This window comes from Luteibacter sp. 621 (assembly GCF_050435445.1).
Classification (GTDB): domain Bacteria; phylum Pseudomonadota; class Gammaproteobacteria; order Xanthomonadales; family Rhodanobacteraceae; genus Luteibacter.
This window is the reverse complement of record NZ_JBNDKI010000001.1, coordinates 111,194-168,135: the sequence shown is the minus strand read 5'-3', so window position 1 is coordinate 168,135 and position 56,942 is coordinate 111,194. Positions and strand designations below refer to the sequence as shown.

At 63.9% G+C, this 56,942-nt stretch carries 50 protein-coding genes (2 of these 50 running past the window's edge); 22 read left to right on the top strand and 28 right to left on the bottom strand.

Translation table 11 applies throughout. The features are described from left to right. Together ABIE56_RS00795 and ABIE56_RS00790 are read right to left on the bottom strand one after the other, a co-directional pair. Positions 1-878: the 5' portion of a UDP-glucose dehydrogenase family protein gene (locus ABIE56_RS00795; protein ID WP_429241926.1), read on the bottom strand. 460 nt of this gene lie to the left of the window's left edge; only the first 878 of its 1,338 coding nucleotides appear in the window; the start codon lies at positions 876-878; its stop codon lies off the left edge, out of view. A gap of 43 nt (positions 879-921) precedes the next feature. Beyond that, a complete protein-coding gene (locus ABIE56_RS00790) occupies positions 922-2,037 on the bottom strand; it encodes a polysaccharide biosynthesis/export family protein (RefSeq protein WP_429241925.1) in 1,116 nt (371 codons plus the stop codon). 887 nt (positions 2,038-2,924) lie between these two features. On the opposite strand from ABIE56_RS00790, the gene ABIE56_RS00785 reads away from it, so the two are divergent. From ABIE56_RS00785 to ABIE56_RS00775, 3 genes are all read left to right on the top strand, one after another. Further along, positions 2,925-4,373, top strand: a complete 1,449-nt coding sequence (locus ABIE56_RS00785) for an undecaprenyl-phosphate glucose phosphotransferase (protein ID WP_429241924.1) — start codon at positions 2,925-2,927, stop codon at positions 4,371-4,373. Positions 4,374-4,446: 73 nt separating this feature from the next. After that, complete coding sequence (galE, locus tag ABIE56_RS00780) at positions 4,447-5,424, top strand: UDP-glucose 4-epimerase GalE (protein ID WP_429241923.1); 978 nt, start codon at positions 4,447-4,449, stop codon at positions 5,422-5,424. Continuing rightward, on the top strand, positions 5,424-6,605 hold the full coding sequence (locus ABIE56_RS00775) for an acyltransferase family protein (RefSeq protein WP_429241922.1): 1,182 nt from the start codon (positions 5,424-5,426) through the stop codon (positions 6,603-6,605). The genes galE and ABIE56_RS00775 overlap by 1 nt, the downstream gene beginning before the upstream one ends. A gap of 2 nt (positions 6,606-6,607) precedes the next feature. Here ABIE56_RS00775 and ABIE56_RS00770 read toward each other — a convergent pair whose 3' ends face one another. The 19 genes from ABIE56_RS00770 to ABIE56_RS00680 form a co-directional block, all read right to left on the bottom strand. Then, positions 6,608-8,110: a right-handed parallel beta-helix repeat-containing protein gene (locus tag ABIE56_RS00770; protein ID WP_429241921.1), complete on the bottom strand. Its 1,503-nt coding sequence runs from the start codon at positions 8,108-8,110 to the stop codon at positions 6,608-6,610. A 19-nt stretch (positions 8,111-8,129) separates the two neighbouring features. Further along, positions 8,130-8,951, bottom strand: coding sequence for a glycosyltransferase (locus ABIE56_RS00765; RefSeq protein ID WP_429241920.1), 822 nt, complete (start codon positions 8,949-8,951; stop codon positions 8,130-8,132). Further along, on the bottom strand, positions 8,948-9,460 hold the full coding sequence (locus ABIE56_RS00760; protein ID WP_429241919.1) for a serine O-acetyltransferase: 513 nt from the start codon (positions 9,458-9,460) through the stop codon (positions 8,948-8,950). The genes ABIE56_RS00765 and ABIE56_RS00760 overlap by 4 nt, the downstream gene beginning before the upstream one ends. Continuing rightward, positions 9,450-10,655 carry an O-antigen ligase family protein gene (locus tag ABIE56_RS00755; protein WP_429241918.1) on the bottom strand — a complete coding sequence of 402 codons (1,206 nt, stop codon included), beginning with the start codon at positions 10,653-10,655 and terminating at the stop codon, positions 9,450-9,452. The genes ABIE56_RS00760 and ABIE56_RS00755 overlap by 11 nt, the downstream gene beginning before the upstream one ends. Before the next feature lie 23 nt (positions 10,656-10,678). Further along, on the bottom strand, positions 10,679-11,551 hold the full coding sequence (locus ABIE56_RS00750; RefSeq protein WP_429241917.1) for a glycosyltransferase family 2 protein: 873 nt from the start codon (positions 11,549-11,551) through the stop codon (positions 10,679-10,681). A 42-nt stretch (positions 11,552-11,593) separates the two neighbouring features. Continuing rightward, positions 11,594-13,021: an MOP flippase family protein gene (locus tag ABIE56_RS00745; protein WP_429241916.1), complete on the bottom strand. Its 1,428-nt coding sequence runs from the start codon at positions 13,019-13,021 to the stop codon at positions 11,594-11,596. A gap of 9 nt (positions 13,022-13,030) precedes the next feature. Next, a complete protein-coding gene (locus ABIE56_RS00740) occupies positions 13,031-14,263 on the bottom strand; it encodes a glycosyltransferase (RefSeq protein ID WP_429241915.1) in 1,233 nt (410 codons plus the stop codon). A gap of 2 nt (positions 14,264-14,265) precedes the next feature. After that, positions 14,266-15,495: a colanic acid biosynthesis pyruvyl transferase WcaK gene (gene wcaK, locus ABIE56_RS00735; RefSeq protein ID WP_429241914.1), complete on the bottom strand. Its 1,230-nt coding sequence runs from the start codon at positions 15,493-15,495 to the stop codon at positions 14,266-14,268. Between the two features lie 2 nt (positions 15,496-15,497). Continuing rightward, positions 15,498-17,681 (bottom strand): polysaccharide biosynthesis tyrosine autokinase, encoded by a 2,184-nt coding sequence (locus ABIE56_RS00730; protein WP_429241913.1) that lies wholly within the window; start codon positions 17,679-17,681, stop codon positions 15,498-15,500. A gap of 502 nt (positions 17,682-18,183) precedes the next feature. Then, on the bottom strand, positions 18,184-18,981 hold the full coding sequence (locus tag ABIE56_RS00725; protein WP_429241912.1) for a c-type cytochrome: 798 nt from the start codon (positions 18,979-18,981) through the stop codon (positions 18,184-18,186). Beyond that, a complete protein-coding gene (locus ABIE56_RS00720; protein WP_429241911.1) occupies positions 18,978-20,603 on the bottom strand; it encodes a b(o/a)3-type cytochrome-c oxidase subunit 1 in 1,626 nt (541 codons plus the stop codon). Before ABIE56_RS00720 ends, ABIE56_RS00725 begins: the two co-directional genes overlap by 4 nt. Then, the gene (locus tag ABIE56_RS00715) at positions 20,593-21,138 is read right to left on the bottom strand and encodes a hypothetical protein (protein ID WP_429241910.1); all 546 of its coding nucleotides are present in this window, start codon (positions 21,136-21,138) and stop codon (positions 20,593-20,595) included. The genes ABIE56_RS00720 and ABIE56_RS00715 overlap by 11 nt, the downstream gene beginning before the upstream one ends. A gap of 30 nt (positions 21,139-21,168) precedes the next feature. After that, positions 21,169-21,342, bottom strand: a complete 174-nt coding sequence (locus tag ABIE56_RS00710) for a hypothetical protein (RefSeq protein WP_429241909.1) — start codon at positions 21,340-21,342, stop codon at positions 21,169-21,171. Between the two features lie 12 nt (positions 21,343-21,354). Then, positions 21,355-22,608: a c-type cytochrome gene (locus ABIE56_RS00705; protein WP_429241908.1), complete on the bottom strand. Its 1,254-nt coding sequence runs from the start codon at positions 22,606-22,608 to the stop codon at positions 21,355-21,357. Further along, positions 22,605-23,357 (bottom strand): c-type cytochrome, encoded by a 753-nt coding sequence (locus tag ABIE56_RS00700; RefSeq protein ID WP_429241907.1) that lies wholly within the window; start codon positions 23,355-23,357, stop codon positions 22,605-22,607. Before ABIE56_RS00700 ends, ABIE56_RS00705 begins: the two co-directional genes overlap by 4 nt. Positions 23,358-23,827: 470 nt before the next feature. Further along, positions 23,828-24,844 (bottom strand): LLM class flavin-dependent oxidoreductase, encoded by a 1,017-nt coding sequence (locus ABIE56_RS00695; protein WP_429241906.1) that lies wholly within the window; start codon positions 24,842-24,844, stop codon positions 23,828-23,830. 65 nt (positions 24,845-24,909) lie between these two features. Further along, the gene (locus ABIE56_RS00690; protein WP_429241905.1) at positions 24,910-25,578 is read right to left on the bottom strand and encodes an HD domain-containing protein; all 669 of its coding nucleotides are present in this window, start codon (positions 25,576-25,578) and stop codon (positions 24,910-24,912) included. 18 nt (positions 25,579-25,596) lie between these two features. Further along, complete coding sequence (locus ABIE56_RS00685; RefSeq protein WP_429241904.1) at positions 25,597-26,394, bottom strand: helix-turn-helix domain-containing protein; 798 nt, start codon at positions 26,392-26,394, stop codon at positions 25,597-25,599. A 66-nt stretch (positions 26,395-26,460) separates the two neighbouring features. Beyond that, complete coding sequence (locus ABIE56_RS00680) at positions 26,461-27,243, bottom strand: alpha/beta fold hydrolase (protein ID WP_429241903.1); 783 nt, start codon at positions 27,241-27,243, stop codon at positions 26,461-26,463. A 100-nt stretch (positions 27,244-27,343) separates the two neighbouring features. Here ABIE56_RS00680 and ABIE56_RS00675 point away from each other — a divergent pair, with 100 nt between their 5' ends. Both ABIE56_RS00675 and ABIE56_RS00670 read left to right on the top strand, forming a co-directional pair. Further along, entirely contained in the window at positions 27,344-28,273 is a 930-nt protein-coding gene (locus tag ABIE56_RS00675) for a LysR family transcriptional regulator (protein WP_429241902.1), read from the top strand. Positions 28,274-28,344: 71 nt separating this feature from the next. Further along, complete coding sequence (locus tag ABIE56_RS00670) at positions 28,345-29,298, top strand: NADP-dependent oxidoreductase (protein WP_429241901.1); 954 nt, start codon at positions 28,345-28,347, stop codon at positions 29,296-29,298. Here the strand turns inward: ABIE56_RS00670 and ABIE56_RS00665 are convergent. Beyond that, positions 29,288-30,421: an FAD-dependent oxidoreductase gene (locus tag ABIE56_RS00665; RefSeq protein ID WP_429241900.1), complete on the bottom strand. Its 1,134-nt coding sequence runs from the start codon at positions 30,419-30,421 to the stop codon at positions 29,288-29,290. The genes ABIE56_RS00670 and ABIE56_RS00665 overlap by 11 nt on opposite strands. 68 nt (positions 30,422-30,489) lie before the next feature. Between ABIE56_RS00665 and ABIE56_RS00660 the strand changes: the two genes are divergently transcribed. The 4 genes from ABIE56_RS00660 (at position 30,490) to ABIE56_RS00645 (ending at position 35,106) form a co-directional block, all read left to right on the top strand. Beyond that, positions 30,490-31,170: a TetR/AcrR family transcriptional regulator gene (locus ABIE56_RS00660; RefSeq protein ID WP_429241899.1), complete on the top strand. Its 681-nt coding sequence runs from the start codon at positions 30,490-30,492 to the stop codon at positions 31,168-31,170. Between the two features lie 74 nt (positions 31,171-31,244). After that, positions 31,245-32,525 carry a sensor domain-containing diguanylate cyclase gene (locus ABIE56_RS00655; protein ID WP_429241898.1) on the top strand — a complete coding sequence of 427 codons (1,281 nt, stop codon included), beginning with the start codon at positions 31,245-31,247 and terminating at the stop codon, positions 32,523-32,525. A 183-nt stretch (positions 32,526-32,708) separates the two neighbouring features. Further along, positions 32,709-34,103, top strand: a complete 1,395-nt coding sequence (locus ABIE56_RS00650) for a thiol-activated cytolysin family protein (protein ID WP_429241897.1) — start codon at positions 32,709-32,711, stop codon at positions 34,101-34,103. Between the two features lie 13 nt (positions 34,104-34,116). Beyond that, positions 34,117-35,106 (top strand): SGNH/GDSL hydrolase family protein, encoded by a 990-nt coding sequence (locus ABIE56_RS00645; RefSeq protein WP_429241896.1) that lies wholly within the window; start codon positions 34,117-34,119, stop codon positions 35,104-35,106. A 60-nt stretch (positions 35,107-35,166) separates the two neighbouring features. Here ABIE56_RS00645 and ABIE56_RS00640 read toward each other — a convergent pair whose 3' ends face one another. Further along, the gene (locus ABIE56_RS00640) at positions 35,167-35,907 is read right to left on the bottom strand and encodes a 3-oxoacyl-ACP reductase family protein (RefSeq protein WP_429241895.1); all 741 of its coding nucleotides are present in this window, start codon (positions 35,905-35,907) and stop codon (positions 35,167-35,169) included. 179 nt (positions 35,908-36,086) lie between these two features. On the opposite strand from ABIE56_RS00640, the gene ABIE56_RS00635 reads away from it, so the two are divergent. The 6 genes from ABIE56_RS00635 (at position 36,087) to ABIE56_RS00610 (ending at position 44,071) form a co-directional block, all read left to right on the top strand. Then, positions 36,087-36,995 carry a LysR family transcriptional regulator gene (locus tag ABIE56_RS00635; RefSeq protein WP_429241894.1) on the top strand — a complete coding sequence of 303 codons (909 nt, stop codon included), beginning with the start codon at positions 36,087-36,089 and terminating at the stop codon, positions 36,993-36,995. Positions 36,996-37,112: 117 nt separating this feature from the next. Next, complete coding sequence (locus ABIE56_RS00630; RefSeq protein ID WP_429241893.1) at positions 37,113-37,859, top strand: SDR family NAD(P)-dependent oxidoreductase; 747 nt, start codon at positions 37,113-37,115, stop codon at positions 37,857-37,859. A gap of 137 nt (positions 37,860-37,996) precedes the next feature. Continuing rightward, a complete protein-coding gene (locus ABIE56_RS00625; RefSeq protein WP_429241892.1) occupies positions 37,997-41,395 on the top strand; it encodes a response regulator in 3,399 nt (1,132 codons plus the stop codon). Between the two features lie 5 nt (positions 41,396-41,400). Then, positions 41,401-42,171 carry a YkgJ family cysteine cluster protein gene (locus ABIE56_RS00620; protein WP_429241891.1) on the top strand — a complete coding sequence of 257 codons (771 nt, stop codon included), beginning with the start codon at positions 41,401-41,403 and terminating at the stop codon, positions 42,169-42,171. A 69-nt stretch (positions 42,172-42,240) separates the two neighbouring features. Next, on the top strand, positions 42,241-43,278 hold the full coding sequence (locus tag ABIE56_RS00615; RefSeq protein ID WP_429241890.1) for a Dyp-type peroxidase: 1,038 nt from the start codon (positions 42,241-42,243) through the stop codon (positions 43,276-43,278). Then, positions 43,271-44,071, top strand: a complete 801-nt coding sequence (locus tag ABIE56_RS00610; RefSeq protein WP_429241889.1) for a family 1 encapsulin nanocompartment shell protein — start codon at positions 43,271-43,273, stop codon at positions 44,069-44,071. The genes ABIE56_RS00615 and ABIE56_RS00610 overlap by 8 nt, the downstream gene beginning before the upstream one ends. Before the next feature lie 7 nt (positions 44,072-44,078). Here the strand turns inward: ABIE56_RS00610 and ABIE56_RS00605 are convergent, their stop codons facing one another. After that, on the bottom strand, positions 44,079-45,071 hold the full coding sequence (locus tag ABIE56_RS00605; RefSeq protein ID WP_429241888.1) for a GlxA family transcriptional regulator: 993 nt from the start codon (positions 45,069-45,071) through the stop codon (positions 44,079-44,081). A gap of 109 nt (positions 45,072-45,180) precedes the next feature. Between ABIE56_RS00605 and ABIE56_RS00600 the strand changes: the two genes are divergently transcribed. From ABIE56_RS00600 to ABIE56_RS00580, 5 genes are all read left to right on the top strand, one after another. Beyond that, positions 45,181-45,483 carry a hypothetical protein gene (locus ABIE56_RS00600; RefSeq protein ID WP_429241887.1) on the top strand — a complete coding sequence of 101 codons (303 nt, stop codon included), beginning with the start codon at positions 45,181-45,183 and terminating at the stop codon, positions 45,481-45,483. A gap of 12 nt (positions 45,484-45,495) precedes the next feature. Next, positions 45,496-46,503: a zinc-binding alcohol dehydrogenase family protein gene (locus ABIE56_RS00595; RefSeq protein WP_429241886.1), complete on the top strand. Its 1,008-nt coding sequence runs from the start codon at positions 45,496-45,498 to the stop codon at positions 46,501-46,503. 30 nt (positions 46,504-46,533) lie between these two features. Next, a complete protein-coding gene (locus ABIE56_RS00590) occupies positions 46,534-47,295 on the top strand; it encodes a helix-turn-helix domain-containing protein (RefSeq protein WP_429241885.1) in 762 nt (253 codons plus the stop codon). A 95-nt stretch (positions 47,296-47,390) separates the two neighbouring features. Further along, positions 47,391-48,110 (top strand): hypothetical protein, encoded by a 720-nt coding sequence (locus ABIE56_RS00585; RefSeq protein ID WP_429241884.1) that lies wholly within the window; start codon positions 47,391-47,393, stop codon positions 48,108-48,110. Between the two features lie 9 nt (positions 48,111-48,119). Then, positions 48,120-48,971 (top strand): alpha/beta fold hydrolase, encoded by an 852-nt coding sequence (locus ABIE56_RS00580; RefSeq protein WP_429241883.1) that lies wholly within the window; start codon positions 48,120-48,122, stop codon positions 48,969-48,971. Positions 48,972-49,060: 89 nt separating this feature from the next. On the opposite strand, the gene ABIE56_RS00575 is transcribed toward ABIE56_RS00580, so the two are convergent. The 3 genes from ABIE56_RS00575 to ABIE56_RS00565 all read right to left on the bottom strand — a co-directional run bounded on the left by ABIE56_RS00575 (position 49,061) and on the right by ABIE56_RS00565 (position 53,961). Then, entirely contained in the window at positions 49,061-52,165 is a 3,105-nt protein-coding gene (locus tag ABIE56_RS00575; protein ID WP_429241882.1) for an efflux RND transporter permease subunit, read from the bottom strand. Then, positions 52,162-53,265 (bottom strand): efflux RND transporter periplasmic adaptor subunit, encoded by a 1,104-nt coding sequence (locus tag ABIE56_RS00570; protein WP_429241881.1) that lies wholly within the window; start codon positions 53,263-53,265, stop codon positions 52,162-52,164. The genes ABIE56_RS00575 and ABIE56_RS00570 overlap by 4 nt, the downstream gene beginning before the upstream one ends. An 84-nt stretch (positions 53,266-53,349) precedes the next feature. Continuing rightward, positions 53,350-53,961 carry a TetR/AcrR family transcriptional regulator gene (locus tag ABIE56_RS00565; RefSeq protein WP_429241880.1) on the bottom strand — a complete coding sequence of 204 codons (612 nt, stop codon included), beginning with the start codon at positions 53,959-53,961 and terminating at the stop codon, positions 53,350-53,352. A gap of 141 nt (positions 53,962-54,102) precedes the next feature. On the opposite strand from ABIE56_RS00565, the gene ABIE56_RS00560 reads away from it, so the two are divergent. After that, on the top strand, positions 54,103-55,641 hold the full coding sequence (locus tag ABIE56_RS00560; RefSeq protein WP_429241879.1) for a DHA2 family efflux MFS transporter permease subunit: 1,539 nt from the start codon (positions 54,103-54,105) through the stop codon (positions 55,639-55,641). Between the two features lie 213 nt (positions 55,642-55,854). Beyond that, a complete protein-coding gene (locus tag ABIE56_RS00555) occupies positions 55,855-56,625 on the top strand; it encodes an energy transducer TonB (RefSeq protein ID WP_429241878.1) in 771 nt (256 codons plus the stop codon). Here the strand turns inward: ABIE56_RS00555 and ABIE56_RS00550 are convergent. Then, positions 56,619-56,942 carry the end of an acetamidase/formamidase family protein gene (locus tag ABIE56_RS00550; RefSeq protein ID WP_429241877.1) on the bottom strand. The gene runs 975 nt beyond the window's last position, so 324 of the gene's 1,299 nt are visible here — the last part of the coding sequence; the start codon falls outside the window, past its right edge; it ends in the stop codon at positions 56,619-56,621. The two genes, ABIE56_RS00555 and ABIE56_RS00550, sit on opposite strands and share 7 nt — an antisense overlap.

Sequence of the window (56,942 nt, the reverse complement as noted above, 5' to 3'; positions counted from 1 at the left end):
GCCTCGACAGTGGCAAGTAGACGCGCATCGTAGTCGTGCGCGCGCGCGATGCGTTCGAGGGCCTGCACGTCCTTCGGGAAACAGGAGCCGCCGTAACCGGCACCGGGGTAGATGAAGTGGTACCCGATACGAGGATCCGAGCCGATGCCCTGGCGAACGAGTTCCACATCGGCGCCGACGCGCTCGGCGATGTTCGCGATCTCGTTCATGAAGCTGATCTTGGTCGCCAGCATCGCGTTGGCAGCGTACTTTGTCAGCTCGGCGGAACGCTCATCCATCACCACCATGCGATCGTGGTTGCGGTTGAAAGGGGCGTACAGTTTGCGCAGACGGCCCACGGCACGCGTGCTGGAGGAGCCGACCACAATACGATCGGGACGCAGGCAATCTTCGACGGCATCGCCTTCCTTCAGGAATTCGGGGTTAGAGACGACATCGAACTCGATCCCGGCATCCCGAGCCTTCAATACATCGCCAATGGCATCGCGAACCTTGTCGGCAGTACCGACGGGAACGGTCGATTTGTTGACGACAACGGCGTAACGATCGAGATGTTCGCCGATGGTTCGTGCGACGCTCAGCACGTATTTCAGGTCGGCACTGCCGTCCTCGTCCGGGGGTGTGCCGACGGCGATGAAAATGATCTCGCCGTGTGCGATGGCGGAGGCCGGGTCGGTGGTGAAATCCAGCAGGCCGGCGGCGTAGTTGTTGGTGACGATCGGCTCGAGGCCCGGCTCATAAATGGGAATGACGCCATTTTTCAGGCCTTCGACCTTGGCGTTGTCGATATCCACGCAGACTACGTGGTTTCCCATTTCCGCGAGACAGGCGCCCGTAACCAAACCGACATAACCGGTTCCAAAAATTGTGACTTTCATTTATTTCGCCTGTAGTGCGGAAAAAACGTCGCTGCTACCTCCGTTACAGCTGGCGATCGCGATCCAGGTTGTACTGGGCGTTGGCCGCATTGCTGATCAAGCCAGAGAGGGGAAGCAGCTGGCTGATGAAGCGATTCCAGCGGGTGATGCCGGCCGGGCCCACGTAGATGACATCGCCGGGTTCGACGGGGAACTGGGCAGCTATCGCAAAGGCCGAGGGCGACCGGTTATCGAGCTGGTAGATCGTTGCGGGTGCCTTTTCCATATTCTCCACGCCGCGTATCACGTACACGGATTTGCCGCTGGAGCTGGTCTGGTTAAGGCCGCCCGACCGGCCCAGGGCCTGTGTCAGGCTGAGATCGGTGGTCTTGAAGGAGATGGCTTGTGGGCGAAGTACCTCGCCAAGCACGTACACTTCGTGATTGTCGTTATAGGGCAGGTATACATTGTCACCGCCCTTGAGATAGATGTCCTGGCCGCCTTGCAGCGTATGCGACAGGGCATCCAGGTTCAGGTGGTACTCGCGGTTATCGCGTCGAAGCACGACGTTTGACAGGTCTGCCAGTTGCGCATTGACGCCCGCGGAACCTACGGCTTGCGACAGCGTGAGCGGCGCGACCGTGATGTTCTGCGGTGAAGTATTCGTGAAAGCACCACCCATGGTGACTCGCTGGCTTGCAAAGCCCACGATGCTGATATCGACCTGCGGCTTGGCGATGTACTTGGTCAGCCGGTTGGATATCTCGGTTCGCAGCTGTTCGATCGTTAACCCATCGGCCTTGATCTGGCCCACATAGGGGTAGAACAGTGTGCCATCGGGCCGCACGAGTCGGCCATTAGCGGCCGTTTGCTGCTGTGAGCCCGCAGGTGAGGTGAGTTCTGGGTGCTCCCATACGGTGATGTAGAGCGAATCGCCCGGCCCGATGTGGTAATCGTCGGGCTTGTAGGCGGTAAGTGCGGGATCCAGGCTGGTCGGCGATGCCGAGGCCTTATCCATGGCGATAAGCTTTGGGGTAATGGGGACGAGCTGATAACGCGCGCCCGTGGCGCTCTCCTTGTCGTTCAGCTCGCCGGTATTCATGTGCTGGCCGGGTGCCAGGACGCAGGCATGCAGGAGCAGGCAGCATCCGGCCAGACCCAGGGTCGGCAGGAACTTCATCGTGCGCGGATTCCTTGGATAGAACGACTGCCCGGAATCGGACGGCCCACTACTAAAACCGACCCAGCATTAACCGATCGGGAACATGTTGGACGTTTGGACGTCCATTCGCTTGGGTATGGCAAATCAGTGCGTACCGCCCGTGCCGCCGGTACCGCCTGTCCCACCGGTTCCGCCCGTTCCACCGGTTCCGCCTGTTCCGTCGTTACCGGTGCCGGTTGCCGAATTCGCCGTTGCACCCGTTGCCGCGGCCATGGCTGCGGTACCTGCACCGACCCGAGTTGGTGCAACTGCACCTTGTGATGCTGAACGAGCCTGGTTAGGCGTCGCGACGCGCGCGCCCTGAGATGGCGTATTGGCGCCATTTGCGGGCTGCGGAGCGGTTTCGCTCGAAGCGCGCTGAGTCTGTGCCCACAACGGTGCGGCAACAGCCAGGATGGTGCATGCGATGAGCAGACGCTTCATGGCCTGGTCTCCTGTGATGAATGAATGGAACAAACTGGGAGGGTGCGCGTCATACATGAACAACATCGAACGAGTATTCATGAACGCATGCGCGTCGAAACACGCGCGAACCATTCACCGCTATTGATGTGTCAACAAGCAAGTCATTCTGCTGAACGACAAAATTCAGCGAGTGTTTCTGTGAAACGTGTCAGGTTTTAAGGCACACACGATTGCTGCGGATTTCGTGGCGATGCAGCATCATCACATCGTCTCCGTGTTGCGAGCGTAGTGAGCTAACTGAATCCGGTGCTCCGCGGATTCGGGTAAGAGCGTGTTGGGCCGATACGGGCTTCTGGATGAAGCAACGCCGGCTCTACAGGGGGCACGTACCTTGGCACGACGGCCTGGCCGGCCGTGCTTCTTGGCAGAAGGTACTTGTCATGCAACTGAAAAAAATCAACGCGTTAGTTGATCTGGAGCTTCGCGTCGGTGACTTGATGAGTGCTGTCACCGCGGCCCATGTGGCCTACCTGGCTCGCTTTAACGGCGAAGCCATGGACAAGACCTACGCTGCGGCGATGGTCATGCTTGTGATGCTCACCCTCGTGCTTTCCATGGGGTTGCGGGTCTACGAGCAGCCACTTGGTGAACGCCCGGTCAGTCAATATTTGCGCATCGCAGCATCATGGGCTGGTTCATTTATCGCGCTCATGGTGATGGGATACCTGCTGAAAGTCGGCGATGTTTACTCGCGTGGATGGGTGTTACTCACACTTCCACTCGGTCTCGTCGGCTTTGCGCTGGTGAGACTCATTGCGCTTGTTGCGTTGCGTCGCCTGCGCAAACGCGGCGAAGGCATCGCGCGCTGCCTGCTTGTCGGTGCCACGGACTCGGGTTTGCATATGCTCGAGCAGGCTCGTGCGAACCCCGCGCTCGGCATGGATATCACCGCGTACGTAAAGACCAGCTATGACCACGGCGTTCCCGAAGGCGTGCCGTTGGTGGGTTCCCTGCTGGAGCTGGAAGACATTCTCCTGCGTGGTGAGTGGGATGAGGTACTGCTCGCGCTGCCGGTAAGCGCGAATCGCGCCATTACCTATGCCATGGATCGCATGGAGCAGCATGTCGTCACGGTGAAGTTCGTACCGGATCTGCTCGGTCGCCAGCTGATTAACCACCAGATGGAAGATTGCGGCGGTGTGCCTATCGTGACATTGCGTTCCAGCCCCCTCGAGGGCCATGCATGGCTGGTCAAGAACATCGAAGACCGGCTGCTCGCCGCCGGCATCCTGCTCATGATTTCTCCCATCATGGCGTTGCTCGCCATTGGCGTGAAGCTTTCCAGCCCCGGGCCCGTGCTTTACCGCCAGCCGCGTGTCGGCCTGGATGGCAAAGAGTTCGAAATGCTGAAGTTCCGCTCCATGCCTGTAGACATGGAGAAGAGCGGAAAGGTCGCCTGGGGTGGTGCGCAGAATAAAACGACCACCCGATTCGGCAAATTCATTCGCCAGACCAGTCTCGACGAGCTACCGCAGTTCCTGAACGTCCTGCGTGGCGATATGTCGATCGTCGGTCCACGACCTGAGCGGCCTATGTTCGTCGAGCAGTTCAAGGGCGAGATCGATGGCTACATGCACAAACACCTGGTGAAAGCCGGCATTACCGGCTGGGCTCAAGTGAACGGTTGGCGCGGTGATACCGACCTGACCCGGCGCATCGAGCACGATCTGTACTACATCAACCACTGGTCGCTTGCGTTCGATCTGCGGATCATCTTCCTGACGATCTTCAAGGGATTCGTCCACAGCGAGAAGCAGACGTCGGCGCGGACGGGTGTCGTGGCTTCGGTCGCCAAGCCCTCGGAGCAGGTGGTGGAGGAGGCTCGGTAGTTATTCGCTTGGCTGGGCGCGCCCACAGGGCGCGATCGCGCGCGAGCGCGCTCCTACAGACATAGGTTGTGGCTTGAAGATTCTCATTTGCGGAGGTGCGGGCTATGTTGGCTCGCATATGGTGCGGTATGTGCTTGAGCACGGGCACGAGGCCGTCGTGTACGACAACCTTTCGACGGGGCACCGGAAGTCGGTGCCTGCCGGAACAACGTTCGTTCACGGCGATATCGGCGATGCGGGAAAGCTTGGCCGGACGTTCGCCGGGCATCAGTTCGACGCGGTGATGCACTTCTGCGCACGGTCACTCGTTGGCGAATCGGTTGTCGATCCCTATGCGTACTACGAGAACAACGTGGGCAACACGATCGTACTGCTCGATGCCATGCGCCACGCCGGGGTTGCCCGGCTCGTGTTCTCGTCCACGGCAGCCGTGTTTGGTCATCCCGTTTCCGAAACGATCGACGAGAGCCACCCCACGGCACCCATTAACCCTTACGGGCAAAGCAAGCTCATGATCGAGCAGGTGCTCGCCGACGCGGCGAAGGCCTATGGGCTGCGCTCGGTCGCGCTTCGCTATTTCAACGCAGCGGGTGCATCGAGTTGCGGCACCATTGGCGAAGCGCACGACCCGGAAACCCACCTAATTCCCAACGTGCTAAAGGCCGTGCTGGGGCAGGGCAGCGGGTTGAAGGTGTTCGGTACCGATTACGAGACCCGTGACGGCACGTGCGTACGTGACTATGTGCACGTGAACGACCTGGCCTCGGCTCACCTGCTGGCAATCGAGTACATGGCCACCCATGAAGGTGCCTTTACCTTTAACCTTGGCAATGGCGAGGGCTTTACCGTGCGCGAGGTGATCGCCGCGGCGGAGAAGGTGACGGGGCGTCCCGTGCCGCACGAATTTGCCGACAGAAGGCCAGGCGATCCGGCCGTGCTGGTGGCCTCGAGCCAGCAGGCGCGCGAACAGCTCGGCTGGCGGCCGGCCATGGCCCGCATGGAGGATATCCTCGCGAGCGCGTGGAACTGGCACCTGGAGCCACGGTTCTGATGCAGGCGAAACCGCGCCTGCAGCTCGACTTCATCGATGCGCTGCGTGGCCTTGCGATCATCGCCGTGCTGGTGAGCCACGCCCAGCGTAACGTGGAGATCTACCAGGCGATGGGCCACCCAGCCACGATGTCGCCCTGGCTGAGCCGCTATGCGGAGCAGGGTGCCCGCGGCGTCCAGCTGTTCTTCGTGGTGAGCGCCCTTACGCTGTTCCTTTCGGCTGGAAAGCGCCTGGGTGAGTCGGGCGAGTGGCTGAACTTCTACATCCGGCGCGTGTTTCGCATTGCGCCTATGTTCTACGTCGCCTTCGGGGTCTACTGCCTGGCGCCGTTTGTCCTGAAGGGCCATGATCTCCCGCAGCCTGGAACGATCCTCAGTACATTGACCTTCACCAACGGCTGGAGTCCGGCATGGCTGCTGGGCGCGAACGACGTGGTGCCGGGCGGCTGGTCGATCGGCGTGGAGATGTCGTTCTACATTGTCTTCCCGCTGGTGTTCCTGCTGGTGAGGGACCTGCCGCGCGCCTGGATCGCGTTGCTGCTGTTCCTTCTGCTCGATATCTTCCTGGGGCCGGTGCTGATCGCCAACCCGCCCATTGCCGATGCGGACTTGTGGGAACGCTTCATGTTCGTGTGGCTGCCCAACCAGCTACCGATCTTCCTGTTCGGCATCTGCGCCTACTTCATTCTGTTCGGAGAATCAGGCGCGTTAACGCGGTTCTTCCACGCGGGGGACCGTCGGGTCAACGCGACGCTGTTTACAGCGGCGGGCACCGTGTTGTTCGTGGTTCCCCAGATCGTCGCTGACAGCCGGGCGGTTTATCTGTACGGCGCCGCGTTCGCGCTGGTTGCGCTTTGCCTGAACCGGCAGCCATACCGCTGGCTGGTGAACCCGCTGGTCTGCCACGTGGGCAAGATCAGCTTCAGTGGGTACCTGGTGCATTTCTTCATGCTGCAGGTGGCGCGCAAGCTGCTGGATAAGGTGCACGCAGCGTCGCGCCTGGGCCCGGATGCATACTTCGTCGCCACGGTGCTGGTCGCGCTGGCGGGAACCGTGATCGTTGCTTCCATCACGTACCGCCTGGTCGAAGTGCCGGGGCAGGCGTTGGGGAAGCGCCTCATCCAGCGCCTGGCCGCGCGGCGGCACGCTGGTCGCCGAGCCCTGGAGAGTGAAGCCGGCTGATATCACCCGGTGGTCAGCTGGCCGATCAGGTCCATGGCGTTCGCCACGGGCTTACCGTTGGCGAAGCAGGCCTTCACAAGGGCATTGACCTGGGCCAGCGTTGGCCGGTGGCTGCGGAAGCGGTCAAGCATGGCGTGATCCGCGGTTGCCGCGGTTGCGCCGCTCGCCGCCTTCGCTGCAGCGGCCGTCGCAACCATGCGGTTCTCGCTGAGCTGTGTGGCCTGCGCCACCTGCATGTCGATACCCGCCGACTGTGGTGATACCACGATGTTGTCGTGGATATCGGTGCTGCTGGGGACACCCTTCCAGCTCGTGGCCTTGAACACCGTGACCTCGGCGCCAGCGATCGGTTTCTCGGGAATGATAATGATGTTGTTGTAGATCTGGCTGCCGTTCACCGGGCCGGAGATGCGCAGGCTGGCACTATCGCTCTTGCGCAGGGCATCGTTGATGCTGACGTTGAAGCGCACGATGGTGCCGGTATTGCCGATATCACCGCCGCTGCGCCCATCGTTGCACACCAGCGCCATGCCGCCCACGTTGTCATGGCTGTAGTTGTACTGGATCACGGTATTGCGGCAGCGGAAATCCGAATCGTAGGCCTGGCCATCGGCGTAGGCCTTGTGGCCGCTTACTTCGTTGTATTGCACCGTGGTGTTGTCGCAGTCGAACGGCCAGATACCCGCGGCGGCTTCGCCGCGCGGCAGCGGCCCGCACTTGCTCACCGTATTTCGCTCGACCACCGCGCCGTCGCAGCCTTTCACCAGGATACAGTCGCCCGGGACGCCGGTGATCTGGTTGCCGCGCACGACCACGCCTTTTGCCAGGCCGCCCTGGCGGCTACCTGCGCCGAGGAACAGGATGCCATCGCGCTGGGTGTTGTCCAGGTGGTTGTCAACAATGGACAGGCCCTCGTAGCGCGTGGGTTTTGTCTTGCCTTTGGCCTCGACCAGGATGCCGCTGCCGCCGCCGTCCTTCTTGACTGGCACGCCGTTCACATCCCTTACGTAAAGGCCTTTCAGGGTGATGCCGCGCGCGACGCCAAAATCCTGGTGGAACAGGTGCACGCCCGTGCGCCGCGGCGCGGGCTGCGGGCCCTGGTTGGAGATCTCCAGGTTCTGCACCGTCCAGTACTCGACATTCTGCAGGCGTACCGTCGAGGGTGCCTGGCCGTCGGCATGAAGGTGTGGCAGCGCGCCCTGTCCGTAGGCATCGACCACGATAGGTGCCTCGACGCTACCTGAGCCCTTGGGGAGAAAAGCGCCTGGGTAGTCGCCGCCGCGCTTGAACAGGATGCGATCGCCCGGCCCGAAGCTTTCCTTGTTCAGACGATCCAGGCTGCGGAAGGCTTGTGCCTCGCTGCCACCGTTGTGCGCATCGTTCCCGCCGCCGCTATCGACGTACCACGTGTGGCCCCCGTTGGCGGCGTGTGCGCGGCCCAGGGGCAGCACCGAAAAGGTGGCAAGGGCCAGCGTGGTGTGGCGCAGGAACGTACGGCGATGCATGGGGTGCCTCCGTCAGGGATCAGCGGCGCTCGCTCAGGGAATAACGGTAGACGCCGCCGTGCTTCTTCAGCATATAGGCGAAGCCAGCGAGGTGCTTGATGGTTAGCCTGGAAAACTTCCGGGTGCGCCGCTTGTAGTCGTGGACGATGGAGATTCGCCGCGAGTAATAGTTACGCAAGCCCATCTTGCGGGTGCGCACGCAGAACTCCGCGTCTTCGGGCCCGAAGAAGATCCGGTCGTCATAGCCCATGAGCAGCGCTGCGGTTTTTTTGGTAAACGTCTGGTTGGCGCCCAGCACGTAGTCCACTTCCATCGGATCGGCTTCGTTATCGAACACCGTATCGGTCATAAGGTGCCGATCGAGTTCCCGCTGCACGAAACCCAGCTTGCGGGTGGCGGCAATGCGCGCGGCAATGGGTTGATAGAAGCGTGGGAAGCGGCGCGTGGAATCCTGGCGGCTACGGTCCACGTTGAGCAGTTCGAAGCCGACCACGCCGGCGTCGGGGTGCGCCTGGAAGAATTCCTCCACCACCGTGCCCGGGTCGTTGGTGAGGAAGATGGTGTCGTTATCCAGGGTCATGCAGTATTTGCCGCGGGCCAGGAACAGGCCGCGGTTGCGCGCCGGGCCGACGCCCAGGTTGGCCTCCAGCGGGAAGTAACGCACCTGCGGCAGGGTCGCAACGAACTCCGCGCTGCCGTCGCGGGAACCGTTATCCACCACGATCACCTCATCCCGGCTGAAATCCACCTTGTCCACCAGCGAAAGCAGGCAGCGCTCCAGGTTGGCCAGTTCATTCCAGGTGATGATGATGATCGATAAGCGCTTCTCTGCCTCGCTCATGACGCTGCTCCTAAGGGATCGTGGTTTTTAGGGGAAGAAGCGGGGGCACTGTCGCGCAAGGTCGACGGGGTGATGACGGCGTTGGCTTTCACCACATAGTTATCGGGTATGACCACGGGGCCGAAGATGCACGCGCCCGTGCCGATGGTGACGTTATCGCCGATGGTTGGCGTGCCGTCGCCCGGGAAGCGGTTGCCGATGCACACGCGGGCATACAGCGTGCAGTTCTTGCCGATGGTCGTCTTGCCGTTGATGATCACGCCGAACGCGTGGAAGATGACAAGCCCTGGGCCGATCGTGGCCGTGGTGGGCAGGTAGCTCTTGAAGACGAATTCGGCGATCTTCTCCAGGATGCGCAGCGGCGTATGTAGCACCGTACCGCGCGCGCTGGCGATCATCCGGTAGGTCAGGATCACCCAGAACGACTGGTCCAGCATCCACCAGATCATGCCGCGCCACCCGGGAAGCGACTTCAGGCGGCGCGCATCGGCGCGGAAATCATTGAGCATGAGCGACCTCCGGGCGGTGTAGCGGGGCTTTGCTCCGTATGAGCTCTCGCCGTGCCCTGGCATGCTCACGGTTCTCGGCGGCCACGCGTTGCTGGCGGACCTGCTGCCGCGCATAGAACATGCCGACGAAGAACCAGAAATACGCCTCGTATCCGCTGAATTCGATGAAGGCGAGCATCAGGTAGAGGAGCAGGAACATCTTCACATTGCTGTTCTGGCCTTCGGTCTTCGAGAACAGGATGTGCGCGCACATGACCAGGAACAGCAGTGCTGACTGGAGGCCGCCCTCGAGGAAGAACTGCAGGTAGATGTTGTGGACGTTGTTTTCCACGAACTTCAGCCCCGAGATCTGCTCCATGATCGGTACGCCGTTGCCTACCCCGTAGCCAAGCATGTTCTGCTTCAGGGCAATGCCGGCGTTGCTCCACAGAGCCAGGCGGCCCACGTTCTTGTGTTCGAGCTGGGTTTCCGCCTGCAGGTTGAAGCGATCCAGGACGGGCACATCGATGACCTGGGACAGGACCAGGCCAATGACCAGCACCACCATCGCGATGCAGAAGAATGTGTAGAAGTAGTAGTGGCGGGTTTTGCGCATGCGCCACGCCGCAATGAAGATGGAGACGGCGGCGCCGATCAGGCCAGCTCGCGAGAGCATGGTGGCGCTGGTCAGGAAGGCAATGCCGGCGGCGATGGGGTACGCGCGGGTGCCGATCAGCAGGATGGAAAGCAGGGCCAGCAGGCTCGCTTCGATATTGCGCCCGCCCGTGGACATGTACAGCACGCTCGACGCCGTTTCGCTGCGTGTGTAGATCGAGCCGAGCGCGTTGGCGTAGGCAATATCGCGCAGGATGATAAAGGTGATGCAGCAGCCGAGCATCCAGATGAAGATGCGACGCAGCTCCATTTCCGCGAGCTTGTGGCCAAATACCAGGCCAAGGAAGTACGAGGCGGCAACGAACACGATCAGGGTGGAGCGAAGGCCGCCGCCGTACGTAGCCGCCGCGGCCAGCGAGGTTGCAGTCAGGACGCCGATAAACGCCGTGGCCGGGTTGAGCTTCAGGTAGCGGGCGGCAGGCAGGTACAGCACCGGCATCATGAGCAGCAGCAGGTGGTACACGTTCACATGAGTCTTGCTGGCCGAGCTGTGGCCAAGCGGGATCTGGACGAAGATCATCGCCATCAAGGTGATCGCCATCGCCCGGGTTCTGTTGATCACCATCAGCCGAGTGCCACCCCGAAGAACTTGTGGATCAGCACCTTCACCGTCGATTTGTAGCCGCCGAGCGAGACATTGCGCGCGATCTCGCCGAGCGGCGGGCGCTCGCGGTTCATGACGAACTGGATGTTGCGGTGGTTGCGCTGCTGGTCCGCGCTCATGAGGCTGGCGTGCTTAGCAATGAACCGCTCGCTGCCCTCGGCGCGCTTGGATGAGTTACGGATCCGCGCGCGGCTGCGATCATCGTCCACGAAGGACAGCAGGTGCCGGGATCGCACGGCGGTGCCGTACCGCGCCGCCAGGCGGATCCACATGTCGTAGTCCTGCCAGCTTGGCATGGCTTCGTCGAAGCCGCCGAGCTCGCGCATGCGCGAGAGCTCGGTGAGAACCTGGTTACCGGCGTGGTTGGCATACAGCTGCGCGGGCAGGGTGAGTTTGTCGGCTTTCGCCAGTTCGGCTGGCGAGTACGTCCGGTCGCGCAGCATCGCTACCTGGTCCTCGTTCTGGAAGTAGCGAAAGCGCGTGCAGGCAAACGATGGCGCATGCGTTTCATACAGATTGACCAGACATTCCACCCGCTGTGGGTGGAAGAAGTCGTCATCGTCCAGGCCCGTCACATAGGTGCCGCTGGCGTGCTCGATGCAACGGTTGCGGGCGCGGCAGGCGCCTTGCGGCGTATCGTTGCGCAGGTAGGTGAATTTGCCGGGGAATCGCTCGATGTAAGCGGCCATTACCTCGGGGGTATCGTCCTCGGAGGCCTCGTCGCACACCAGGACCTCAATGTCCGCATAGCTCTGGGCCAGCACGGAATCGATGGCCCGGCGCAGGAGGGCAGAGCGGTTACGCGTGGGGATATAGACACTTACCAGCGCCATGGCGTGTTCGCTCCTCGGGTGGGTGGGGTGCGCAGGCGCATGTCAGGCTCCAACCGGCGTGGCGTGTCGCGACAGCAGCAGGCCGCGGTGGCGCCAGGCCACCCAGCACAGCGGCGGCACGGCGAGCGCAAAGCGGATGGCGCACGCCTTCCAGTCGTCAGCGGGATAGATCGCCACCGCGATCATCAGGAAGGCATAGGGCACCACGGTTTCGAGGGTCCACGCGCTGAAGAAGTCGCGCGGCGTGATGTCGATGATCTTTGACGAGAAGAAGTAGTACGACAGCACCGTGGAAAGCACCTGGCTGAAGGCCAGTGCCACCGCCATGGTCTCCAGGGAACGCGACATGGCGCCGGCAACGCTCACCGCCAGGGTGATACCGCAGATTTTCAGGTTCCAGCCGAACTCGATATCCGAGCGGCCCAGGCTCTGGCTTAGCGCGCCAATCAGCGAGCCCAGCGGGCGCAGCATGCCGAACAGCAGCATCAGCGGGATTAGCGCGGCGACACCGTCATAGCGGTGGCCATACAGGATGGTGACGGCAAGCGGGGCAGCTACAGCCAGCATGATGAATACGGCCGCGCTGAACAGGGATACGCCGCGCAGGCCCACCAGGTAAATGCGGCGCAGCGCGGCCGGGTCCCCTTGCAACGTTGCCAGGCGAGGGAGTGCAAGGCGCTGGGCGACCGGCATGATCAACTTCGTGGGCTGTAGCACCAGCTCCTTCGCCAGCGAGTAGACGCCCAGGGAGGCCAGGCCAAGGAACTTGCCCAGGACGATCTGATCCGCCTGGCTGCGCAGCTGGTTGATGACCTGGGAGCCAAGCTGGAATGCGCCGTAGCGCAGCGCCTCGCGGATGATCGGCCGGTCGAACTCGCGGCCCGGGTGCCAGTCACGATCGGCGGCGATCACGAACAACGCCAGGCGCACGAAGCTGTTGACGATCATGGCGTACACGGCCGCCTCAATGGACGCGCCGAACGCGAGGACCATCACCACGACCGTGGCCAGGCCCGACAGGCGCCCAACCACCTCGATGCGCGCCAGGCGCGGAATCTGGAATGCCTTGATCAGGCTGGCCTGGTATTGCGCGGCCAGGCCAAGCATCAGGAAGTTCAGGGTGGACAGCCGCAGCAAGTGGCCCAGCACATCGGAATGGTAAAAATCCGCGATGAGGTACGACGAGCCGAACAGGACGGCCGCCGAGAAGACGCCCAGGCCCACGCTGATCAGGAACAGCGAGGTGCGCTCGGGTTTGCTGATGTCCTGGCGATGGATCAGGTAGCTGGAGAGCCCCATATCCTGCAGCAGGGTAGCGATGGCGTTCACGACGTTCACGATCGCCAGCGCGCCGAGCAGGTGGGCGTCCACATGGTGGGCCAGCAGCGCGATCTGCAGCAGCTGGCTCAGGGCGCTGATCACCGTGGAGCCGGCGGTCCAGATCGCGTCGCGGCGGACGGAAGCCATCATGCGGCTCCGTCAGGCCAGCTGCGCCGCCAGCTGATCGTGCAGCTGGCGTTGGTTGAAGCGGGCTTCGACGGTCTCGCGTGCACAGCGCGCGACATGAAGCAGATCGTAGGTGCCACGCTGGATGGCAGCCAGCTTCTGGGCCAGCGCTTCGGCATCCCGCTCGGGCACCAGCCAGCCGCTGCGGCCATCCTCGATCAGCTCAGGGATGCCGCTGTGCAGGGTGGACAGGCACGGAACGCCGGCGGCCATGGCCTCCATCAGCGAGACGGGAATGCCTTCCTGGTCGCCATCGGCGGCGGTGACGCTGGGCAGGGCAAAGACATCCGCGGCGCGCAGGGCCGCCTGGACATAGGCCTTGTCGCGGCGCCCGCTGAGCTGGATGCGCCCGGCGAGGTCGCGCGATGCGACGAAAGATTCCAGCTCCGCTTGCAGCGGACCATCACCGATGATCTCAAGGTCCACCGGCACGCCATGCGCCGCGGCGAGCGCGACGGCTTCGCACAGGTAGCGGACGCCCTTCTTTTCCACGAGGCGAGCCACGGTTACCACGCGCAGCGTGCGTTCGGGCGACGAACTCGTGCGTGTGCGCGGAAGGAAGGGGAAGCTATCCAGATCGACGCCCATGCGATGTACCTGGATTTTCTCTGGCGCGCAGCCCAGCGCTTCCAGCTTGTGTTGCCAGCGCTGGCTGATCGGCAGCATGCGCTCCCCGGATGCGAACAGCTTGGGGTAGTCGTTGACGTGGCGGGCCAGGACGCTGTGCTGGGAGAGGTCGTAGCCGTGGAAGACGGTGTAGATCGGGCCCTCGATAAGGCCAAGCGAGCGCAGGTGGATGGCCAGCACGCCGGTGGGGCCGAAGTGCGCGATGATCGCGTCGGCCTTGATCGGGTGCTTGATCTTGCGCACGGCGCCGGCCAGGGTAAGGCTGCGGGCCACGTGGCCGTAGCGCTGCACTGACAACGCCCGCCGCACGCGGCTCTGGCCAAGGGCCGGCCCCACCTGCTTCAAGCGATCCATCAGTACCTTCCAGCCACTGGCCGAGCTCGCGGCGCGTTCAAAGATAAACGTGGCACGGTCCATCAGCCCATGCCGCGCCACCACGTCACCTGGCGTGGGCTCAGGGCCCCGGCTTACTGCCAGGATGCGCACATCAAACCCGCGTTCCAGCAGCCCGACGATCTGATCGATGACGAAGGTCTCCGAGTATTTGGGGAACTCGGGGAGCACGAACAGCACCGTCATGGTCAGGCCCCGATCCCCAGCGTGGCCAGCACGGATTCCCGTGCGAACGCCTTTTCCCGGGCCACGGCCGCGGCGATGCGCGGGCGAAGGGTTTCATCCTGCAAGAGGGTGAGGACCTTGGTCTTCAGTGTGCCATCGAGCAGGGAATTCACTGGCATGGAGAGCTCCGGCGTGCCCAGGCGCTTCATGACGCCTTCGCTCTTGTGTTCGTAAGCGAGGGCCACGGCGGGTGTGCCGAAGTTCATGGACATGATGGCGCTATGCAGCCGCGTGCCAATGGTGAGGGCGCTGCGCGCGAAGCGGTTCCCGAGCTCCACATCGTTGAGTTCATCCATCTCGACGTCCATGGCATCGGCGCGGCGCATGCGGTTGCGCACGCGCAGGGCGATCATGCGGTCGTCCTTGGGATAGCCATCGATGGCGGTGCACGTCGATAGCGCCTGGAGCCGGTAGCCTGCATCGGCCACGGCATCGAGCAATTCGGCGAACGCCGTTTCGTAGGTGTCCTGGCTGATACCGAGGCGTTTGTCGAATGGCGCGAGCTCTCGGAAGGTCACAGCCACGCTGGGGTGGCCGGTCGGGTTCGCCTGCTCGCCGGTGGAAACCAGCCAGGCCGTATCGGCGGCGGTACGCACCTTCGCCTGCGACACCTGGCCGTCCGCCATGTGCTTCAGGCTGACCTCTTCGCGTAGCGCCAGTGCGTCGACGCGGGTCATGACATCCTGCGAGATCTTGCGGAACAGCGGGTGCTGGAACGGCCCCACACTGTGGCCGATGAGGAAGATGGGTTTGGCCGCAAGCAGTGCACACACCGTGTGGTCGTACTGGGTCGGTCCGTACAGGTCCACGAAGAACGATCCGCCTACCTGGATAACGAGATCGTAGGCTTCGAGCGAGGCAATGTAGTCCGCGTGCCGGCGGGGCAGGCTGATAAATCGCGACCACCATATACCGGTCAAGTGCCCATGCAGCAGCCAGGGGATGAAGCGGCGGAGCACTTTGGCCCGGAGGGAGCCAAGCCGTTGCTTCCCAGCCTCGTTGTAGTACGCGTTGAGCGTATCCGGCCTGAGCGTGCGCCCAAGCAGCCATGCGGAACTGGTCGGGAACCGGCTGGTGATATCGATCTTGCTGCCGGGGATGGCCTCTTCCAGGCATTCCAGCAGGCCGCGCAGGATGGCGGCGTCGCCACGGTTGCCGCAGGTGTGGTTCCCGACGATAAGAATGCGCGTCATGGTTACGTCGGCTCGGTCTGGTACTTGTAGTAGGCGTATGCGGAGTAGCCGGCAGTGCGGCGTTCCACGGCATTGAAGATGGCGCCCTTGAGCTCCACGCCGTTTTGCTCGAAGCGCTGCTGTGCAAGTGCCAGCTCACGCGCCTTGTTCAGGCCGAAGCGCGCCACGAGCAGGCTGGTGCCAGCGTGGTGGCCGATCACGGCGGCATCGGTCACGGCCAGGATGGGCGGTGTATCGATGATGACCAGATCGTAGAGCGGCACCACGGCGTTAATGAAGTCCGTGAAGTGCTCATGCATGAGCAGCTCTGATGGGTTGGGCGGTACGCGGCCGCGGGTGATGAAATCCACGTTCGGCACGATCTCTTTCTGTACCACGGCGCTGATTTCATGCGTGCCGACCAGCACATCCGAAAGACCTTCGCCAGCACGGATGCCCATGTGTTGATGGAGTGTGCCGCGGCGCATGTCGCCATCCACCAGCAACACCTTCTGCCCGGCCTGGGCGATCACCGCGGCGAGATTGGCCGAGACGAAGGTCTTGCCGGCGAACGGGCTCGCACCGGTGATCATCAGGATGTTGTTCTTCGCCTCCAGCCGGGCGAAATGCAGGCTGGTGCGAAGGCTGCGGAATGCCTCGACCGCGAGGTCAGCCGGATCGGAGATCGCCAGCAGCTTCTTCTTCGCGGGGCGCTTTGAGCCTGAGATGACGGCGGATTGGCCGCGGCTCAGCGGTACCGAGGCGTAAACCGGCAAGCCAAGGTCTTCGATCACGGCGGGATCTTCGACGCCACGGTTCAGGATCTGCTTCAGGAAGACAAAGGCGAGGGCGAGGAATCCGCCCAGGAAGGTGGCGATGGCGACGACAAGAAGCTTGCGCGGTTGCACCGGCTGGTTGATATCGACCAGCGAGGAATCGACGATGCGCACGTTGCCGACCGTGCCGGCGCGGGCAATATCCAGCTGCTGTGCCTGGTTAAGCAGGCTGGTGTAGGTGTTGGAACTGACCTGGACATCGCGGCTAAGCTTAAGCAGCTCCTGCTGCGTGTCCGGGAGGTCGCCGACCTGCTTCTCCATCGCGGCCTTCTGCGCCTGCAGCGTACCCATCTGCTGCTCAAGCGCCTGGTAGGCGGGGTGATCGTGCGTGAACCGGCGGTCGATATCCGCCTGCTGCATATGCAGCTGCTGGATGCTGTTCTCCACGCCCACGATCTGGTCCAGCAGGCCCTTGGTCTGCATGCTGATATCCACGGCATGCGACTTGGTCTGGAAGGCGTTCATGGCCGCCTGGGCGCGGTCGAGCTCGTTACGCACCTTGGGCAGCTGGTCCTTGACGAATTGCAGCTGGCTGGCCGCTTCCGCCGAGTTGCGCTCCACGTTCTGGCGTACGTACGCCTTCGTGATGTGCTCCATGGTCTGCTGGGCGAGCACGGGGTCGGCATTGTTATACGTGAGATCGATGATGCCCGAGTCCGTGCCCTGCTCAAGAGCGGTCACATCGGTCTGCAGCTTGTTGATCGTGGTGAGGGCGGGCTGTTCCACCACATCGAAGCGGGTGCCTGGGTTGGCCGCGAGCTGCCGGATCTGCACGGTGACATCGCCGGCCTTGACCAGCTGGCCCACCGATCCCTGCGCGATCGTCTTGCCGTTGTCATCCAGCAGCGTGAACTGGTGGTTCTCGCCTGCACGCAGTTCGAGCTTGTGGTTCATCAGCCGATCGGGGAGGTCGAGCTTGAAGATATCCACCAGCTCGCCGCCCCAGCCGTATCGGCTCAGGCCGAAGCGTACCGGGCCTGGCTCACCCGGCTTGTGGCCTCGCGATAGGTAATCGCCTACGACAGGCAGGCGCTGCGGATCAACCTGCACGTTCAGGCGAAGCTCGTCCACCGCCTGGCCAATGACGAGACGCGATGTGAGGAGCGCGATCTCGGTCGTGGCCTGCGATGCCGTGGTACCCAGCGACTGGGTCAGGTCGCTGAGGCCTGGTAAGGATGGCGTCTTCTGCTCTACCTGCACCACCGAGGTGGATTGGTAGATGGGCGTGGCAAAGACCGTATAAAGCACGCCTATCGCGAAGAAGGCGCCCGTGACGATAACTATCACCCATTTGTGGTCCAGAAGCGTGCCGAACAGCGCGTTTAGGTCCAGGGTATCGTTGTCACGCGCCTGATCAGTTGAATTCATCATGCGTGGGCAGTTTGTCCCAAGGTGAAATGGCCGTCTGAACGGTTATAACTTGGTTTTGATGAATGACTCACTAAGCGCGCTTGTCTCACGCATGCGTTCGACACGAAATCGCAATATCCATCATGCATCGCGGCGATGCACCGCAATGGGGAAAACCGCTAAAAGCAGCACTTTGGGGATGCGAGAGGATGTTGTAGGACAAATATCATCCCAACCATGCCACTCACCGTGCCGCGCTTCCGAGCTTAGTTGCGACGTACTCGCGACGGGTAGATGCAGGCGCACGTTATGCGACGCACATCAATAAAATACATATCCGTTGTCGGATATAAGCGGAATTCGTGAGGATGTCGTGAATGGCGCGGCGATATTCTGTCGACATTCACATAACGTATGAATGCGAGCGGTCGCGTGTGCGTTGCGACGCACATCGGCGTGAGGCGCGTCACAGCGTGGATGGGTTTCGCCGGTTGTCGCAGTGCGCAAAGAGACTTGCAGGCCGTCAGCGTGCTTTGCCGGCGTAGTATTCCGCGGCGTCATGCATCTCTTTATCGGTCAAGTTCTTCGCCACGTTGCGCATCTGTCCGTTGATGTCGTTCCGGCGCTGGGCGTGGGCAAAGGCGGCAAGTTGCGTCTGCAGGTACACGACCGACTGGCCGTCGAGCCATGGCGCACCGATCTTGCTGGTCATCGCCCCATGGCATGAACCGCAGGGAGCGATATTGCGCATGGGCGCGCCCACGGCGACGATATCCGGCGCGCTACCAAGGTCCTGGGCCGGCGCGCGCGGGAGCGACGCGTAGAACGCGGCAAGGTCGCGGAAATCCTGGTCGCTGAGGTCCAGCACCAGCGGGCGCATCACTGCGCTGGTGCGCGCACCGCTCTGGAAATCCTTCAGTTGCTTGTAGACCGAGGAGGCCTGCTCGCCCGCCAGGCTCGGGATTTCTGCCGAGGTCACCCCACGGGTGCCGTGGCACATGGTGCATTTGAGGGCCAACGTGCCGCCACGGCCCACGGCGCCGTAGGCCGCGCGGAGGTCAAGGTCGGGTGTGAGCACGACGGCTGAGGTGGGTTGCGTTGAGGTGACGGGCGGTGCGGCCGGGATCAACCAGCCCTTCGGCACGCCCGCTGCGCCACACATCGCGTTCCACAGGCCTTTGAAGAGGTTGTCGCTCTGCGCGGATGGTAGCCAGATAAATCCGACGACGAACGAAAAAACAAACACGGCGAACGTGCCGCCGACACTCGCGGCGAACCAGCGGTCGCGTACGAAGGCGAAGCGCGAGCGCTGGCCGTTCATGGTTTGCCCCCCACGTACACCGCGGGGACCTGCGCCTCATGCAGCCGGATCAGCTGGGCGATGGGAAACCCGTAATTGGTGAGGGTGAGGGCGATCATCAGGCCTACCCACAGGCCCAGGCCATTCAGTGCCCAAGGCAGGTTCACCGGTTCATGCACGGGTTTGCTGAAGGTGTACGGGGCTGGCTCGATGCGTTCAGCCCGATGGTTGCGAACCAGTACGGCGATGAAAAGGCCTGCCGAAACGACCAGGATGGCGCCCCCGATGACCGACATGATGACGGTGAGCGCCTGCGTATCGCCACCCGGCGCGCTGTAGTCGTAGAAGGCCATGCGCCGCGGCATACCCAGCAACCCGGCGTAATGCCAGGGGAACGTGAGGGTGATCATCCCGATGAACCATAGCCACAACTGAGTGCGGATCATGCGGAAATCGGCCATAACACGGCCGGTAAGGTGCGGCCACAAGTCATAGGCGATCGCGAAATACATGATCACGATCGCTCCCGCGAAGATCAGGTGGAAGTGTGCGGTAACCCACTGCGTGTTATGGATAGTGGAGTTGAGCTGGTAGCTCATGTTGATCAGGCCGCCGGCGCCACCGAAACCCAGCATCACGAACGACAGTGCGAGGGCAAGCATCTGTGGGTTATCCCACGGCAGTGCCTTCACCCAGCCAAAGGCACCCGTGCCGCCACGTAGGCGCGACGCGATCTCCACGGAAGCGCAAATCGTGAATACCGTGAGCAGCGTCGGCACCGAGACCATCGCGGTGAACACCGAATGCAGGAACTTGAAACCCGCGCCGACCTGCGGATCGGCAAACAGGTGGTGGATGCCGATAGGCATCGCGAACACGAGGAACAGGGCGAACGAGATGCGCGCCATGGTATCGCTGTACAGGCGGCCACCGATGGCGCGCGGCACGATGGTGTAGAACGCGATGTACGCTGGCATCAGCCAGAAGTAAACGATGGCGTGCAGGGTCCATGAAAAAAGTACGCGCGCCAGGCCCGCGTTGATGGTGGTGGACCAGCCCATCGCCACGGGAATGATCTGGAAAAGTAACTCGAGGGCGGCGCCGACCGCGGTCCACGCCCACAGGTAGGCGCCGGCGACGGTCGCGAACATCGCCAGCGGTACGGGCGCGCCCGGGTTCGCACGCTTCCATGCGTACAGGTTGATCCCCATCAGCGCGACCCAGATCCACGAGCCGACCACCACCAGTACCACGCCGATGTAATAGGAGGCGTGGCCGACCATGGGCGGATAGAAGGTGTAGAGCACGGAATCAAGGCCAAGTCCGACGGGTACCACCGCGCCGATCGAACCGATGATGATCAGGTAGAAGCCTGCCCACGCCCAGCGCAGGCCGATGAGCGGCTGCTTCAATGCGAGTTCGCTGAACGCGTAGCCGAAACCCATGGCGACCAGGGTGGGGAACACATAGCCCATGACCGTGCCGTGCGCGGTCACCGAGCGGTAATACAGGTCCGCGTTGTGCAGCCACGGATGCAGCGGGCTGCGGATGAACATCTGCCACTCACCCAGAAGGATGGCCAGGCCGAATCCCGCGAAGGCCAGCCAGAAATGCGCAAGGACAAGGCGCTTGTTATAGATCACAGGTCGCCCTCCGCGCGTGGTCGCTCAGCTGGGTAAAGGCATTCTTGTCGACCACTTTCACGTTCGCCCACATGCCTTCGTGACCGGTACCGCAGAACTCGTGGCATGGCATCAGATGATCACCGGGTGCATCGAAGGACGTCTTGAAGGTGGAGATGAAGCCCGGCTCGACCATGGAGTTGATGTTGGTTCCCGTGATCAGCATGCCGTGGATCACATCGGCGCTGGTGACGCGGAAAGTAATGGGTGTGCCTGCGGGCACCACGATGCACTGAGGGGTGAATGAGTATTGCTGGCCGATGATGCGAACGGTGACCGATCCGTCCGGTTCACTGGCGCTGCCGAGGTTTGCCTCCGCGAACTCACCCGAGACATGCAGGGTGGTGGGGTCGACCGTCTCGACGCGCGATGGCGGCATCATGGCGCTTTCCAGGCCCGTGAAGATGGTGATCGCGACGAGCACGCTGACGATTCCCACCATGGCAAACGCCCAGCGGCGCTCGACGCGCGCGGCGACGTCGGAGGAATCATGCATCTCGGATGCCGGTTGAACCATGACAAGCCCTTAGTGGATGACGCCGCGTGGCAGGAAAGCGAAGAAGTAGAAGAGGAACCACATGGCGATGACGATGGCGACGGCGATGCCGGCCACGGCAAGTGCGCCGCGCGGGCCGCTGCGGATGATGTCGTCAACGCGCTTGTCTTCGTCGGTGGCATGGGGTGTTTCGTGCTCAGTCATCGCGCGTAGCCCTCAGTCCAGTGGTGCCGAGCGGAGCTTGTTCACGTCGCGCTCCGTGACGGGTGCGCCGCGGTTGTCCCACGCGGTGCGGATATACGTGACGACGGCGGCAACCTCCACGTCTGACAGCTCCTGGGCAAACGGTGGCATGCCATAAGGGCGTGGGTTGCGCAGGGTGCCTGGGGGGTAGCCGCCGTTGAGCACCATGCGAATGGGGTTGACCGGCGAATCCATGGAGATGGATTGATTTCCCGCCAGTGGCGGAAAGTCGCTGGCCCGGCCTTCACCATGGGCGCCGTGGCAAACAGCGCACTGCTCCGTGTAGATTTTCTTGCCGAGCGGGGCGAGGCGCAGCGTCACCGCATCCTGCGCATGCGAGGGGGCCTTGGCCGCATCTTTTGTCGATGAGGTTGACGGCAGGTCCTTCAAGTAGACTGCCATGGCCCGGATATCGGCATCGGAGAGGTACTGCAGGCTGTTATGGACAACCTCGGCCATGGGGCCATACACCGCGCCGCGCACGGAAACGCCCGATTGCAGCAAGTCCGATATGTCCTGCAGGCTCCACTCGCCGAGCCCGGCCTCGCGGTTTGAGGTGAGCGATGGGGCGTACCAATCCTGCATGGGGATCAGCCCGCCGGAATAGGCGGCATCCTTCGAACTGCCGCCCAGCGAGTTGATGGGCGTGTGGCATAGCGAACAGTGGCCGGGGCCTTCCACCAGGTAGCCGCCGCGGTTCCACTCTGCGGATTTCGCCGGATTCGGCGTGTACTCGCCCTCATCGAAGTACAGCGTGCGCCAGCCGAGAAGCAGCTTGCGGTCGTTGTAGGGGAAACGCAGCTCTTGCGCGTGGCTGGGCTTGCGCACGGGTGGTACGGAACGCAGATAGGCGAAGATCGCGTCGACATCGGCGCGCGTCATGCGCGTGTAGGCGGCAAACGGCATGGCCGGGTAGAGCAGTTCGCCAGAGCGGGAGCGCCCGGTGTGCATCATTTTGTAGAAGTCATCAGCGCTCCACGCGCCGATGCCGGTATCGCGGTCCGGCGAGATGTTCGGCGAATAGAGCGTACCGAACGGCGTTGGCATCGGGCGCCCACCTGCGAACGGCTTATCGCCGGGGTTGGTGTGGCAGGCGATGCAATCCGAGGCGCGGGCAAGGTATTCGCCGCGGGCGATGGTCGCCGGATCCTGCGCGTGGCTTTCAGGTGCGAGCACAAGCAAGGCGATGGCAAGCACGGTGTGTAAGGCGATGAAGGGCATCCTCATTTCGGCGCACCCTGTTCGCACGTGAGCGCCAGGGGCAGTGACCCTTCGGTGGCGGGGGCGGGATTCAGTGGAGCGGGCTGCGCCGAAAGCCAGGCGGCCACCGCAGCGATATCCGCATCGTTCAACCTGACCGTGATGCGCTGCATGCAATTGGGGTTGTCGGTGACGCGTGCGCCATACCGCGAGGCGCCGAGCTGTGCACTGACATACTTGGCGTGCAGGCCGAGCAGGCCCGGGATATCGGGTGATACACCGGTCAGCGAGGCGCCATGGCACGCGGTGCAGGCGGGGATGCGCCGGGCATTGTCGCCTTTAAGGGCAAGCTGCTCGCCCAGCGCCATGGCCTGTGGGGTCGCGTTGGGCCGGGGCAGCACGGGGAACGGCGTTTGCTGGGTCGCAAAGTATTGCGCCATCTCCTGCAGGTACGAGTCGGGCAGGTACTCAAGCAGGTAGTTCATGGGCGCGTACTTGCGCTTGCCGTCGCGAAACGCGACAAGCTGGTTATAGAGGTATCCGGCCGGCTTGCCCGCCAGTCTCGGAAAATAATCGTCCTTGCTTCCTTCGCCCTGTTTGCCGTGGCAACTGCTGCACGCGAGGACGCGTGATGCGGTGGAATCGGGCAAGGTCACGGTGCTGGCCGCCTGCGCATGCGCCCCCATGGCCAGGGCGCAGAGCGCCACGGCGAAGGCGAAGGCAGTGACCCGGCGGCCTGCGTGTTGCAGGCCCATGGCACGGCAGCTCAGTTTCATTTGTAAGATCACGTCGTCCAGACAGCCAGAACGAGCGAACGCTCGTCCTCCCCGTGGCGTGGCAGACGGCCGTCAGCTCGCCATGCACACCGCACCTGATTTGTACGGTCCGATACCACGATGGTCTTGTGTGGAACCGTCGTGACGATCGCAAACCACAGCGCCGGCGCTCCCCTTGCTTAAGTAGAACTACCCTTGCAAGTGCGCAGGCAGCATTCACTCGGCTGCGCTGGTTTGATGGTGCCCCTGTGGTCACCACGTGCGCTACGGTTTGAAGCGAAGGGAAACCTGCGCATGATCAAAATAACGCGTGCTCTCGTGGGAACGATGGCGCTGCCATCTCTGGCGCGCGCCTCATCGCATTCCCCGATACGAGCCACGCGCCGCCGATGCAGGACCCCGATACCTTCCACCGGAAGCTACTCGAGGCGCTGCAGGGCGCCAGGCGTTAAGCGGGGATTGCCCGGCGCTCAACGCCAGCCGAGCGCGGGTGCCACGTGCTTGAGGATCGATTCCAGCAGATGCACGTTGTAATCGACGCCAAGCTGGTTAGGCACCGCAAGCAGCAGCGTATCGGCTTCGGCGATGGCCTGGTCGTCGGCGAGTTCGGCGACCAGGGTTTCCGGTTCGGCCGCATAGGTGCGTCCAAAGACGGCTTGCATGTTGTCGATGAAGCCGATCTGGTCGCTGCTCTTGCTGCGCCCGAAGTAGGCGCGGTCGGTGTCGTTCATCAGCGGGAAGATGGAGCGCAGCACGGAAACCCGCGGTTCACGCGTATGCCCGGCTTCGGCCCACGCGGCGCGGTAAGCCCGCATCTGCTTCGCCTGCTGCACATGCAGGGGCTCGTTGGTTTCGTTCGCCTTGAGTGTGGAACTCTGCAGGTTCATGCCCATCTTCGCGGCCCACACCGCGGTGGCGTTCGAGGCGGAGCCCCACCAGATCCGGTCACGCAGGCCAGCCGGGTGCGGTTCCACCCGGAGCAGGCCGGGCGGGTTGGGGAACATGGGGTTGGGGTTAGGCTGGGCGAAGCCCTTGCCTTCAAGCAGTTGCAGGAATACCTCGGCATGCCGGCGGCCCATGTCGGCGTCGGTTTCGCCCTCGGCAGGCGCGTAGCCAAAATGCCGCCACCCTTCGATGACCTGTTCGGGCGAACCGCGGCTGATGCCGAGCTGCAGGCGGCCGCCGCTGATAATGTCGGCGGCGCCAGCGGTTTCCAGCATGTAGTGCGGGTTCTCGTAGCGCATATCGATCACGCCCGTCCCGATCTCGATGCGCCTGGTCAGCGCACCGATGGCCGAAAGAAGCGGAAAGGGCGAGGCCAGCTGGTTGGCGAAGTGGTGCACGCGGAAGTACGCACCATCGGCACCGATGTCCTCTGCGGCTACCGCAAGGTCAATCGACTGCCGGAGCACATCTTCCGCTGAACGCGTCGCCGAATGCGGCGAGTTGGTCCAGTGGCCGAACGAAAGGAAGCCGATGCGCTTCATGGGAAAACCTCTGTGCGGTCACGTGGAAGGCGTGACTTCAACAGTTGAGATCATAACGCTCCGGGTCAAGCGGGTGGCGTGGCGTGGGCATGCCGGGTTTCGAACACGGTGTTCTCCAGGAGATCACAGCCGTTGGGTACCGTGAAGCCGGGTACATGGCGGTGGCCGATGTCGACAAGGCCGGTGCCCGCGGCGAGCAGGGGCTTCTTGCGCACGACCTCGGCCAGCGCGGCCTGGAACGCGGCAGGGAAGCCGTCCCGGGGATACAGCTGCAACGTGTCATCAATGAGTTGCGGCGTGACTTCATCGTAATGGAAGCCCAGCACATCAAGGTGGGCACCCATGTGGACGAGCGCGATCTCCGGCTCCTTGTACTCAGCGATGCCGATGCTGGAGTGGAAGGCGATGGCATCCCATACGGTTTGCGCCTTTCGTTCGTCATAGCCATCGGCGATGAGCAGGCGACGGGCGGCATGCGCGCCATCGACTTCAAAGCGTTTGTCGGCGGCGTGCGCTTCCGTCAGGCCAAGGTCGTGCAGGATGGCGGCAAGGTACACCAGTTCGCGATCGTACTTCAGGCCACGCTTACGGCCGAGGAATTCAGCGAACCACCATGAGCGATGTACGTGGTTGAGCATCTCGCGGTTATGGACGCGAGCGACCAGGTCGGCTGCGTTGCGGGCAAGCGCCGAATCAGGTGCGCTGATGCCGGCGATAGTTACGGGGGCTTGCATGGGGTACTCCGGGTAGGGTCATGGGTGGTGCCACCGTTCGGTGTCCGCATCCACCGGCGCCATGCATTCAATGCGTAGCTCCTGTGGGCCTGGGGCGCGGGGGGTACCTACGGTGGTCACCAGCGAGAAGTAGCTGAGCCGGTGGTTCGCATCGGCGAGTGTGAGTGGGATGACGGGCAATTCGGCGGAGCGATCGTTGGCAGCCAGTGCGCGCGTATCGGCACTGACATCGAGCGACGCCAGCAGCTCGTGCATGGCGCTGTCGACGGCGCCGCCCACGGCCTCACGACGGACGCGTTGCAGCAGCGATGCCGAGAAACGCTCCCAGTCTTCGACAAAGGGACGAAGGCCGGCCGGGTCAAAGATCATCCGCAGGAGGTTGCGCGGTTTGGGATAGCGCTCCAGATCGATGAACGACCCAAGCATCCTGCGCAGCGCGTCATTGGCCATGACGACGTTCCAGTGGCGATCCATGACCAGGGCGGGGAATGGTTCGTGCTGCGACAGCATGCGCTCGAGTGCGCGGCGGACGATGGCGAACGATGCGGCATCCCAGGCGTCATCCACGTATTGCGGCGCGTAGCCTGCCGCCAGCAGGAGCTGGTTGCGCTCCCGGAAGGGCACATCCAGCCCTTCGGCCACCACCATGAGCGTGTGCCGGCTCGGTGCGCTGCGTCCGCTCTCAATGAAGCTCAGGTGCCTCTGCGAGACGCCTGTTTCCAGGGAGAGCTCGATCTGGCTCATGCCGCGTGTGCCGCGCCATGCTTTCAGCAGCCGGCCCAGCTCATGGGTGGTTGGGTTTGCCTGGGTTGCCATATCTTGTCCTCGCCGGCCTGCCATGTGCCGAGTCCTGAGCGTATGGGCCGGCCGGCGAGACGGCAATTACGCGACACGTAATAGCCATGCCGCGATCTGCCCGGCAACCTCGGTGGGCGCCTCAAGCGGCAGCAAGTGGCCGTGGCCGGGCAGCACCTTGAGTTCGGCACCGGCAAGCAGCGGCAGTAGCTTGGCTTTCAGGGTGTCGGTGGGGTCAACCTTGTCACCGCTTCCCGATAGCACCAGGGCCGGCACGTTGATCTGGGTGACCTCGCCGCTGATATCTTCCTGGCTGATCGATAGCGGCCAGGCGGCCTTCGCCGCCGGTGCGCCGCCCAGGCTATCGGCCACAACCTGCTCGTGCAGGTGGGTGGGCAGCGGTTGGGCCACCAGCATGTTCTGCAGCGCACCCTCGATGCTCTCACGGCTGTCGTACACCGTGGCAAAGCCGGCCAGTACCTCCGGCGGCAGCGCGAGCGGCGTGGGCGTAGCGGGGGCGACCAGCACCAACCCGCGCAGGCCGGTGGGCCGGCGTGATGCCATCAGCTGGGCCACCTTGCCGCCCATGGAGTGGCCGACCAATACGAAATCCGTAATGCCCCTGGCGGCCATCACGGCCTCGACATCATCGGCATAGCCCTGCAACGTATGGCCGTCGCCAGGGCGATCGGACTGGCCCCAGCCGCGAAAGTCCACGGCGAGGGTGCGCTGCCCCTCTGGCAGGCCAGCGATCACCGGTGCCCACGTACGCGATGATCCGCCGAAGTAGTGCAGAAACACGAGTGTGGGGCCACGCGAGCCTGTCTCGACGGCGTGGAGTGGGAGGCGTTGGGTGGTCTGGCTGTACATGGGAACACCGGTCGGTGGGGAAGGTTCTCCTATGCTATGGACAGCATGCCGCTACGATTAGGGGCAGCACGGGACCGACACCCGGTCAGGAAAGGACGGAATGGACCGCTTGACTTGCATGGGCGTATTTGAAGCCGCGGCGCGCACGGGCAGCATCGCGGGCGCCGCACGGCTGTTCGACATGACGCCGTCGCGGGCGAGCAAGTACCTGGCTGCGCTGGAGGCGGAGCTTGGGGTATCGCTGCTCCGGCGCTCGACCCGCCAGCTTGCCCTTACTCCCGAAGGCGAGCGGTACCTGGCGCGCTGTCGTCGCATTCTTGCCGAGGTGCGTGAGGCGGATGATGAAGCACGGGTTCAGACCGATGCGATCTCCGGCACGTTGCGCGTCACGGCCCCCGCCACTTTCGGTGCCCTCCATCTGGGGCCCGTGGTGGCCTCGTTCCTCGGCCAGCACCCGGGCGTGGCACTGCAAATCCAACTGGACGACCGCTACCGGGACCTGCGCAGCGATGCGGTCGATGTCGCGATCCGCATTGGCCGGCTCGCCAGTTCATCGTTGGTGGCGAGGCGGCTCGGCGCGTGCCACATGGTGCTTTGCGCCGCGCCTGCGTTCCTTGCGCAGCACGGTACGGTGCGCGCGCCGGCCGACCTTGCAGGCTTGCCCTTGCTGGCGTTTAGCGAGGCGGTTTCCCCGGCCGACTGGACGCTACGTGACCCAGCCGGAGCGATGCACCGTATCGAGGGCACCATGCGCCTCGCGGCAGACAACGTGCAGATGCTTGCCGCCGCCGCGGTGGCCGGCGCGGGGGTGGTGTTTGGCCCAACCTTCATCCTCGGCCCGCACATTCAGCGCGGTGAGCTGGTCCGTGTGCTGCCCGGCTACGGCGCCGATAGCCTGGATATCAGCGTGGTGTATTCCACCCGCGCCTTCTTGCCCAGGACGGTGCGCGCGTTTGTGGACCACCTGGCAGCGGCGTTGATCGAGCCTTTCCCTTGGGACGGCGGTGGCGTACAAGCCGCCGCGACCTGAATTGGCGAAGATCGGGCGATCACCCCCGTTCGCGAGGAAAAGGCCATGGCAGTCGGTGCGGAGAAGGCAGCATGAAGGCGGCATGGATCGCGGATGCGCAGCATGGTGATCTCTCGATCGTGGTGGGCGACACGGCCGACCCGGATGCAGATTTGCGCGGCCTGATCGTCGCGGTCGAAGCGGTAGGGCTGACCTTTGGTGAGCCGCATTGGGTGACCAACGGCGCCGGTCCGTTGCCTGATGGGCGGCCGCGGCCGCTGCCGGTCATCATCGGCCACGAGTTCGCGGGCCGCATCGTGGATGCCGCGGCAGGCGATCATGACTTCACCGTGGGCGATCGCGTCTTTGGGCTCATCGATTTCTGGCGCAACGGCGCCGCCGCGGAGCTGGCTTGCGTACTGGCCAGCGAAATCGCGAGGGTGCCCGAGGGCATCAGCGCGGTGGATGCGGCGACGCTGCCGATCGGCGCGCTCACCGCGTGGCAAGGCCTGTTTGACCACGGTCACTTACGTGCCGGGCAGACCGTGCTCATCCATGGCGGTGCCGGTGCGGTAGGCACGTTTGCCATCCAGATCGCCAAGGGCGCCAAGGCTCGCGTAATCGCTACGGCGCGAGGCGAAGAGGCTGTCGCGCTCTGCACGTCGCTCGGCGCGGATGTGGTGGTCGATACGGCGACACAGCGCTTTGAAAACGTGGTGGGCGGTATCGACCTGGTTTTCGATACGGTAGGGCGCGATCTGCTGGAGCGCAGTTGGGCCATCGTGCCCCGGGGCGGCACGCTGGTGACGATCTCGGGGGAAGCAGAGGATGCGCCGTCACCCGAGCGTGCGCGCGACCTGGGTATTGAAGCCGCGTGGTTCATTGTCAGCCCGAACCCCGGCCAGCTTTCGCAACTGGCCTCTTGGGTGCTCGACGGCCGGATCAAGGTCAAGATCGATGCCGTTCATCCGCTGGATGATGCACCACGCGTTTTCCGCGAGGCAGCGGGCAGGGCGCATGCGGGAAAAACGGTACTCAAGATCTAGCGAGCGCCGGCCCGAACATCTCCACCAGGCTTCCCGGCGTGGCAGGCCCAAACAGCGTGGCCAGAAGCGCGACGGCATCGACGGCGGCGGCTGACGCCCGGCGGAACATGGTTTGTTCGAATGCCGCGAGTGCCTGTTCCTTGTCGTGGGGACGCGCAGCGAGCGCCTGTCCAAGTTCGGCGCCATCGATCATGGCGAGGTTGGCTCCCTCTCCGGACGGCGGCATCAGGTGGGCGGCATCGCCGATCAAGGTCACGCCGGGTACGCGATGCCATGTGTGATTCGCGGGCAAGGTATGGATGCGGCGCAGGATGGGCGCCGGTTCGCCGTCGGTAATCAGGGCGCGAAGCGCGGGGTCCCAGCCTTCGAACTCCGCGGCGATCGTGGCGCGGGTGCCTGGCGCGTCCGTGAAATCGATAGCACTGAACCACGCATCGGGCTGGGTGAGCGCGATGTACGCGTGCAACACGGCGCCCGGTTCACGGTGCGCCATGATGCCCTTGCCGGGGGCGAGCGCGAACATGCCGCCGGCCCCGACAGCCGTGGCGCTGGGTGTGTGCGTGCGGTCGGCGTCGTGCAGGTAGGTCTCCACGAAAGAGAGCCCGGCGTAGACGGGGTTTGCCGAGGAAAGCAGGGGCCGCACTTTCGACCACGCGCCGTCGGCGCCGATCAGCAGATCGACGACCGTGCTTGCTCCGTCAGCGAATGCGATGCGGTGGCGACCGTCACCGAGCGGAGTGACGCCTGCCATCTTCATGCCCCAGTGGATCGTGCCGGCCGGTAAGGAGTCGATAAGCATCTGGCGCAGTGCCCCACGGGGGACCTCGGGACGCCCACCGGTGCCATCGTCATCGTTGTGGAAGAGCAGATTGCCTGCGGGGTCGAAGACGCGGGTGGCCTCGCCGCCGGGATGAATGAGTTTGACAAACTCGCCGTAGAGCCCGGCGGCCTTAAGGGCGAGCTGGCCGTCGCGTTCGTGGATATCCAGCATGCCGCCCTGCGCACGTGCCGTGGGCGAGGCTTCGGCTTCATAAATGGTGGCCTGGATGCCGTGTACGTGGAGGACGCGGGCGAGCACCAGGCCGCCGAGGCCGGCGCCGATGATGGCGATGTGATCGGTCATGGCGGTCCTTTGTGGAATGCTGTTCCAGTCATCTTGGAACGATGTTCCATTTGTGTCAAGATCGTCGTATGCCTACCAAGCCGAAACCGTCCGCGCGCCGCGGGGAATCCTTGTCCCGCGAGCGCATCATCGAAGCATCGATCGAGCTGCTGGATAGCCTGGGTGATGCCGGGCTGACCTTCCGCGCGCTGTCCGAGCGCCTGGCTACCGGTGCCGGTGCCATCTACTGGCACGTGGCCGACAAAGGCGATCTTCTGCTGGCGGCCAGCGATTCGGTGGTGGCGGCCGTGCTCGAGGTGGGTGTCGCTGGCAAGACGCCCGAGGCAAGGATCCGCGCTATCGCGCTGGGCCTGTTTGATGAGATCGACCGCCGCCCGTGGGTTGGCTCAGCCCTGGCCAGGGCGCCGGGACAACTTCCCGTGGTGCGCATCATGGAGCGCCTTGGCCAGCAGGTGGTCGCGATGGGCGTTCCGCCGAAATCGCAGTGGGCTACGACCAACGCATTGCTGAGTTACATCCTCGGCGTCGGTGGCCAGAACGCGGCGAATACCGCCTTCGCCACGACGCGCGAGATCGACCGGCAGGCGTTCCTCGGTGAGATGGCACAGGCATGGGCTGGGCTGGATGCGCAGGCGTTCCCGTTCACCGTCAGCGTGGCCGCGCAGCTCCCGCTGCACGACGACCGCGCGGATTTCCTCGCGGGGATTAATCTCCTGCTCTCCGGCATCAGCGGCCAACGGCGCCCGTAAGCCCGGGTGGCCTAGCGTAAGCGCGGTTACCACGGCATGCTTCCGCCCCGGGGAAGCGAGAGCCGGAGTGCAGCATGTCAGATCATGGGGTGCCCACGGAGGGTTCCGGCTGCGGCCCATCGCCGTCGCACGAGCCGCAGGAACTTGCGTTGCGTGATCGCCTGGCCGCCAGCGAGGATTTCCTTGATCGCATCGGCCAGGTGGCCGGGGTGGGTGGCTGGAAGCTCGACCTCGATAGCGGGACGTTAACCTGGACAGCACAGACCTGCCGGATCCACGACCTGCCGCCAGATCACCAGCCCACGCTGGATGAAGCCATCAGCTATTACGCACCAGGCGCCCGAGCGGTCCTCGAGGCCGCGGTCATGCGCGGCATTGAGCATGGCGAGGGCTGGGACATCGAGCTACCGCTGACGACGGCCGCCGGCCGGCCGATCTGGGTGCGTGCCCAGGGCACCGTGGAACAACGTGCCGGCAAGGCCTCGCGCCTGGTGGGCGCGTTGCAGGACATTACCGAGAGGCGGCGCGACATCGATGCGCTGATCGCCAGTGAGCGCCGGTTCCGGAGCTTGTTTACCTACAGCCTGGGGCTTATCTGCACCCACGATCTCATGGGCCAGCTTTTGACCGTGAATCCGGCGGCATGCCGCTCGCTGGGTTTTGCTGAGTCGGAGCTCATCGGGCGCGCCATCGCCGAGCTGATGCCGGTTGACGACGCGCCGCGCGTGCCTGCGTATCTCGCGCGCATTCGCGCGCGCGGCGTTGACGCGGGCCGCCTGCGTTTCATTGCCGCCGACGGTTCGCACCGGGTGTGGCAGTACCACAACGTCACCGACACGCTCGATGGCGAACTGCAGGTGTTGGGCCATGCCCAGGACATTACTGACCAGGTCCGGCAGGAGGCACGGCTGCGTGAATGGTCGCTGCGTGATGCCCTCACGGGATGTCACAACCGGCGTTATCTCGCTGCGTTCATGGATGAAGGTGGCCGGGAAGGCGTGTGGTCGTGCGTCACGCTCGATCTGGATAAGTTCAAGCTGATCAATGACACGCTCGGCCACCAGCGCGGTGATGAAGTGCTGATCGGCATGGCGGCGTTTTTCCGCGCGCACGCTCGGGCAGCCGATATCGTGGTGCGCCTTGGTGGTGACGAGTTCCTGATCCTGCAGCCAGGCGGCCGCATGGCTGATGCGCAACGCATGGCAAGCCGGCTCGAGGCGGCAGCAGAGGCTGCACCGTGCGGATTCACAACGGGCATTGCCGAGCACCTGCCGGGCCGTACCGTCGAAGCGACGCTGGCCGAGGCGGATAAAGCGCTTTACACAACCCGGCGGGAGCGTCGCGGGCTCGCGTAGCCGGCGCAACCTGCAAGGAAAATGCACGCCATAAATCGGGAATTTCCCGATATGGCCCATCTCACGTTGTCGCGATAGTGCCCTTCAAGGGGGCGCTACGCGTACCCGTATCCGTTCATTGGGAAGGTGGCCGCAAGGGGCAGGACACCCAGTGGACTCATGTCACACAACGTGAGGATTCCTATGAGTATCGCTGACTATATTTCCGGCCTTTCCTACGACCCCAGGGTGCTCTTGAGCGTGGTGGCGGATGGGGCCACGCAGGCCGTGCCGTTGAAGGAGCGCACCACGCAATCGAATGCCGTGGTGATCTGCACCAAGACAAAGACCAACCTGCGCAAGAACCTCTCCGAAGTCGCCATCCTTAGCCCGGCCGCTGGCGTCATCTTCCCGGGTGCGCTGGTATTGGCCGACGAAGACCTGATGGAAGGCCACCCGACCCCGCTGGCGCTGGCGCGTAGTGAGTGCGTGCTTTCGATCGACTTGCCGGGCTTGCCGGACGCGCACAAGTCCGTCGTCCCGACCGGTTCCGCAGTGCAGGATTACGTGACCTCGGCACTGGAGGCGTGGAACCAGATCGCGAGCCGCGATGGCTACGTGAACGCCGCGCGCTCGTTCATGCAGGTAACCCAGTCGCATTCCACCGAGCAGACCGCCCTGGATCTCGGCTTCCACGCCAAGTGGGCAGGCGGCAACGTGTCATCCCAGCTCAGCACGACGAGCAACACCGAGCGCTCCGTCGTCGTCGCGTATTTCAAGCAGGTGTTCTACACCGTCACGATGGATGTGCCGGGCTCGGCCGCAGGCGTGTTCGCCAGCTCCGTGACGGAGGACGAAGCCCGTGCGGCCTTCAACGGCAGCCACCCGCCGGCTTACGTGCGCAGTGTCGATTACGGCCGCTTGCTGATGGTGAAGATGGAGACCAGCGCCGTCGATACAACAGCCAATCTGAAGGGAGCTTTCGAGCAGGCAACCTCAAGTGGCGTCACCGCGGGTGGCAACCTCGAGAGCAAGTACAGCCAGATCATCAAGAACTCGACCTTCAGTGTCGTAGCTATCGGTGGCGGCGCCGAAACGACCCTGGAAGTGTTCAAGGGCGATGCCGACCAGGCGATGAAGGGCCTGCGTGAGTACATCCAGAAGGGCGCGACGTACCGCCGTGACAACCCCGGCCTGCCCGTGGCGTACCAGGTGGCGTTCCTGAAGGACAACCGCTTCGCGACGATGGGTTTCCCCACGGACTACACCGAAACCCAGTGCATTCGTTATCCCAATGGTTTCGTCAAGTTCGAGCACGGTGGCGCGTATGTGGCGAAGGCGGAAGTGACGTGGCGGGAGGGTGATGAGCACGGAAACATGGTCGAGAAGAAATGGGAGTCAGGCCAGCAAACCGCGGGCTGGTCGCTCACCAAGGATATCCCCGGCGATGCGCAGAACCTGCGCCTGAAGGCCTGGGCGAAGACCGGCCTGGTATGGGCGCCATGGGGCGAGATCCTGAATGTCGCCCTCGAAGGCCCGAACAACAAGTGCTACCGCTTCGGTGGCACCACCCTCAACCGCAAGTTCGAAGTGAAGTAAGGGAGACCGCGCCATGACCACCACCATCAAGCGACTCATTATTTTTGGCGATAGCCTTTCGGATATCGGCGTGAAGCGAAATACACTGCTGGGCGCGTTTGCCGCGTTGTTGGGCAAGATGCGCACGAACCAGGTGAACCGCTTCAGTGATAACCGCAACTGGACCGATTTCATCTGGGAGTGGGCCGGCGGGCAGCCGCTGATCATCACCAACAAGGCCACGTCCGATGCGGCCGCGCTGCCGCATCTCACCTGGTCGCAGAACAGCAGCGCCGGCTCGGCGCAGGGCAACCCCGTGTTTTACGCGAACTATGCCGAAGGCGGCGCGATGGGTGGCTCCGATCGCTACGGCGTTGGCCTGGGTACGTTCCGCGAGCAGTTCGAGCGCTACAAGAAGGACCTGAAAAAGTACGGCCCCGCGCCTGGCGCTGGCCTGTACCTGATCTGGTTTGGCCTGAACGATCTGGTCACGAATAACCGCTCGCCGGTCGACATGAAGCCGGTGGCGGACCAGATGAGCCAGATCTGCCAGGAAATCATTGCGCTGGATCCCAATGCGGCGTTCCTGTTCGGCAACCTGCCCGATCCCAACAGTGCCGTGCGCTACATCGGCCAGGAAGCGGCTGCCAAGGTCGTGGGTTACTCGAATGGGTCCCTGGAGTTTGGCCACGAACTGGCGAAGGAGATCAAGGACCATTTCCCGAAAACCACACCCGCCGGCATCGTGGATATCTACACACCGATGTTCCACGTCTGCCAGAACCTGGATTCGTACGGGTTCACCAAGGGTGCCCAGCCTCCGGGTATCGAAGTGCGCTACGGCGCACCGCCGAAGGATCAGCTCGCCGCTTACAAAACCACCACGAGTGATGAAGCGCATCCGACCGAGGAGGTCTACAAGGTGATTGCCCAGATCTGGGCCAGCGAGATCCGTAAGCACTTCGAACTGGGCACGCTAAGCCAGAAAGCGGAAGCAGCGTTCACGGTACGTGGCAACAAGTAGGCCGCCAGCCATGCACGCATGACAGCGAACGGCCCGCCAGTGATGGCGGGCCGTTTTGCTTCAGGCGTTGGTACCGCCATCTACCGTCAGGCTGGTGCCCGTGACATAGCCGGCTTCCGGGCCGGCCACGAAGGCCACCATGGCGGCGATATCGTCGACGTGGCCATAACGCTTCAGGGCCGTGTTGGCGATCTGCGGAGCGGCCCATTCGTCGTTCGCCGGGTTCAGGTCGGTATCGATCGGGCCGGGCTGCACGTTGTTTACCGTGATGCCGCGCGGGCCAAGTTCACGGGCCAGGCCCTGCGTGAACATCTTCACCGCGCCCTTCGTGGCGGCATAGGCCACCAGGCCGGGCGTACCCATGCGTTCGCCGACGCAGGAGCCGATCGTGATGATGCGGCCGTTATCGGGGATGTGCTTGAGCGCCGCCTGGGTGGCGATGAACACGCCGCGCAGGTTGATGTCGATGACACGGTCCATTTCCTCGAGCGTGGACTCGACGAACGGCTTGGGGATCGCGGTGCCGGCGTTGTTAACCAGGATATCGAGCCCACCGAAGGTGGCGACCGTTTTTTCGACGGCAGCCGCCACGGCGTTTGCATCTGCCGCATCGGCCTGGATCGCGATGGCCTTGCCGCCTGCCTGCTGGATGTCCTTCACCACCTGGGCGGCCGCTTCGGCGCCCCGGGTATAGGTGATGGCGACGTTGGCACCATCCGCCGCGAGGCGCTTGGCGATGGCGGCACCGATACCGCGAGAGGCGCCGGTTACAAGCGAGGTTTTGTTGATGAGATGGGACATGAGGGGTTTCCTTCAAGCAGGGAGAGGGATCTACAGGTACCCGGACGTCTCGCCTCAGGTATTCCCCAGAGTTATGGGTGGTTCCCGGTGCTTCGTCCTTGGAGCGCAATCTACGCCTTGACTTTCGCTATGAAAAAGACTTTGTTTGTAGTCCAGACATACCTGACAGGCATGGATCCATGGAACTGCGCCACCTGCGTTATTTCATCGCCGTCGCCGAAGAGGGCAGCCTCACCGTCGCCGCGGAAAAGCGCCTGCATACCGCGCAGCCTTCATTGAGCCGGCAACTGCGCGACCTAGAATACGAAGTAGGAACGCCGTTGTTTTCGCGTGGGGCCCGGGGCGTCGAGCTGACGCCAGCGGGGAAGGCGTTCCTTGATCACGCCCGTCTTGCCGTAGGCCAGGCGGCCGAGGCCATACAGGCAGCCCGTCGTGCCGCGCGGCCGCCCCGGGAGACGTTCTCCGTGGGTTTCCTCACCGGCCAGGAGGTTGACTGGTTGCCGCACGTCACGCGCGTGTTGCGTGCACACCTGCCGACGATCGAGTTCAAGGTGGTGAGCCTGTATTCGCCTGATGTCGGTGATGCATTGCAGAGTGGCGAGATTGACCTGGGCTTCCTGCGCGTGGAGCCGCGGCCCGATGTGACGTATCAGGTCATCGCCAAGGAGCCGCTCGTCGCCATCCTGCCAAGCAGCCATCGCCTGGCACGTCGTAAGAGCGTGGCCCCCGCCGATCTGGAGGGAGAGATTTTCGTCGGCTTCTCCGATGTGCCGCACGTGTTGCGTGATGTCGTCGATGACTACCTCAAGCGCAACGGGGTGGACGTGACCCCCAGCCACCACATCGATAACTTCGCCATGGGTATGTCGCTGGTTGCGTCTACCGGTGGCGTGGCGTTGCTCCCTGCCTATGTGGAGCCGCTGCTGCCATGGTCGGTGGTGAGCCGGCCGCTGGTGGGCAAGCCGCCGACCATCGACCTCGTGGTGGGCTACCGCAAGGACAACCCATCGCCCATCCTTCAAGCCTTCCTGGCGTGTATCGATCAGGTCATCAAGGCCGGTCCGGCGGGGCAGCGCAGCAAGGCCTGATGCCGGGCTTGCCCGGGCCATGCTTTGAAAGCATCGGACCGCTGCAAACAAAGTCTTTCCGCCGCCCATGCTGCGCGGCGTAGCCTTTCATCAACTTCCTTGTTGCAGGCGATTCCCATGACTTCCCTTTCCGGTAAGACCGCCCTCGTAACCGGTGGCTCCCGCGGCATTGGCCGCGCGATCGCCCTGACGCTGGCCAAGGCGGGCGCACAGGTGCTCGTCCACTACAGCGCCTCGCCGAAAGAGGCGAATGCCGTGGTGGCTGAGATTACCCAGGCCGGCGGTCGGGCCAGCGCTGTCGGTGCAGATCTTGGCACGGCGGACGGTCCGCATAAGCTCGCGGCGGCCGTGCGCAGCATCGTCGGTGACCGGCTGGATATCCTCGTCAATAACGCTGGCGTATCAACGGCCGCCACGATCGAGGACCAGACCATCGCCGAGTTCGACACCATGTTCGATGTGAACGTGCGCGGGCCGTATTTCCTGGTACAGCAGCTACTCCCGATCCTGTGTAAGGGCAGTTCGGTCATCTTCACCACGTCGCTTGCCGCCCGCTCGGCCGTGGGCAACCTCTCCGCCTATGCGGCGACCAAGGGCGCGACCGAAACGCTGGTGAAGCACTTTGCCGCCGCCCTTGGTCCGCGCGACATCCGGGTGAACGCGATCGCCCCGGGCGTGGTCGAGACCGATATGTCGAAGTTTGCGCGTACCGACGAGGGGCGACAGTTCACCCTTGGCATGCAGGCGCTGAAGCGGGTGGCCCAGCCCGACGACATCACCGGCGCGGTGCTTTTCCTGGCATCGGACGACTCGCACTGGGTGACCGGGGCAAGCCTGGCGGTGGATGGCGGTTCGAAACTCTGAGGCGTGGCGTGGCCGGGGTGCATTCGATTGCCCCCGGCCGCATGGTAGATTGAGGAGTTGCCCCCACCGCCCGAGTCTCCATGACGCTCCAGCCCAAGTCCCGACGTCCCTCGAAGCGCGCCGGGGCTGATGCCCGGATGCTCCTGGCCCTCTTGCTGGTCATCGTGTTCTTCGTCTGCAGCGGCCTCATCGCCGGCGCGAATATCCGGACCATCCGTAGCGACAATGCGCTGGTTATCCGTTCGCAAGAAACGGTGGCCGGCCTTGGTGAAGTCCTTTCCAGCATCCAGGATGCCGAGACCGGCCAGCGTGGTTACCTGTTGACCGGCAGCGACGGCTACCTCGAGCCGTACCGCGCCGCCCTGGCCATGATCCCGGCCCGGCTCGAGGCCATCCGCGTGGCGCTGGATGGCGATGCCGGCCAGCAGACCCGCCTGCGTGAGCTGGGCGTGCGCATCAACGACAAGCTGACCGAGCTGCGTGAGACGATTGAACTCCGCCGCGACCGTGGCCTGGAGGCTGCCCTGCCGGTGGTCAATTCCGATCGCGGCAAGGCCGCCATGGATGACATTCGCGCGCGGCTCACAGCCATGCGCGCCGTCGAATACGATCTGCGTGCCAAGCGCCTTGCCGAGATGGAGAGCGCCTACAGCACCGCCATTACCAGTGGCGCGGCCAGTGCGTTCCTTGGCGTGGGCCTGACGATCTTTATCGCCGTGCTGATCCGGCGTAATTCACTGGCTCGTGAGCGTGATGCGTGGTTGCAACGTGGCCAGATCGAGCTGGCCACCGTCATGGCCGGCGACAAGGATGCCAGTGAACTGGGTGGCGGCATCCTCTCGTTCCTGGCCGGCTTTCTCGGTGCTGAGGCGGGCGCGTTGTTTACCGCCAGCCATGGGCGATTTGTTCGCGCCGGCGCGGTGGGCCTGGCACCCGATGGCCAGGGCGATACCGCCCGGCCGGCCGGCAGCCTGCTTAGCCGTGCGGTGGACGAGAACCGCGTCATCGTCGTGAACGACGTCCCCGATGGTTATTTCACCGTGGGTTCGGGTCTCGGCCAGGCCAAGCCGCGGCACCTGGTCGTGGCGCCGGGTGTTTCCGATGGCATGGTGCAGGGCGTGCTGGAGCTCGGCTTTTTCCAGCCCGTGGATGACGATGCGGTCACGCTGCTCGAGCAAGCCTCGCCAGCCATCGCCATCGCACTGCGCTCGGCGGCGTACCGCGCCGAGCTCAACCGCCTGCTTGAAGAGACCCGCCGCCAGTCCGAGGCGCTGCAGGCCCAGCAGGAAGAGTTGCGGGTTTCCAATGAAGAACTGGAAGAGCAGAGCCGCGCCCTGCGGGAATCCCAGCATGAGCTGGAGGAACAGCAGGCGGAGCTGGAACAGACCAACGCCCATCTCTCTGGGCAATCCGAGCAGCTCGAACAGCAGCGTGATGCGCTGCGTGCCGCGAACCAGGCGACCGAGCTGAAGGCGCGCGAAGTGGAGCGGGCCAGCAAGTACAAGTCCGAGTTCCTGGCCAATATGTCGCACGAGTTGCGCACGCCGCTCAATTCCGCGCTCATCCTCTCGAAACTGCTGGCCGATAACACGACCGGCAACCTCTCTGAAGAACAGGTTAAGTTCGCGCGCACCATCCATACCTCGGGCACCGATCTGCTGACGCTGATCAACGATATCCTTGACCTGTCGAAGATCGAGGCGGGCCACGTGGATGTGCGCAGCGAACCGGTGAAAACCGAGGCACTGCTCGATGACCTGTCAGCCTTGTTGTCGCCCATTGCGACGGAGAAAGGCCTGACGTTCACGGTGGCGGCCGAACCGGGCACACCGCCGATCATCGAGACGGATCGCCAGCGCCTGGAGCAAGTTCTCAAGAATCTCCTCTCCAACGCGCTGAAGTTCACCGAGGCCGGCGGCGTCACGCTGGGTGTGCGCGCTGAACGCGGCGGGCGGGTGGCCTTCACCGTGGGCGATACCGGCATCGGCATCGCACCCGATCAGCAGGCGCGCATCTTCGAGGCGTTCCAGCAGGCGGATGGCTCGATCAGCCGCCGCTACGGTGGCACGGGCCTGGGCCTCTCTATCTCCCTTGAGCTGGCCCGGCGCCTCGGTGGCGAAATCACGGTGCAAAGCGAGCCGGGCAAGGGCAGCACATTCACGCTCACCATCGCCACGAAGCTCGAAGGCGCGCAGGCTGCGCCGCACGCGCACGCGCACGCGCACGCACCCGCGCCCGCGCCCGCGCCCGCGCCGCCCGCGGCGGCTCCGGCCGTAACGCGCGCCGCGCCTGGGCTTACGGCGCCATCGCCGGCGTCGCTGCCGCCCCTGGGCGCGGAGAAGGGTCGCCTCATCCTCGTCATTGAGGATGATCACACCTTCGCTGAGATCGTCAGCGGCCTGGCGACCGACATGGGCTTCCGCGCCATCGTCGCGCGCACGGCGAACGACGCCCTCACGATGGCTCGCGAATACCTTCCGCACGCGATCATCCTGGATATCGGCCTGCCGGACCAATCGGGCCTGTATGTGCTCGATATTCTTAAGCACGATGTGCGCACCCGGCATATCCCCATCCACGTGGTATCGGCATCCGATCATTCACGCACGGCGCTTTCGCTGGGCGCGATGGGCTACCTCACCAAGCCGGTCACCCGCGATGCGCTGACGGGCGCGCTGGATTCGCTCGAGGCGCGCTTGTCGCAGCGCCCGCGTCGCGTGCTTGTGGTGGAAGACGATGCCGTGCAGCTCGATGCGATCCGCCATCTGCTCGCCACGGCCGATGTGGAGACCGTGGGCGCACGGACCGCGGCGGAGTGCATTACCGCGTTGCAGGCGCAGGCGTTCGACTGCATGGTGCTGGACCTGTCACTGCCGGATACCTCGGGCTTCGAATTGCTTGAAACGCTGAGTGCGAACGAGGGCCATGCCTTCCCGCCGGTCATCGTTTACACCGGCCGCGTGCTCTCGCCCATGGAGGAAGAGCGGCTGCGCCGTTATTCGAGCTCGATCATCATCAAGGGTGCGAAGTCACCGGAGCGCCTGCTCGATGAAGTGTCGCTGTTCCTGCACCAGGTGGTCAGCGAGCTGCCGGAGCCGCAGCAAGGCATGATCCGCGCGGCGCTGCATCGCGATGCGGTGCTGGAGGGCCGGCGCATTCTTCTGGTCGAAGACGATGTGCGCAATGTATTCGCGCTCATGAACGTGCTCGAGCCGCACGGTTGCCTCGTCACCATCGCGCGTAACGGCCAGGAAGCGCTCGATATGCTCGCGAGCGCGAGCGAGCCGGGGCAGGGTGCGTACGAACTGGTCCTCATGGATATCATGATGCCGGTGATGGATGGCCTGACTGCCATGCAACGGATCCGCCAGGAACGTCGCTGGGACAAGCTGCCGATCATCGCGCTTACCGCCAAGGCCATGCCGGATGACCAGCAGCAGGCCTTGCAGGCGGGTGCCAGCGATTACGTCGCCAAGCCGCTGGATGTGGACAAGCTGCTTTCGCTGATCCGCGTGTGGTTGACCGATAAGGGCTGATTGGGATGGCGCGGCGCTTTTCCTGCACCATGTGCGGCCGTTGCTGCCACGGGCTGCGCCTGCCCCTGAGCGTGGCGGAAGCGCTGGCGTGGATCGACGACGGTGGTGAGGTCGAAGTGTTCTGCGAGGCCGTGCCGTGGCCCGAGGAGCCGGCGCCTGATAACGGCCCGGCGTGGCATAAGCGCAAGCGCTCCTTCCAGGCCATGAGTGGGCACCTTCCGGTGCGCGTCATCGTGACCCTGGTCGCCACGTTCGATGGCGCCTGCCCGAACCTGCGCGCCGACATGGGGTGCGGCATCTACGAGCGCCGGCCGACGGCGTGCCGTGTATATCCGGCCGAAGTGAACCCGTTCATCGCCCTCGAACCGGCCAACAAGCTATGCCCGCCCGACGCATGGGAAACCGGTGGTCTGTTCCAGGATGACGACGGGCACTGGACCGACCCGGAGGTCGCGGCCGCGGTGCTGCGTCGCCGTACCGATGACTACGCGGAAGCCGGGACGCGCGAGGTCCTGTGCGCACGGCTGGGTATCCGCGAAGCGGGCCTCTCGAACGAAGGGGTGATCGTCTACACGCCATCCCGCGATCATCTGCGTGAGGTGCTCAAAGGCACGGCGGAAACGTACAAGACGCCGCCCCGCGATGACGACTGGATGCTGGTATCGCACCGCCTGCGTACGATGTGGTTGCTCGAATCGGCGGGTGCGCGCGCCACGCAAGCAGTGGAACTGGCGGGCATGGGGCGGCGATTCGTGAGCTTCGTGCAGGACGAATAGCCACAGAGCACTTGCCACGGCCCGGGCCGTGACGGATCCTCTTCACTCGTGAGACGAAGGAGCAGGTTCGTGGCAAATGTAGTTCCGCAGCCCGTGGTAGCGACCCTGTCGCGATCGGCCATGTTCCTGGTGCTGACGGTGAACCCGGGTACCGCATCGGTTGACGCTGTTCGCTCGCTATGTGGCGACCTGGCCGGCTTGTTGCGCGCGGTAGGCTTCCGCGACCTCGAGGGCCAGCTTTCGTGTGTCATGGCATTTGGTTCCACCGTGTGGGACCGCCTGTTCGCCGGTCCGCGACCGGCCAGCCTACACCCGTTCGCCGAGATCAATGGGGTGCACCGCGCGCCGTCCACGCCGGGCGACATCCTCCTGCACATTCGTGCGAAACGCATGGACCTGTGCTTCGAACTGGCCACCCAGATCCTGTCCCGCCTGGATGGATCGGTCAGCGTGGTTGATGAGGTGCACGGCTTCAAGTATTTCGATGATCGCGACCTCATCGGTTTTGTCGACGGCACCGAAAACCCCACCGGTATCGAAGCGGTGGAAGCCGCCGTGGTTGCCGATGAGGATCCCGACTTCACCGGTGGCAGCTACGTCATCGTGCAAAAGTACCTGCACGACCTGAAGCGCTGGAACGACGTGCCGATCGAAGCACAGGAAAAGATCATTGGCCGGCACAAGCTCTCGGATATCGAGCTGGATGACGCCGCGAAGCCATCTTACGCCCACAACGTGCTTACCAGCATCGAGGAAAATGGCGAAGAGCTGGATATCGTCCGCGACAACATGCCGTTCGGTGACGTGGGCAAGGGCGAGTTCGGTACGTACTTCATCGGGTATGCGCGCTCGCCCTCGCGCACCGAGAAAATGTTGAACAACATGTTCGTGGGCAACCCGCCAGGCAACTACGATCGCTTGCTGGATTTCAGCGTGGCCGTTACCGGCTGCCTGTTCTTCGTGCCTGCCGCCAGCTTCCTTAATGCCATTCCCGATGCGCCCGGTGCCACCGGCGCACGCCCGGTTTCCGAACCCGATGACGATGCGCCTGCCGGTGACGGCTCGCTCGGCATCGGCTCGCTCAAGATGGAGAACACCCATGGGTAACCTGTTTCGCGAACTCGCCCCCGTCAGTGGCGGCGCCTGGAAGCAGATCGAAGACGAAGCGACGCGCACGCTGAAGGAGTACATGGCCGCACGTCGCCTGGTTGATGTGGTCGGCCCGCGTGGGTATGACTACGGCGGCGTAGCTACGGGCCATGTGCGTGAAATCGCGGCACCAGGCGAGGGCATCCGCTCGCTCCAGCGCCAGGTGGCGTCATTGGTGGAACTGCGCGTGCCGTTTGTGCTCTCGCGCGAAGAGATCGATGGCGTTGCGCGTGGCTCGAACGATCCCGACCTGCAGCCACTGAAGGATGCGGCGCGCAAGCTGGCGTTCGCCGAGGACCGCGCGGTGTTCGAAGGCTATGCCGAAGCGGGCATCACCGGCATCCGCCAGACCACCGATAACAAGAAGGTGGCACTGCCTGCGGATATCGCGGCGTACCCGCGGGCGGTGGCCAAGGCCCTCAGCGAGTTGCGCCTTTCCGGCGTTAACGGACCCTACCGCCTTGCCCTTGGTGCGAAGGCGTATGCCGCGATGAACGGCGCAACGGACGAAGGCTACCCGGTCTACCGCGAGCTGCATGGCATGCTCAATGGTGGCATCGTGTGGGCGCCAGCCATCGAAGGCGGCGTGCTGCTATCCGCGCGCGGTGGCGACTACGAGCTGCACCTGGGCCAGGATGTCTCGATCGGCTACGATTCGCACGATGCGGCATCGGTGACGCTCTACCTGCAGGAGACCTTCACGTTCCTGGCGCTGACGGCCGAAGCGTCGGTGGACCTCGTCGCCGGCTGACGGCACGTCAGGACGCGAACTCGGTTTCGATCTCGTCATCGGCGGCATCCCTGTCGCCCGCCATGCGTGCGCCCCGTCGTAGCGACAGGGGCGTAACGCCATAGCCCCGCACGAACGCCTCACGCAGGTGTTTGCGGTCGCGGAAGCCTGTTTCCCGGGCAATCACTTCAAGCGAGTGGCGCCCGCGCTCGATCATGTTGCGGGCTTCCTCGATGCGCAGTCGCTCGATAGCCTTGGCCGGCGAGTGGCCGGTTTCGGCCTGGAAGACCCGGCTGAACTGCCGTGGGCTGAGGTGCGCCGCGTCGGCCAGGTCGTCGACTGAAAGGGCCTTGCCCAGGTTTTTTCGGGCGTATTCCAGTGCTGTCTGGATGCGGTCGGATTTTGGCGCCATCTTCAACAGCTCGGAATGCTGGGACTGGCCGCCAGTGCGCCTGTGATGCATGACAAGCACGTGCGCTACCGAACTGGCCAGCTCGGGGCCCAGATCTTTATCGACCAAACCCAGCGCAAGGTCCATGGCGGCGGTGAGTCCCGCAGAGGTCCAGATGGGGCCATCGACAATGAAGATCCTGTCCGCTTCCACCTGGGTGCCCTGGCAGCGTTTGCGCAGTTCATCCGCATAGGCCCAGTGGGTCGTGACGCGCCGCCCCTCCAGCAGCCCGGCCTCGGCCAGCACGAAGGTGCCCGTGCAGAGTCCGACGGTTCGTCGCGCGCGCATGGATGCCTGGCTAATGAACGCCAGCTCCGCCGCAGGTGTCGGGTGAACCAGCGGGTTCACGATGCCGCTGATCATCCAGGTATCGGCGATGACTTGCGGCGATGCCTTTTCCGTGGTGACGGAAACCCCGACGGACGAACGAACTTCGCCACCCGCGAGCGAGTAGTTCGTGATCTCGTACACCTTTTCGCGGGCCACGATATTGGCCATTTCGAATACGGTCTGGGTGCCGATCGCCATGACCTGGAAGCCGTGCGTGAGGAAATAAGCCATTCGATGCATTGCGAATACCTGGTGCCGTGTCCGAAAAACTAGCCAACTTCGTCATTGGCGCTCGCCCGGTGCCGATGCAGCATGGGCACCTCAACGCACCGTATGGAAAGGAACCAGGATGCCCTCGGCGTTTCGCACAGCGGTGATCACGGATGCGGCTTCTGCGCTGGGCATGGCATGCGCGGACCATCTGGCGAGCGAAGGGTACGGGCTGATCCTGGTCGATTCCGATCGCGGTGTCTTGAACACTTTAGCCGAGACAATCACCACGCGCACACGTTGTCCCGTGGAGGTGGTATCCGCCGAGGCAGGCTGCCCGTGGGACCTTCCTGCGCTGGCAGAGCACCTTCGCCAGGATGCCAGCGTCACCGTCATCGTGTGTATCACGCGCTTTCCAGAGCGGGTTCTGGACGACACATAAGGAGATTCATCCATGAAAGCCATTGTCTACGATCGGGCAGGCGTGCCCGCCGATGATCCGGCCTCCCTGTATGAGATGGAGGTACCCACACCGAAGCCGGGCAGTCATGACCTGCTGGTGAAGATCCAGGCGATTGCCGTGAACCCGGTCGACGCCAAACTCCGCGCAGCCGTTCCCCCTGCTGCTCCGCGGGTGTTGGGCTGGGACGCTGTCGGCGTGGTGGAGCAGGTAGGTGACGCCGTGACGTTATTCAGGGCTGGCGACATCGTATGGTTCGCTGGCGACATTACGCGCCCGGGAACTTACGCGGAGTACACGCTCGTTGACGAGCGCATTGCGAGCCTCGCGCCGTCCACCATCTCACCCGCAGAGGCTGCGGCGCTCCCGCTTACGGCCATCACGGCGTGGGAGCTTCTCTTTGACAGGCTGCGTATCGCCGAGGGCGGCGGGGATGGGCAGAGCGTGCTTGTGATCGGCGCGGGCGGCGGCGTTGGCTCCATTCTCGTGCAGCTCGCGGCGAAGCTCACGGCGCTTACCGTGGTTGGTACCGCGTCGCGGCAGGAAACGCAGGATTGGGTGCGCGGCCTTGGCGCACACCATGTGATCGATCATTCATTGCCGCTCCAGCCCCAGCTAAATAGCGCCGGGCTAACGCACATCGACCACGTCATTAGCCTTACCCACACCGAGGCGTATTACGCCCAGATTATCGAACTGCTGAAGCCGCAAGGCCAGTTTGCGCTGATCGATGATCCCGCCAGCCTGGATGTGCTGCCGTTGAAGCGGAAATCCGTTTCGCTGCACTGGGAGTTCATGTTCACCCGCTCGATGTATCGTACGGCAGACATGGCGGTGCAGCACGCGCTGCTGGGCCGCGTTGCCGCGCTTATCGACGAGGGAGTGCTCAAGACCACTGTGGGCGAGCACCTTGGGCTGATAAACGCCGCCAACCTAAGGCGAGCGCATGCGTTGCTGGAGAGCCATAAGGCGCGCGGCAAGCTCGTGCTTGAGGGGTTCTAAGGCCCGGTCGGGCTGACGAAGGCCATGGCAATGTCAGGTTTGAATCATATCGAGGGCATGCCCTATGGTTTCATTATTGATCGGCGCGATGCGCTAGCAAGCTACCGAACCGGGGGCTCACTCGAAGCCATGCTGGCGTCCTTGCGGTTGAAGCAGGGACTTGTCGGTGTGCCGCTGGCGATGGATTCGGGGGCGGGCGAGCCGTTTCTCGTTGCGTTCCGCGAGCATCACGGGGCAGGTGAAGAGCTTGGCTTTGTGATTTTTCCGACAACGCCTGCCGGAGTGGATGAGGGACGGCTAACCGTTCCCGTGGTCGCGGAGAAGCTGTGTGCGCTGCTCGCAAGACTCGCGGTGCAACCCTTGTTCGTGCCGTCACTCTTCGCGGAAGTGGCACTTGCGCTGCGCTCCGCCTATGGTGCGGAGCGCAGCGGAACTTACGTCCGCCGCCCGGCGGGTGGCCTCTACCCATGGCAGACGGACCGGGCCATTGCGTTCATGGATGGCAACCTCTCATCACCGTTCACAACGGCGGATGTCGCGCGCGCCTGCAACATGTCGGCGAACCACTTTGCCCGGGCGTTTCGCGTTACGCACGGGATGCCCCCACGACAATGGTTGCTGCACAGGCGTGTTGCCCGGGCCAAGGAGATGCTGGGGGATACGCGGGCCTCACTGACGGATATCGCCCTGTGCTGCGGATTCGCGGAGCAGAGCCACTTCACGCGCGTTTTTACGCGTATCGAAGGCATGCCGCCCGGCGCATGGCGACGCAACGGAAGGGCCGTCTCCTGACCTGACGATGTCCGTAATCGCGGCTGAAATTGTCATCCGGCGCATGGACGCGACCCGCACTATGTCGGTATCAGTTCCCCGTCGGAGACTAACCCGTGATTCCTCTACTTGACCTGGCAATCCGTGCTGCAGGTGGCATGGAGCGTTTCAGTAGCTTCCATACGCTTACCGCCCACCTTCATCATACGGGCATGCTCTGGGCGCTAAAGCAGCGCGATGGCGTCCTGACTGATTCCGTGGTGACCGTCAACCTCCACGAAGAGCGTGTATCGCACGAGCCGTTCGCACCATCGACGGATCACTCGGAGTTTACGCCGAGTCGCGTGGAAATCCGGGGGCATGGGGGGCAGCTGGTCGAGTCCCTGGACGAGCCGCGCCGGTCGTTCGATGGCTTCGAAATGGAGACGCCGTGGACCAATGCGCAGTTGGCATACTTCGCCGGCTACACCATGTGGACGTACCTCACGTCGCCTTTTGTTCTGGCGAGGCCTGGCGTGCAGGTCGAAGAGCTGGAGCCGTGGACGGTCGATGGCTTGGTCTGGCGCCGCCTGCGTGCCGTGTTCCCGGATGACATCGCCACGCATAGCGCCGTGCAGACCTATTACTTCGATGCCGATGGATTGCTTCGCCGACACGACTATGAAGTGGATATCCAGGGGAAGAATGCTGCCGCGCGCTACCTCCATGACTATGTGGACGTACAGGGCATCATGTTGCCGTCGCGCCTGCGCATATATCCGCGTGCCTCATCGAACACCGCATTGCCGGAGCCGCTGATCGTCGGTGTCGATCTTTCCGGCTTCACTTTCAGCTGAGGACGCGCCATGACCATCGTTACAACGGCCACGGCCGAAACCCGTTACATCGATGCTGGCGGCATTCGTTACGCGTACCGGCGCTTCGGTGCCTCGGGACGCACACCCTTGTTGTGCCTCCAGCACTTCACCGGCACGCTTGATAACTGGGATCCGGCGATCATCGATGCGCTGGCCGAAGATCGTGAGGTTGTGCTGTTTGAAAACGCTGGCGTTGGCCGCTCTGGCGGTGAGGTGCCGGCGTCGATCGCCGCGATGGCGGAGCATGTGCTGCGATTCCTGGACGCGCTGGGTGTCGCGAAGGTACACATCCTGGGCTACTCACTGGGCGGGTTCCTTGCCCAGGACATCGCGATTGCGCGGCCCGGGCTGGTCGGGCGGTTGGTTATCTCGGGTAGTGCGCCGCAGGGCGGCCCGGGGGCCGGCATGGACCGGCCCGAGCTGATCGCTATCTATACGGATACCGCCATGGCGCCGGCGGAAAAGCTGAAGCGGCTATTCTTTCCTTCGACACCCGCGGGAGCCGCAGCGGCCGACGCCTTCGTCGAGCGGCTCGCGACACGCAGCGCAGAAGCTGACCTCCCGGCGGCACCGTCCGTCGCGCCTGTGCAGTTGCAGGCCATGATCGACTGGGCGAACTGGGGTGGCGACGTGGGCGGGAAGCTCGCGAAGATTACGCACCCGGTGCTCGTCGCGAACGGTAACAACGATACCATGATCCCCACGGAGAACTCATTCACCCTGGCGAAGTTCCTGCCCGACGCAACACTTATCATCTATCCGAATGCCGGGCACGGTGCGTTGTTCCAGTACGTGGATGACTACGTGGCGCACGTGCGCACGTTCCTGCGGGGTGCGTGAATGGCGGGCGCAGCAGTGCATTGAGCGACTGGCAGGGATGGCGAGAATTGGCGGCGCCACGCGGCGCCGCCTTTTTTTGTAAGGTTTGCTCAATCCCCCGTCGGCGAATGACTCAGTGCAGGCACCGCACCCGGATCGATATCCTTGTCCGGCTTGATCCGGTACCAGATGGCGTACAGCGCAGGCAGGAACAGCAGTGTGAGCACCGTGCCGCCGATCGTGCCGCCGATCAGGGTGAAGGCGAGCGAGCCCCAGAACACTGAGAACGTGAGCGGGATAAACGCCAGCACCGCCGCCAGCGCGGTAAGGATCACCGGCCGCGAGCGCTGCACCGTCGCCTCGACCACTGCATGGTAGGTATCCAGGCCCTGCTGCTGGTTCGTGTGGATCTGGCCGATCAGGATGAGCGTGTTGCGCATGATGATGCCGGCCAGGCCGATCAACCCGAGGATGGCGTTGAAGCCAAACGGCTGGTGGAACAACAGTAGCGTGGGCACTACGCCGACCAGTGCCAGCGGAGCCGTGGCCAGGATCATCAGCATGCCCGAAAGCGAGCGCACCTCGAACACGATCACGATCATCATCAAAAGCAGCATGAGCGGGAACACGGCAGCCAGCGCTTTGTTCGCCTTGCCAGCCTCTTCCAGGGCGCCGGCGGTGTCGATGGCATAGCCAGCGGGCAGGGCATCGGTAACGGGCTTCAACTGGGCGATCAGCTGCATCGAGATATCTGGCGGCTGGAACCGTTCGTCGATATCGCCACGCACCGTGATGGTGGCCATGCGATCGCGCCGGCGCAGGATGGGGTCTTCCATGCGGGTTTCGGCGTGGCCGAGCTGATCAAGTGGGACACGCTGGCCCGCGCTGCCGACCAGCGAGAACGCGCCCAGGCGCGCCGGGTCAAGCCGGGTTGGGCCTGCGCTGCGCGCCACCACATCCACCGAGCGGATATCTTCGCGCACGCTGGTGACAGGGATGCCGGTCAACAGGAACTGTAGCTGCGTGGATGCATCGTGCGTGCTTAGGCCAATCGCCTGCAGGCGGTCCTGATCGAGCACGAAGTGTACGGTCGGCACCCGCTCATCCCAGTCGGTATTCACTGTGCGCATGGCGGCGTTCTTCTGCATCACGTCACGCACCTGTGCGGCAATGGCGCGCACCTTATCCTCATCGGGCCCGGAGACACGGAAGGCCACGGGGAACGGCGAGGGCGGCCCGAATACGATTTGCGTGGCCCGCACGCGTGCCTCGGGGGCGAGGCCATCCTGCACGGCCTGGCGCACGCGGAGTTTCAGGGTCTCGCGCGCCTTCTCATTGGGGGTAAGGACCACAATCTTGGCAAACGACGGATCAGGAAGCTCCGGCGCCATGCCAAGGAAGAAGCGTGGTGCACCCTGGCCAATGTAGCTGGTCACGATTTTTGCCTCGGGCTGCTTGCGCAACCAGGCTTCCACCTTGACCGTGGCCTTGCTGGTGGCATCGATCGAGGTGCCTTCGGGCATCTGTACTTCCACCAGTACCTCGGGGCGATCGGAGATGGGGAAGAACTGCTGGCGGACAAAACCCATGCCGAACACGGCTACGAAGAACAGCGCGACGACGCCGAGTGCCACCGGCACCTTGCGCCGTACAACAAACGCGATAAGGCGGCGGAACGCGCGGTAACGCGGGGTGCCGTAGATGGCAGCGTGGCCACCTTCGACAGCCGGAATCTTCGGCAGGAGCTTGACGCCAAGGTACGGCGTGAACACCACCGCGACCAGCCACGAGGTGAGCAACGAGAACATCACCACCCAGAAGATGTTGCCCGCGTACTCGCCAGCGGTCGATTGGGCAAAGCCTACTGGCATCAGGCCAATGGCCGTGACCAGCGTGCCAGCGAGCATGGGCGCCGCGGTGTGGCCCCAGGAATAGGTGGCGGCCGCGATACGGTCCTTGCCTTCTTCCATCTTCACCACGATGGTTTCGATGACGATAATGGCGTCATCCACCAGCAACCCCAGCGACAGGATGAGCGCGCCCAGGGTGATGCGGTCGAAGTCACGGCCGGTCACCAGCATGATGATGAATACACCGGCAAGCGTCAGTGGCACGGCGGCGGCCACGACGATACCCACGCGGAAGCCCAGGCTGATCAGGCTCACTGCGATGACGACGGCGAGGGCCACGAAGAACTTCAGCATGAACTCGTCGTAGGCCTCGGCGATGTTCACGGCCTGGTCGGTGATCTTGGTGAACGAGAGACCGAGTGGCAGATTCGATGAGATCGTCGCGGCCTCCTTCTCCAGGGCCTTGCCCAGTTCGAGGCCGTTGTAGCGCTCACGCATGACGACGCCAAGCACGAGCGTCGGCTCGCCATCGTTGCGGATGAGGAAGGTGGCTGGGTCTTCGTAGCCGCGGCGCACGCTGGCGATATCGGCCAGGCGCAGGGTCTTGCCATTCGCCACCACGGGCGTCTGCTCAATCGTCTTCAGGTCATCGAACGCGCCATCCAGGCGGATCAGTACCTGCGGGCCCGCGGTATCGATGGAGCCGGCCGCCGTGAGCACGTTCTGCTTGTTGAGCGCGTCGAAGATGGCCGTCGGGGCGATGCCCAGCGTGGCCAGGCGTTCATGCGAGAACTCGACGAAGATCTTTCCCGGGCGCTCGCCGATGATGTTCACCTTCTTCACGCCGGGGACGTGCAGGAGCTGCTGCCGCAGTGTCTCCGCTTCGCGCACCAGCAAGCGTTGCGGCTCGCCGCGCGCCTTGAGCGCGTAGAGCGCGAAGGTCACGTCCGCATACTCGTCGTTGATCAGGGGGCCGACAACGCCTTGTGGAAGCTTCGCCGCTTCGTCGCCCAGCTTCTTGCGTGCCTGGTAGAACTCCTCCTGCACATCCGAAGGGGGCGTGTCATCGCGCAGGGTAAGCGTCGTCCAGGCCACGCCGGGACGGGTGAAGGTCTCGCTACGGTCGTACCACCTCAGCTCCTGCAGTCGCTTCTCCAGTGGCTCGGCCACCTGGTCCTGCATCTCCTGCGCGGTCGCGCCCGGCCATGCGGTCACGATGGTCATTACCTTCACGGTGAAGGCGGGATCTTCCGCGCGGCCCAGGTGCACGAAAGCGAACAGGCCGGCCATGGAGACCGCGATGATGAGAAAGAGGGTGACGGCGCGTTCGCGGACGGCCAGGGCGGAAAGATTGAAGCCGCTCATGGCTGCGCGCCTGCGGTAAGGCTTGTGCGCACCACCTCGCCCTCGTGCAACTGGTGGGCACCGAGCGCGACGAAACGCTCGCCGGGTTGCAGGCCCGCGGTGACGGCGACGGTTTCATCGCCTACCGTCCCCAGCGTGACGGGCCTCCACGATACCGTGGAGGCCTTGCCCTGGATAACCCACACGCCCGGGCCTTTGCCGCCATCGAAAATCGCGGCCACCGGAATGGCTGCCGCCGCGGTTGCGGCCGACGGCAGGTGGATCACCACCGTTGCGCCAAGCGGGGCCTGGGCTGCGGCGCCATCGAGCACATAGCGCGCTTCGAACGTGCGGGTGAGCGGATCGGCCGCATCGGAGAGCAGGCGCAGGTGGGCATCGACACTTGTGCCCTCATTGCCATAGAGCGTGGCGCGAGCGAGCGAGCCGATGGCCGGGCGCATGGTTTCCGGCAGATCGACTCGTGCCTCACGGGGCCCCGCGTGGGCAAGACGAACGACGACCTGGCCGGCGGTCACGACCTGGCCGGGCTCGCCGAGGGTTTCAACAACGATGCCATCCGCGTCGGCCAGCAGTACGGAGTAGCCGGCTTCATTCGCGGTGACCGCCGCCTGGGCTTGCGCTGCGCGCAAACGTGCGGCGGCGGCATCGGCAGCCGCCTTGGCCTGGTCGTACGCCGACGCGGATACGGCGCCGCGGCCCACCAGGCCGTGAAAACGCTTCTCGTCCGCCGCGGTCTGGATGGCCTGGGCCCGGGCCGCTTCGAGCTCGCCCATGGAGGCGGTATCGGCCAGCGCGAGGTCCGTCCGGTCGATCCGCATCAGCGGCTGGCCTTTGCTGACGGCCTGTCCGGCATCGACAAGGCGCTCGACGATCTTGCCGGGGACACGGAAGCCGAGATTGCTCTGCACGCGCGCCGAAACGATGCCCGAGTAGCTGGCCTCGCTAGCGTGGCTCGCTTCGAGCGTGGCGGTTCGGACTAGTGGGGCAGCGAGGCGAGGGTCGGCTTCGCTACGGGAGCAGGCGCTCAGGGCGACGGCGAGCGCCGCACTGCCGAGCACGAGCAGGGGGACGGAGGATGGGCGGGCTGTGCGGGCGTGCATGGTGGCTTTCCGAGGCGGGAAAACCACATCGTGGTGACGAGTGACCAAAACGTCAATGGGTCACAGGCAAGAATTTTTCGTGGATCAGGGTGCCAGGCTGCGCAGGATCAGTCCGGTGACGGCCGGTAGTCCGTCCTCGACCAGGTCCAGGTTGTGCTGAAGCAGGACCGGGTCGGCAAGGGGGAGCGCGGCCAGCCAGATCCCCTGGCACACCTCATCGAGCGGGGTCTTCTTCTCGAAATCACCTGAGGCGCGGCCTTCCCGAATGATGCCTTTAAGCAAATCATTGAGTTGGGCGATATGCTTCACCGAACTTGTCCAGTTCTCGGCCCGGGAATGCGCCACGATGTCGTATAGCTGCCGTTCGGCGAAGAACTGCGCCAGGCACTGTTCTACGGCGGTTCGCAGCATGGCGCGGACCTTTTCGTTCGGCCCCGGAGCGGCATCAACGGCGGCCACGATCGCGGCGTACTGTCCCGCAAGGGTTTTCGTGCAGATGGCTTCGCCAATGGCCTGTTTTGAATCGAAAAACTTATAGAGATACGCCTTGGAAAAGCCGATGGCCCGGGCAAGGTCAGCCATGGTGGTCTTCGCGTAGCCGAAGCGGCTGAAGTGCGCATCGGCGGCCTCCACGATCTGGTCGTGGATGCTAGGGGCCGAGGCGTCGGGGGCAGGTGTGGGGGCGGCTTGGTTCATGACCCACCTATACATGAGGTCGTTGGGGAGGGCAACTTGTGACCATTCTGTATATGGGTCACTTTTCGTGCCGCTTCAATCGGGGCGAGACATGTCCAACCCGTGCAAGGTTCCAGCGCGGCTTGGCACTAAGCTGCGCGCATGACGAAACATGCCCCCGAGGAAAGCCGCGCCACCTCCGTCGACTGTTCGGAAGGCGCACGCCGTTGGACGCTCGTGGCCGCCATCATCGGCTCAGGCATGGCTTTCGTCGACGGGACCATCGTCAACGTCGCGCTGCCGGCGATCCAGCGCGCGATGAACGCGACGACGGCCGACGCCCAGTGGGTCATGGAATCGTACGCACTACTGCTTTCGGCGCTGCTGCTGGTGGGTGGCGTGTTGGGCGATCGCTTCGGGCGGCGCAGGGTGTTTGCCATCGGCGCGGTGGTGTTCACGCTGGCCTCGCTGGCATGCGCCGCGGCTCCCGGTATCACGGCGCTGATAGTCGCGCGCGGTGCCCAGGGTCTTGGCGCCGCGTTACTCGTGCCGGGCAGCCTTGCCCTCATCACCTCGGCGTATCCCAAGGAGCGGCGCGGAAGAGCCATTGGTACGTGGTCGGCGTTTAGCGGTGTCACCGCGGCCCTTGGTCCGGTATTGGGCGGGTTCCTTGTCGAGCATTTCTCGTGGCATTGGGCGTTCCTCATTAACCTCCCGCTCGGCATCGCGCTGGTGTTGATCTGCCTGTGGCGGGTGCCGGAAAGCCATGGCGCGGAGGCCGGGCATATCGATATGCGTGGCGCCATGCTTGCGACCATTGGCCTCGCTGGCGTGGTCTATGCGCTGATCGAGGCGCCGTTGCTCGGCTGGCAGGCGGCCCCGGTCTATGTGGCGGCGATCATCGGTGTTATTGCGCTTGCTGCCTTTGCGTTCGTCGAGCAGCGTGCCAGTTCGCCCATGCTGCCCCTGGCGCACTTCCGTGACCGCAACTTCGCCGGTGCGAACCTGTTGACGTTCCTGCTGTATGCCTCGCTGGGCGGCAGCATGTTTTTCGTGCCGCTGAACCTGATCCAGGTGCAGGGCTACGGCGCGACGGGCGCGGGCGCGTCGTTGCTGCCTTTCATCGTCATCATGTTCGCGCTGTCCCGGGTGGCCGGGCGCCTGGTCGATGTGGTGGGCGCGCGGCTGCCGCTGGTCGTGGGGCCCACGGTAGCGGCCGTGGGCTTCGCCCTGTATGCGCTGCCGGGCGTGGGTGGCTCGTACTGGTCGACCTTCTTCCCGGCGTCGGTCGTCCTGGGCCTTGGCATGAGCATCACCATCGCGCCGCTCACCACAACGGTGATGAATGCGCTGGACCCGTCCCTGGCGGGCACCGCCTCGGGTGTGAACAACGCGGTCTCGCGCGTGGCGGGGCTCATCGCCATCGCCGTGTTCGGCGTAGTGCTCACCCACGGCTTCGATGTGGCGCTGCGAGCGAGCCTTGCGGCCATGCACCTGCCGCGCGACGCGGTGGAGGCGATCATGGCGCAGCGGGCGAAACTGGCCGGCATCGAGCTGCCGCCGGGTGCGGAAGCTGCCAGGCGCGTTGTTGACGAGGCGTTCGTCGCGGGCTTCCGCCAGGTGATGATTCTTTCTTCTGTGTTGGCGGTGCTTGCAGCGGCAGCCGCGGCGTTGATGATCCGCGACAAGGCGAAGCCCTAGGGCGTGCAGCGGTCGCGTCGGAAGATGCCGGCGGCAACACCCACCCGGTTGCCATCGCGCATACCGTACCTCCGGCGTTCCTGCTCCTGAGGATGCGAAGGGGTCAATCCGGCACATAGGTCTTCCGCGCTAGGCTAATGGAATCGCTGGTGCTGAGTGGTTTGTCGTTAGAATGCTCGTCCAGCGGGGTCTTCCAACAGGGCGGGAGGGGCGATGCGATCGTTGAGCGTTGTACGCATGGCGTGCGTTACCCTGCTGTGTGTGGCCGCTGCCGCCCATGCGTCGGACGTAACCATCGAGACCGTGCTGGCGCAGGCTTCCGCCATGAACGCCACCCCTTCAGGCAAGCAGTACAACGCCATGCTCTACGCCGGGACGGGCATGGACAACACCAAGGCCAGCATCCTCCTGTGCGCTTCGCTGTACCCACAGGAAGACATGGAAGGCATGGTCGTCAGTGGCGTGGTGTTTCCCGGTGGCGTCATGCGCTATGCGCGCGTGCTGCCGGATACGCCCTTCACCCAGTGTTTCATGCGTCGCTACGTGAACCAGCAATTCCCGCCGCTGCCGGTGACCATGGACGCTTTCCCCCTGGCGCTCGTGATCGACCTGGCGACAGGCCATGCCAGCGATCCGTTCACTTCGTTTACAAAGAAGAGCAGCCGCGATGCGGTGACCAGGGCGAGTGCGCCCCTGTATGCGCCGCGACCGATCTACCCTAAGGATGCTGTGACAGATCGCGCTACGGGAAACACGATGGTGTTGATCGTCTTCGGCAACCTGGGCACGCCCACCGCTGTGCAGATGGAAAAGAGCAGTGGCGATCCGCGCCTCGACGCGGCGGCGCTTTACGCGGCGCGGCACTGGGTATTCCGGCCGACGCTCGGGCGGCGCCTGAGTGTGCGGGTGCCGATCAACTTCGATCTGAAGACCACCTGCGGCGATGGCTGCGCAAAAGCATGGGAGCCGGTCGACGATCAGTGAGCGGATGTGGCCTGTTTTGGCGGTAATACGGCCTTGTTGATGCGCGCGGCCACGCCCACGCTGCGGCCGGCCAGGTTGGGCACTGTGTAACGCAGGGCCGTGCCGAGCACCTGCGCCGCCTGCGACAGGGTCAGGCCGTAGTCCTGCTGCAGCCACTGCACCATGCCGCCGCTTGCGGCTTTCAGGGCGTCGTCCAGCGAGCCGGCCTGGCTGAGCACCATGATCTCGCCCGGTGACTCGACCCGTGGCATCGAGATAGAGCGACCCTTGACCAGGTCCACGGTGATCGTGACATCCATTGAGGTCTCCAGCGCGTA

Excerpts from the sequence above, each read along its gene's own strand:
- ABIE56_RS00790 (WP_429241925.1), bottom strand. The coding sequence starts at position 2,037 with ATGAAGTTCCTGCCGACCCTGGGTCTGGCCGGATGCTGCCTGCTCCTG.
- ABIE56_RS00785 (WP_429241924.1), top strand. The coding sequence starts at position 2,925 with ATGCAACTGAAAAAAATCAACGCGTTAGTTGATCTGGAGCTTCGCGTC.
- ABIE56_RS00775 (WP_429241922.1), top strand. The coding sequence starts at position 5,424 with ATGCAGGCGAAACCGCGCCTGCAGCTCGACTTCATCGATGCGCTGCGT.
- ABIE56_RS00770 (WP_429241921.1), bottom strand. The coding sequence starts at position 8,110 with ATGCATCGCCGTACGTTCCTGCGCCACACCACGCTGGCCCTTGCCACC.
- ABIE56_RS00765 (WP_429241920.1), bottom strand. The coding sequence starts at position 8,951 with ATGAGCGAGGCAGAGAAGCGCTTATCGATCATCATCATCACCTGGAAT.
- ABIE56_RS00760 (WP_429241919.1), bottom strand. The coding sequence starts at position 9,460 with ATGCTCAATGATTTCCGCGCCGATGCGCGCCGCCTGAAGTCGCTTCCC.
- ABIE56_RS00755 (WP_429241918.1), bottom strand. The coding sequence starts at position 10,655 with ATGGCGATCACCTTGATGGCGATGATCTTCGTCCAGATCCCGCTTGGC.
- ABIE56_RS00750 (WP_429241917.1), bottom strand. The coding sequence starts at position 11,551 with ATGGCGCTGGTAAGTGTCTATATCCCCACGCGTAACCGCTCTGCCCTC.
- ABIE56_RS00745 (WP_429241916.1), bottom strand. The coding sequence starts at position 13,021 with ATGATGGCTTCCGTCCGCCGCGACGCGATCTGGACCGCCGGCTCCACG.
- ABIE56_RS00740 (WP_429241915.1), bottom strand. The coding sequence starts at position 14,263 with ATGACGGTGCTGTTCGTGCTCCCCGAGTTCCCCAAATACTCGGAGACC.
- wcaK (WP_429241914.1), bottom strand. The coding sequence starts at position 15,495 with ATGACGCGCATTCTTATCGTCGGGAACCACACCTGCGGCAACCGTGGC.
- ABIE56_RS00730 (WP_429241913.1), bottom strand. The coding sequence starts at position 17,681 with ATGATGAATTCAACTGATCAGGCGCGTGACAACGATACCCTGGACCTA.
- ABIE56_RS00725 (WP_429241912.1), bottom strand. The coding sequence starts at position 18,981 with ATGAACGGCCAGCGCTCGCGCTTCGCCTTCGTACGCGACCGCTGGTTC.
- ABIE56_RS00715 (WP_429241910.1), bottom strand. The coding sequence starts at position 21,138 with ATGCATGATTCCTCCGACGTCGCCGCGCGCGTCGAGCGCCGCTGGGCG.
- ABIE56_RS00710 (WP_429241909.1), bottom strand. The coding sequence starts at position 21,342 with ATGACTGAGCACGAAACACCCCATGCCACCGACGAAGACAAGCGCGTT.
- ABIE56_RS00705 (WP_429241908.1), bottom strand. The coding sequence starts at position 22,608 with ATGAGGATGCCCTTCATCGCCTTACACACCGTGCTTGCCATCGCCTTG.
- ABIE56_RS00700 (WP_429241907.1), bottom strand. The coding sequence starts at position 23,357 with ATGAAACTGAGCTGCCGTGCCATGGGCCTGCAACACGCAGGCCGCCGG.
- ABIE56_RS00695 (WP_429241906.1), bottom strand. The coding sequence starts at position 24,844 with ATGAAGCGCATCGGCTTCCTTTCGTTCGGCCACTGGACCAACTCGCCG.
- ABIE56_RS00690 (WP_429241905.1), bottom strand. The coding sequence starts at position 25,578 with ATGCAAGCCCCCGTAACTATCGCCGGCATCAGCGCACCTGATTCGGCG.
- ABIE56_RS00685 (WP_429241904.1), bottom strand. The coding sequence starts at position 26,394 with ATGGCAACCCAGGCAAACCCAACCACCCATGAGCTGGGCCGGCTGCTG.
- ABIE56_RS00680 (WP_429241903.1), bottom strand. The coding sequence starts at position 27,243 with ATGTACAGCCAGACCACCCAACGCCTCCCACTCCACGCCGTCGAGACA.
- ABIE56_RS00675 (WP_429241902.1), top strand. The coding sequence starts at position 27,344 with ATGGACCGCTTGACTTGCATGGGCGTATTTGAAGCCGCGGCGCGCACG.
- ABIE56_RS00670 (WP_429241901.1), top strand. The coding sequence starts at position 28,345 with ATGAAGGCGGCATGGATCGCGGATGCGCAGCATGGTGATCTCTCGATC.
- ABIE56_RS00665 (WP_429241900.1), bottom strand. The coding sequence starts at position 30,421 with ATGACCGATCACATCGCCATCATCGGCGCCGGCCTCGGCGGCCTGGTG.
- ABIE56_RS00660 (WP_429241899.1), top strand. The coding sequence starts at position 30,490 with ATGCCTACCAAGCCGAAACCGTCCGCGCGCCGCGGGGAATCCTTGTCC.
- ABIE56_RS00655 (WP_429241898.1), top strand. The coding sequence starts at position 31,245 with ATGTCAGATCATGGGGTGCCCACGGAGGGTTCCGGCTGCGGCCCATCG.
- ABIE56_RS00650 (WP_429241897.1), top strand. The coding sequence starts at position 32,709 with ATGAGTATCGCTGACTATATTTCCGGCCTTTCCTACGACCCCAGGGTG.
- ABIE56_RS00645 (WP_429241896.1), top strand. The coding sequence starts at position 34,117 with ATGACCACCACCATCAAGCGACTCATTATTTTTGGCGATAGCCTTTCG.
- ABIE56_RS00640 (WP_429241895.1), bottom strand. The coding sequence starts at position 35,907 with ATGTCCCATCTCATCAACAAAACCTCGCTTGTAACCGGCGCCTCTCGC.
- ABIE56_RS00635 (WP_429241894.1), top strand. The coding sequence starts at position 36,087 with ATGGAACTGCGCCACCTGCGTTATTTCATCGCCGTCGCCGAAGAGGGC.
- ABIE56_RS00630 (WP_429241893.1), top strand. The coding sequence starts at position 37,113 with ATGACTTCCCTTTCCGGTAAGACCGCCCTCGTAACCGGTGGCTCCCGC.
- ABIE56_RS00625 (WP_429241892.1), top strand. The coding sequence starts at position 37,997 with ATGCTCCTGGCCCTCTTGCTGGTCATCGTGTTCTTCGTCTGCAGCGGC.
- ABIE56_RS00620 (WP_429241891.1), top strand. The coding sequence starts at position 41,401 with ATGGCGCGGCGCTTTTCCTGCACCATGTGCGGCCGTTGCTGCCACGGG.
- ABIE56_RS00610 (WP_429241889.1), top strand. The coding sequence starts at position 43,271 with ATGGGTAACCTGTTTCGCGAACTCGCCCCCGTCAGTGGCGGCGCCTGG.
- ABIE56_RS00605 (WP_429241888.1), bottom strand. The coding sequence starts at position 45,071 with ATGCATCGAATGGCTTATTTCCTCACGCACGGCTTCCAGGTCATGGCG.
- ABIE56_RS00600 (WP_429241887.1), top strand. The coding sequence starts at position 45,181 with ATGCCCTCGGCGTTTCGCACAGCGGTGATCACGGATGCGGCTTCTGCG.
- ABIE56_RS00595 (WP_429241886.1), top strand. The coding sequence starts at position 45,496 with ATGAAAGCCATTGTCTACGATCGGGCAGGCGTGCCCGCCGATGATCCG.
- ABIE56_RS00590 (WP_429241885.1), top strand. The coding sequence starts at position 46,534 with ATGTCAGGTTTGAATCATATCGAGGGCATGCCCTATGGTTTCATTATT.
- ABIE56_RS00580 (WP_429241883.1), top strand. The coding sequence starts at position 48,120 with ATGACCATCGTTACAACGGCCACGGCCGAAACCCGTTACATCGATGCT.
- ABIE56_RS00575 (WP_429241882.1), bottom strand. The coding sequence starts at position 52,165 with ATGAGCGGCTTCAATCTTTCCGCCCTGGCCGTCCGCGAACGCGCCGTC.
- ABIE56_RS00570 (WP_429241881.1), bottom strand. The coding sequence starts at position 53,265 with ATGCACGCCCGCACAGCCCGCCCATCCTCCGTCCCCCTGCTCGTGCTC.
- ABIE56_RS00565 (WP_429241880.1), bottom strand. The coding sequence starts at position 53,961 with ATGAACCAAGCCGCCCCCACACCTGCCCCCGACGCCTCGGCCCCTAGC.
- ABIE56_RS00560 (WP_429241879.1), top strand. The coding sequence starts at position 54,103 with ATGACGAAACATGCCCCCGAGGAAAGCCGCGCCACCTCCGTCGACTGT.
- ABIE56_RS00555 (WP_429241878.1), top strand. The coding sequence starts at position 55,855 with ATGCGATCGTTGAGCGTTGTACGCATGGCGTGCGTTACCCTGCTGTGT.